Source organism: Streptosporangium sp. NPDC004379, assembly GCF_042873875.1.
Taxonomy (GTDB): Bacteria; Actinomycetota; Actinomycetes; order Streptosporangiales; family Streptosporangiaceae; genus Streptosporangium.
This window is the reverse complement of the sequence record NZ_JBIAMC010000002.1, coordinates 287,504-342,061: the sequence shown is the minus strand read 5'-3', so window position 1 is coordinate 342,061 and position 54,558 is coordinate 287,504. Positions and strand designations below refer to the sequence as shown.

The following is a 54,558-nucleotide window of genomic DNA, read 5'->3' as shown; positions in this document are numbered from 1 at the left end:
GGGCGAGTAGTCGATCCAGAGATACCAGACGGGCGCATCCGAATCGGCGTCGTCGCTGGGACCTTCGATCAGCACGTCGATCTCGCCATGCGCGAACTTCTTGGTGGCGACCTCCTGAATGTCGGACGGATCGAGCTCCTCGAAGGGGCCGGTGAAATGCCAGCCCTCTCGGTGAAATGCGGCCAGCGCCTTTCGCGCGTTGTCGACACCCGACACCGTCACGACCACCATGCCGTCGCTGTCCGGGTCGGACTGACAGTCATCCTCGAGTTCGACCGACTTGACCGAGCCTGCGGGAAGCAGCCGGATCACTTCCTCTTCGAGCCGGGGCGCCTGCTGTGCCGCCCGCTCCTTGCACTCCGCCACGTGAACGCCGCACGAAGGGATGGGGGACAACAGCACGGTGATTGTCAGGGCCGAGACCAACCCCTTGATCAGACTCACGACCCCAAGCCTGACATGGCCCTCGGCGCCGTGCCAGACTTTCGGATCTCACCGTCCCCGGAAGCGTTGCCGGCCGACCGGCCCCATGCCGGTCAGGCGATCACCGACCGGGCCGGAACCGTGCCGGTGCGGACAGGCGAACGGGCCGGAACCGATGACATCGGCCCCATTCGAAAGGCACAGGGCAACCGGTGAACGCCCGCGCCGGGTGCGGTCGCTTCCCGCGAGGATCGATCATGTCTCCCGTTCCCGGGCGAGGTCGGAACTCACGGACGTTCACGGCCGCTTTTCGCGCGCGAAACCGCGCGGGCCCTGTCGCGGTCCCGCGAGGCGTGTGATGGTGACGCCGGGTGCCGGAGCCCTCCGAGTGCCTCCGCCGGTCAGGGGTCGCGATCTCGCTACGAGAGGTAGGGGCTGAAATGGTCGGCGACGGCCTCCGCGATCGCGGCGGCGTCGAGGGAGCCGTCGACTTCGATAACGCGGATGCCGAGCCGGTGGGCGTTGCGGACGGCGTCGTCCGCGACGAGGCGGTCCCGGGCGAGGCGGTTGGCCTGTGCGCGGGCCGGATCACTGACGCGGTGCCCGAGCGAGGCGGCGCGCGGTAGTTCCCGGAGCTGGCGCCGGCGGAACTCCGGCGTGGGCACCATGACGACCATCCGGCGCGGTGAGTCGATGATGGGCGCGACGAGTTCCGGACGGAGTCCCCAGCCTTCGGCGATGATCGGGTGGCCCGAGACGAGCGCGCGCAGGTCGTCCAGGACCCACCCGAACCGGTCCGGGAAACCGGCCAGGGTCGCGGCGGCCATCTCCTCCGGGGTGGTGTGGACCCACATCCTGTCCGGGTCGGGCTCGGTGGCCGGCTCGCCGAGGCCGACGCGACGGGCGATCCGGCGGTCGTTGTGCCCGCGGGCGTCGTGGTAGTCGTAGTGGTAGACGGTGACGCGGCATCGGGCGGCCAGGAGCCGGGCCACGGTCGACTTTCCGGCCCATTGGCCACCGCCGATCCACAACGCGCGGCGCAACGTGCCGAAGGGGTCCCAGACGTCGCTTCCCGCAAGAGAGTCATGGCCGGTCATCCGGGTCCTCCTGTTGTCTCCTGCCGTCTCCTGTGTCGAGACCGTCTCCTACGTTGAGACGCGATCGGTCATGGACGCCGGGGCCGAGGGGCCGGCGGGCGGTGCCGGCCACCGTCGCCCGCCGGCGAGCCGGGCGGGGGGTGTGGACTGACGGGCGCGGTGGCGGCGTACCGCGTCCCGGTTGGCGCACGGCTGGGAACAGTAACGCTGCCGGGCGGTGCGTGAGGTGTCCGCGAAGATCCTCTCGCAGTCGGCGGCGGCACACCGTCCGAGCCGGTCCATGCCCCGGCTGACGAGGTGCATCGCCGTGCCCACGGAGATCAGCGCGAACAGCACCGCGCCGAGCGGCTGCAGGTCGTCGCGATAGTGCAGGTGCCAGCCGTGGGCGTGGTCGGTCAGCCGGGGGTAGGCGGCCGACCGGGCCAGCATCTCGTTGACCAGCCCGGCCTTCGCGCGCTCGTCCGTGGCGTCGACGACCTTCGTCCAGGCGTCGACGACGGCGAGGGTCTGGTCGAGATCCGACGGTTCGACGGGGCGTTCCAGCACCAGGCCGGCCGCGCGGCAGCGGTCGGCGAGTTCGCCGGCGCTCGCCGGCGGGCGGTTCGCCAGTTCCGCGGCGAAGTTCACCACATCCGCGCCGTAAGGGTTGAGGTGCATAAGCCCATTACATCAGCCTGTACGCCATGACGCGAACAGCAACAGAGCATGACATTCCCGAACTCGTCCGTCTCCGGACACTGCTCTTCGACGACCTCGGCGGCGACTTCTTCAACCCGGCGGACGCCGGTGACGACTGGCGCGACGCGCTCGCCCGGGTTCTCCGGCGGAAGCTGACCGAGCCCGACTGCCGGATCCTGGTCGTGGACGGCGGCACCGGCCTGGCCGCCTGCGGCATCGGCACGATCGAACAGTGGTTCCCCGGCCCCCACTCCCGCAACGGGAGGATCGGCCACGTCATCGGCATGGTCACCGACCCGTCGCACCGGCGGCGCGGGTACGGCCGGGCGGTCATGCTCGGCCTGCTCGACTGGTTCCGCGACCGCGACGCCGTACGGGTCGACCTCACCGCCTCCCGCGAGGCGGAGCCGCTCTACCGGCGGCTCGGCTTCGCGGACCACCCCGACCCCCTGCTGTGCTGGAAGCCGTGAGGACGTCGCGATACCGCTGGGTCATTCTGGGTGTCGCGACCTTCACCCAGGCCGCGGCCGCGTTCTTCGTGCAGGGCATCGGCGCGATGAGCGTCCACCTGCAACGGGACCTGGGGCTGAACGCGACCCGGCTGGGCCTGCTGCTGTCGGCGGCTCAGCTGCTTCCGCTGGCCGGGTTGCTCGTGGCGGGACGGCTGCTGGACCGCCACGACGAACGCTGGGTCGTCGGGATCGGTGCTCTCGTGGTCGCCGTCGCGCTGGCCGCCGGAAGCGCGGCCCCGGGGTACGCCTCCCTGCTCGTGGTCCTGCTGATCGTCGGTGCGGGGTACAGCACCGTCCAGCCGGGCGGCGGTAAATCGGTGGCGTCCTGGTTCGACACGTCGCAGCGTGGCCTGGCCATGGGTGTCCGCCAGGCGGGGCTCCCGCTCGGAGGCGTCCTCGCCGCCCTCGCGCTCCCCTCGCTGGCGACCGCCTTCGGCTGGCGGTCGACGCTCGTGGCGGGCTCGCTCGCCGCGCTGTCGGGCGCCGTCGTCTTCATGGCCTTCTGCCGCCGCCCACCGGGCCGGCGACCGACGCCGGCCGCGTCCCGCGTGCGGTTGGAGCTGCTCCGCGAGCCGTACATGAAGAAGATCGTCTTTTCCGGTGTGAGCATGGTGTCGGTGCACAGCGGCGTGGGCGTCCTCACCGTGCTGTACCTGCACGAGGTGACGTCCATGGACGCCGCCCCGGCGGCCCTGGTCTACGTCGCGGTCCAGTGCGCGGGCGCGCTGGGCCGTGTCTGCCTGGCGGCCTGGAGCGACCGCCACCGATCCGGCCGCTACGCCTGCGTCCTGACGTGCCTGGCCGCCGTGATCGTCGGGATGACCGCGTTGGCGACCCCCGTCGGCCGGTCTCCCGTCGCGGCCTGCGCGCTCTTCGTCTGGCTCGGCTTCTTCGGAATCGGCTGGTACGGCCCCTGGGTCGCCTACGCCGCCGAGTCGGCGCCGCCGGGCCACACCGGATTCGTCCTCGGCCTGGCCATGGCCGTCAACCAGGTGGCGGTCGTCCTGGCGCCGGCCGCGCTCGGCCTGCTCGCCGACCTGACCGGTGGTTTCGCGCCCGCCTGGGCCCTGCTCGCCGCGCTGACCGCCGTCGCCCTGACGGTGACGGCCCGGCTGTGACCGGTTCGGACGGCCGGCCGTAGCCCTCACCGCCGTCCCCGGCCGCCCCGCCATTACGAAACCGCGGTTGCGTAATGGCGGGGCGGGGAGTAGCTTTTATTTCGCTACACGAGTTTCGTAACAGGGAGGTCGGCATGGCGCCTCGGGGGCGGCCGCGTGACATGCAGGTCGACGAGCGGGTGCTGCGGATCGCCGCCGCCCTGCTGTTCGAGCGCGGCTACGCCGGTCTGTCCATCGACGAGGTGGCCGAGCAGGCGGGGGTGGCCAAGACCACGCTGTACCGCCGCTGGCCGACCAAGGACCATCTGGCCGTCGCGGTGGTGGCACGGCTGCAGGCCGATGACGAGATCACCGACACCGGCGACATCCGGGCCGACCTCGTCGACTACCTGGAGAAGATCGCCGCCGGGCTCAACCGCATGCGCGCGGCCGGGCACCGCCGGGGGCCCTCCGCCGGAACGGCCGGCGAGCTCGTGGCCGCCGCGGCCAGGCACGAGGACATCGGCCGGCTGACCCGCGAACAGTACGCCGAGCGCAACGCCATCGCGCTCGCCCTGATCGAGCGGGCGCGCGTACGCGGAGAGCTGCGCGCGGACCTCGACGCCGAGGCGCTGTTCGACCAGCTGGCCGGCGCCCTCTACTACCGAGTGATGATCACAGGCGCGCCTGTCGACCGGGCCTACGCGGAACGGCTCGTGTCATGCGCGCTCGAAGGGAACCTGACATGTCAATGATCGTGGAAACCGCCGTCGTCCACGCGGTCGACGCCGAGACCATCGGCTCGCCCACGGCGACCGGACGGCTGCTGCTCGACTCCGGCGACACCGGCGGCGCGCTGAGCACCATCCGGATGACGCTCGCCGAAGGCGCGGACGGCGCCGTGCCCCACCACCACGCCACCGCGACCGAGCTGTTCTACATCCTGGAGGGCAGGGCCCGCGTCCTGTCCGGCGAGGAGATCGTGACGCTGGAGGCGGGCGACGTGGCGGCCGTGCCCCCGCTGACACCCCACGCGTTCGCCGCCGCCCCCGGCCACACCGCCGACCTCCTCATCGTCGTCGCCCCCGGCATCCAGCGCTTCGAGTACTTCCGCCTGCTCGACCGCCTGCGCCGGGGCGAGGCCACGCTCGACGAACTGCTCGCCTCCCAGGACCTCTACGACAACCACTTCCTCGACAGCCCCGCCTGGACCCGCGACCGCCAGGCGTCCTGACCCCCGGCTGCGTCGAATCGAAGACGGCGACGGGCCGGATCCAGCCAGGCGCCGAGCGGACCTCCCCCCGGAACGCGTCGCGGACGCGCGCCGCGTCCCCGGGTCGGATGGGTTCTCAGGCCGGACGGTCTCTCAAGCGGACATCTGGTCGTAGCGGACGCGCATGCCGTCCACGAGGGTCTTGAGCGCGGCTGAGGTCGGCAACCAGGGGTCGGCCGGCGACACAGTGGCCTGAGCGACGAACTGATCGGCGAGGCCGGTCATCGGCGTCGCGGCGTTCGTCACGTCCGCGACCAGCAGGTGGGCCGCGTTCCCCGCGGGCGGGGCCGCTCCGGCCGGCAGCACGTGCACGGTGTTCTGCGCCAAGCCCCAGCCCACCAGCTGGTGCAGATCAGCCAGAACCTCCTCCATCACCGCGAAGTCGTAAGCGGTGATCAAGGGAAGCTCCGGTGCGACGTCGGCCCGGGTGGTGGAGCGGCCCTCGGCCCCGTGGTGCAGGGTCATCGAGATCTGCTCCGACTCCAGCATGAGCTGCCGGAGCAGTAGTTCGTCCGGTGCGGTGCCCAGCCACACCCACGAGGTCTGATACCGCTGTACGTATCCCATCCGCTGCCACACCCACAGCGACCGGGCCCAGGCTCGGGTGAGCCGCTGCTGCGCCTCCGTCATCGCCTCGCGCACCTTGGCCTCCTGCTGAGCCGTCAGGGCCGGGCCACCCGGAGGGCCGAGCACGGTGAGCGGAGCGGGCGCGGGCAGGGTCAGGCCCGCATGGCGTCTGGCCACCTCGGCGTAGTGGTCGGCGTTGGTGCTCTTGATCGGCCAGGCGGCCGTCGCGAAGCCCGGTGCGCCGAAGTAGAGGTGATCCGTGATGTCCGTGCTGGCTATGTGGAAGGACTCGTGCAGCAGGGTGCGGATCCGGCCGTCGGTACGGGCGTCCACGAACGTCTCGGGAACGGTCAGCGACCTCGGCGAGGACGTCGCGCCGGCGCCCTGAATGCTCAGATCACCCCGGTGGTCCAGCAGGATCAACCGGTTGTCGTGGAGACGGTTCAGCCCTTCCGCGGCTTCGGTGAACGTCTTCCTGATCCCCGGCACCCTGGTGTTGTCCGGGAGGGCGAAGACGGCGATGATGTGCGCGTCGGCGTTACCCGCGGCGATCTGGGTGAGAACGGCGGTCACCTCGTCCACCATGGTCTTCAGCACCGTCAGGCCGGGGTTCTTCGGAGGCTGGTTCTGCCGGGTTCCCGCCTGCATGACGTACGGGGTCCTGTCGTTGAAGACCTCGATCAGCTTTTCCAGGGTGTCGTCGGCCGTCGCGTTCGTGTAGTCCAGCGGGGCGGCGGTCCGGGCGTAGCCGTCCACGCCGGTGCCGCCCAGTGCGACCCGTAGCGCGCCGAGGTCGCTCTGCCGTACCCGGCCGTACGCGCGCCGTACCATCCGGTGCAGCGTCCTGCGGAGCGGGGGTTGAGAGAGCCGGGGGTGGGTGAACGGTTCGTTCCGGGTCACACCGCTTAATGGCAGCATGAGTTCCCTTTCTCGTTCGGCGTCTTCCCTCGCGACGAATGTCGCACACCAGATACGACGCCTGTTTTAAAAACGCGTTTACCGGGATACTCGAATTCGGCGAAGAGATTCGGTGCGCCTCCGGGTCCGTGGAGGCGGTTCTCCGGTGTGCTGGGATTTCCTTCCGCGGCGGAGCGTGCCGGGAGCCGGCCCCCACGCTCGAGGAGGAAATGGGAGCACGCGCGTCCCGATCCGCCACGCCGTGCCGGTGCGCCCGTCCCCGCGCCGGGTGGGTGAGGGGATTCGCCGGTCAACGGATGTGCCGACCCATCCGATACGCGACCGGCGACGAAGTTCCTGTGGCCGGTGCCGTGCCGGCAGGGGCAGGAGGGGGCGCATGGGAGCGCGTGGCCGGTCGCCGATCGGCGAAGACCGTCCGGATGATTTCTCACCGGGGCTGAAGGAACTGCTGCAGGCGGTCGGCAAGGGTGATCGTGAGGCGTTCGAGCGGTTGTACGAGGTGCTGGCTCCTCGGGTGTTCGGGCTGGTCCTGAGGGTGTTGCGGGATCGGGCGCACAGCGAGGAGGTGGCGCAGGAGGTCCTGGTGGAGGTGTGGCGCAGCGCCACCCGTTACGAACCGGACAAGGGGTCGGTGCTGGCATGGGTGCTGACCATCGCGCACCGGCGGGCGATCGACCGGGTGCGTTCGGCGCAGGCGGTCATGGATCGGGAGGAACGGGCGGCGCGGCTGGAACCGTACCGCCCCTTCGACGAGGTGACCGAGCTGGTGGTGGGCCGTCTGGAAGGCGAGCGGCTGCGCCGCTGCCTGGAGGGGCTGACCGAGTTGCAGCGTGAGTCGGTCACCTTCGCCTACTACGGGGGCCACTCCTACCGGGAGGTCGCCGAGCTGGTCAAGGCGCCGCTGGGGACGGTCAAGACACGGATGCGAGACGGGTTGATCCGGCTGCGGGACTGCCTGGGAGTGGAGCGATGACAGAGCGGCGACAGGAGTTCGATCCCCACACGCTGGCGGGAGCGTACGCGCTCAACGCCCTCGACGACGAGCTGGAGCGCCGCCGCTTCGAGCGGCACCTTGCCGGATGCCAGGAATGCGCCCGGGAGATCACCACGCTGATGGAGACGGCGGCCAGGATGGGCGCCGCGGTGGCCGCCGAGCCGCCGTCGAGTCTGCGGGCACGGGTGATGGCCGAGATCGAGCAGGCCCGGCAGCTTCCCCCCGCCGTCGCGCGACCACGCCGGCGGCCGGGAGGGTGGCGGCCCTGGCTGGCCGCGGCCGGCGTGGCCGCGATGCTGGCGGCCGTGGTGGCCATGGGCGTCACGACGTTGCAGACGCGGAGCCGGCTGGAGGAGATCCGCCGGAGCCAGCAGGAGATCACGGCGGTGATGACCGCCCCGGACGCCCGCACCTCGACGGCCGTGTCCGGCGGGATGCGGGGCGGCGTGCTGGTCTCGCGGTCGGAGAGGCGGATGGTGTTCTGGGCCTCCGGCCTGCCCGACCCGCCCGCGGGCCGGGTCTACCAACTGTGGCGGCTGGCGCCGGGGGAGATCAGCTCGGCGGGTCTGCTCACCGTCAGCTCGGGCAGCGCCACGCCGGTGCTGGTCACGGCCGGCGCGGGGACGGCCAGGCTGGGTATGACCCAAGAGCCGGCCGGCGGTTCCCGGCAGCCCACCGGCGACCCGATCCTGCTGGTGGACATCCCGGCCGCCTGACACCCATCCGATCGGGGAGCGGCTCCGAATCCCTGGTGTGACGGGTGAGAAACGAGGCTTCACGGCAGCCGCCTACGGGGTGCTGGCCGGGATCCTCTCCATGGCCATGGCGGAGCTGGCGGCGGCGCTGATCGGGCGACCGCAGGCCGGCCCGCCGGCGGCGGTCGGATCGGCCTTCATCGATCTGACCCCCGGATGGCTGAAGGACTTCGCCATCCGCACCTTCGGCAGCGCCGACAAGCTCGTGCTGCTGCTCGCCCTGGCGGCCGGGTTCCTCCTGACCGCCGCGGCCATCGGTCCGGCCGCGCTCCGGCGACCGCGCGTGGCCATCACGATCCTCTCCGGGGTCGTGGCGGTCGCCGGGGCGGCGGTCCTGACCAGGCCCGCCGTCCTGCCCGTGGACGTCCTGCCGTCGGCGGTCGCGGTCATCACCGGCGTGATCACGCTTCGGCTGGTCGGCCGCCTTCTCCTGTCGCGCGACCGTGTCGCGCTCGGCGACTTCACCCGGAACGACGACGGCCGTGAAGGGGGCCACGATGACCGCTTCACCTGGAACGAGGGTCGCGAAAAGGCCCACGACGACCTCCTCGCCCGGAAGGACGACGGCCGCGAGGGGGCCCACGGCGACCTCGACCGGCGCGTCCTCCTCACCGCGGGCGCCGGCATGCTGGGGCTGGCCGCGCTCGCCGGCGGCGGGAGCCGCGCGATCACCGCCCTGCGGCGGCCCGGCGTCACGGCGATCGCGCTCCCACGCCCGGCGCGCCCGGCCCCGCCCCTGCCCGCCGGTACGGACCTGGCGGTCCCCGGCCTGTCGTCGTTCACCACCCCCGCCACCGCCTTCTACCGTGTCGACACCGCGCTCGTCATCCCCCAGGTGGACCCCCACGACTGGACGCTGCGCATCCACGGGCTGGTCGATCAGCCCGTCGAGCTGACCCTGCGGGAGGTGCTGGCCCGGCCGCTGACCGAACGCGACATCACCCTGACGTGCGTGTCCAACGAGGTCGGCGGGCCGTACGCGGGCAATGCCCGCTGGCTCGGCCTGGATCTCGCCGCGCTGCTGCGCCAGGCGGGCGTCCGGCGTGGCGCGGCGCAACTGCTGTCCCGCTCGGCCGACGGCTGGAGCGCCACCACCCCGCTGGAGACCATCCTGGACGGCCGCGACGCGCTCCTGGCCATCGCGATGAACGGCCGGGCGCTCCCGCCCGAGCACGGCTTCCCCGCCCGCCTGATCGTGCCGGGGCTGTACGGCTACGCCTCGGCCACCAAGTGGGTCACCGAGCTCCACCTCATTCCGCCGGGCGGCGGGCGGTCCTACTGGACCCGCCGGGGATGGGCCGAACGCGCCCCGATCAAGACCGCCTCCCGCATCGAGGTTCCCAAGCCCTTCGCCACCGTGCCCGCCGGCCCGGTCATGGTCGCGGGCACCGCCTGGGCCCAGCACCGCGGCATCGCCGCCGTGGAGGTCGGCATCGACGACGGCCCCTGGCGACAGGCGCAGCTCGCCGCCACCCCCGGCCCCGACACCTGGAGGCAGTGGAAGCTGCCCTGGAACGCCACTCCCGGCCGGCACCGCCTTGAGGTCCGCGCCGTCGACGCCACCGGCGCCGTCCAGACCAGCCGGCGCGCACCCACCATTCCCGACGGCGCCACCGGCTGGCACTCGGTCCTGGTGACCGTCACCTGAATCCCCTGTTCCACCGTCTGTCCGCCTGTTCACACTCAGACAAGGAATCAATAAAAATGATCAAGAACAATCGCCTTGCCGTCGCTCTGCCCCTGCTGGCCCTGGCCGTGTCCCTGACCGCGTGCGGAGGCGATGCCGACACCGGCGCCGACATGGGCGCGGCGCCGTCCACCGGCAGCGCCCCGATGGCCACCGGCGGCGGCGCCCCGACTGCCGGCGAGTCCGCCGCGGCCGCGCCGTTCGGTACGGCCTGCTCCGCGGTCCCCGCCTCGGGCAAGGGCAGCTTCACCGGCATGGCCGAGGACTCGGTGGCCACCGCGGCCTCCAACAACCCGGTGCTCTCCACCCTGGTCGCCGCGGTGAAGAAGGCCGGCCTGGTCGACACCCTCAACTCCGCCGAGGACATCACCGTCTTCGCCCCGACCGACGACGCCTTCGCCAAGATCGACAAAGCCGCGCTCGACAAGGTGCTGGCCGACAAGAAGATGCTCACCGACATCCTCACCTACCACGTCGTCCAGGGCCGCAAGACACCGGCCGATCTGGCCGACGGCTCGTTCGCCACGCTGCAGGGCGGCAAGGTCACCACCAGCGGTTCCGGCCAGGACTACACGGTCGGCGGCGCCGGCGTGGTGTGCGGGAACGTGTCCACCCGCAACGCCACCGTCTACATCATCGACACCGTCCTCATGCCCAAGAAATGATCTCGGGGGCTGGGCTCCCTGAACCGCCCCGGGCCGACGGAGACGTCGAGGACCCGGAAGGACGCCGATCGCGGCCGCTCCCAGCGGGCGCCGCGGGCGGCTGTCCGAGCGAGCGGACCCGGCAAGGACCCGGCCGGGGGAGAGGCCGGCGGGTGAGAGCCGATTCCCGGCCGCGACGTCCGCGAACCGGACTCGCGCTGCTCAGAGCAGATCTGCCGCAGGCGGATCGCGGCGACATCGGTCCGTCGCGCCCCACATGATGAACGCATGGGCGAAGAATCGAAACTTCCACTGTTCGACGCGCGGGTGAGGCGCGAACTCTACGAGGGGCGCGTTCTCGTTCTCGACGGTCCTCTCAATGACGACAACGGGACACTGCTCGCCACGCAACTGATAGCGCTCGCCACGCAGGACGCGTCGGCCGACATCGCACTGTGGATCCACTCCCCGGGCGGCTCGGTCCCGTCGATGCTCGCCATTCGCGACGTCATCCGGCTCATCCCCTGCGACGTGTCGACCCTCGTGCTGGGAATCGCCTACAGCGCCGGGCAGTTCCTGCTGTCCTCGGGCGCCCGGGGAAAGCGCCGCGCCCTGCCGCACGCGCGTGTCCTGATGCACCAGGGTTCGGCCGGGATCGGCGGCACCGCGGTCGACATCGAACTGCAGGCCGACGACCTCCGGCACACCCGCGACACGGTGCTCGGCCTCATCGCCGAGGACACGGGGCAGCCCGTGGAGCGGATCTTCGAGGACTCCCTGCACGATCGCTGGTACACGGCGCAGGAGGCACTGGACTACGGCTTCATCGACGAGATCGTCCAGAGCTTCGACGAAATAGCGCCGCGCAATCGCCCGCGGTCCGGATTCGGCATCACCGAAGGAGCCGGCCAGTGAGCAGTTACACCATTCCCAACGTCATCGCCCGGAATCCCCGCGGCGAGCGGATCATGGACGTCTACTCGCATCTTCTCACCGAGCGGATCGTCTATCTGGGAACCGCGATCGACGCGGGCGTCGCGAACGCGCTCATCGCGCAGATGATTTTCCTGGAGTCGGACAACCCCGATGCCAGCATACAGTTCTACATCAACTGTGAGGGTGGGGATCCGAGTGCGATGCTCGCGATATACGACACCATGCGCTATATCCGCCCGCGGGTCGAGACGACCTGCGTCGGACAGGCCGTCGCGGTGGGCGCCGTCCTTCTCGCCGCGGGCGCCGAGGGAAAACGCGCCGCCCTTCCGCACGCACGGATAATCCTGCACCAACCGGCCGCCCAGGGGCGCGGAGCGATCCCCGATCTCATCCTGCAGGCCGACGAGGTCGTCCGTGTCCGAGCGGACATCGAGCGCCTCCTGTCACGGCACACGGGCCAGACCGTCGAGACCCTGCGCGCCGACACCGACCACGACCGCGTGTTCACCGCGACCGCGGCCCTGGAGTACGGGCTCCTCGACCAGATCATCGAGGAGCGTTCATAGGGCCATGGACGCCCCCGGCGGGCCGGTGCCCCGGCCTTCGGGCCGGGGAGCGCGTCAGGCGGCCAGGGAGTACGCCGCGGAGCAGGTGGCGCCTCTCGACGTGCCGCTCTGGGCGGACCGCAGGCTCTCGGCGACGGCGAGGGTCAGATCGATCAGGGTGACATCGAGCGCGCCGGCGACCGCGGCGATCATCTCGCTCGACGGCTCCTTGACGCCCCGTTCCATCTCGGAGAGATACTGCGGCGAGACGCCGGCGCGACGCGCCGTCTCGCTCAGCTTCTCGCCCCGCTCGTGACGGAGATCTCTGAGCCGCTCACCGAGCACGTGCCGCCACAGCGGCTCGCGAACCGGGGACGGCTTGGGGTCGGTCCGACCGGTCGCCGGACGTAGCGGCGGGACAGAGAAGGCCATACCTCACCATAGGTAGACGGCGCGTTCGAGTTCCGGTGACTTCGCGCAGAGCGGAACCGTCCCCGCCTCCTCCGTCCGCCTCCCGGGGGCGGCGGGGCCCGGTGCCGCCGGGACGTCTCCTGCCCCGGGATGCATCCCGGCGGAACCCTGTGATCGGGCGCTCCGGATGGTCTATGGTACGGCGATGACCGCGATCGATTGGCTGTTCGAATCCGACCCCGCCATTCGCTGGCAGGTGCTACGCGACCTCACCGGTTCCTCGCCCGACGAGGTCGCCGCCGAACGGGCACGCGTGGAGCACGAGGGCTGGGGCGCCCGTCTCCTGGCGCTCCAGGGCGCCGACGGCCTGTGGGAAGGCGGTGCCTGCTTCCCCGCGTCCTACACCGGCGGTGAGCCCGGGCAGCCCTGGACGGCGACGATGCACACCCTGCACACCCTGCAGATCCTCGGCCTCGACCCGGCGTCGAAGGCGGCCCGCCGTACGATCCCGCTCGTCGCCGAGAACGGGCGGTGGGAGCACGAGGGGCAGCGGTACTTCGACGGCGAGGTCGAGCCCTGCATCAACGGCAGGACGATCGAGACCGGCGCCTACTTCGGGGCGGACGTCTCGGTGATCGTGGAGCGGGTCCTCGGTGAGCGGCTCGCCGACGGCGGCTGGAACTGCGAAGCCGAGAACGGATCGGTGCGCTCCTCGATCGACACGACGATCAACGTGCTGGAGGGACTCCTCGAATTCGAGCGGGCGACCGGCGGGTCCGACGCGGTGCGCGAGGCGCGCCGCGGAGGGGAGGAGTACCTCCTCGAACGCGGTCTGTTCCGCCGCAGGAGCACCGGTGAGGTCGTCGACGCGACGTACCTCGACTTCGCCTTCCCGTACTACTGGCACTACGACGTGCTGCGCGCGCTCGACTACTTCAGGCGCTCGGGGGCCGAGCCGGACCCCAGGATGGCGGAGGCCGTGGAGGTCGTCCGCTCCAAGCGGCGGCCCGACGGCCGCTGGCTGCTCGACCGCGTCCATCAGGGCCGCGTCCACTTCCCCCTGGAGGAGGGCGTGGGCAGGCCGAGCCGCTGGAACACCCTCCGCGCGCTCCGGGTGCTCGACTGGTGGCGAGACCGACCCCGCGGGTAGGACCCCGTGAGGGTGGCCCGGAAGGCGGGTTCCCTGGTCGAGGTGACGCTTCGCAGGCGCCTCTTCCACCGGGGTGAGCACGTCGACGCCCGGGTCGGCTCCCTGCTCCGGGACGAGGCGTACGGTCACCGGCGGTGACCCGCCGGACGAGGCGAAGATCACTCGCCCACGGGTGGAACGTTGGACGAGGTGCCGACACGGTCCTACGATAACGGCCCTATGAGCCATTTCAATCATATCGACCTCGTCGAATTCCCAGCGGAATCCATCGAACAACTCCAGGCCGCCAAGACGTTCTTCGGAGAGGTGTTCGGCTGGAAATTCCAGGACTGGGGTGACCATTACGCCGACACCGCGGACAGCGGCGTGAGCAGCGGACTCATCGCCGACGCCGGGGCGCGGTCCCGCATGCCATTGGCGGTCGTCCATGTCGAGGACCTGGAAGCGGCGTACGAAAAGGTGGCCGGCGCCGGTGGAACCATCGTGAAAGAGATATTCTCTTTTCCCGGTGGCCGGCGCTTCCATTTCAGGGACCCCGCCGGCAACGAGCTGGCGGCCTGGTCCGAGTGACCCGGGGCGACCGCGGGTGACCGGGAGCTGACCGCAGGCCCTTCACGCGCACGCCGGCCGACGGGCCGGCGTGCGACCGTGAAGTTCACGGCCGTCAAGCGGCAGGGGAGGCACCGGCGATCCACCTCCCGGGACGGGCCGCTGCCGGAGGCGGTCCTGCGCGGTCAGGATCAGGATCACGTCGAGTACCCCGTTCTTCGACACGGGGAAGATGTGCGACGCTCTGGGGTCGCCCGGAACGGTGGCGAAGGTCCCGTGCATCGCGTTCCGCTTCAGCCTGGGGTAGGCGGCCTTCAGCTGTGCGTACGTGGAGCTCCGGCCGATGTCCTCAGGCGTTCTGACGGTACCCGGGGGCGGAGATCATGGCCACGCCCTGCTTCCGGGAGATGGACACCCCCGCCCGGTCTCCGCCGTACCGCTCCGCCTTCAGGTCCCAGGTCGAGCACGTGGTGGGGGTGTCGATGGATTTGCGGACGATCTTCCCGGCCGCCTCGGCCTGTGCCGCGGACATCCCGAGCCTCAGGCTGCCGTACCCGAACGGTCCGATCGTCGTCCGCCGGGCCGCGGGAGCGGCCGGGGCTGCGTTCGCAGTGGGTACGGCACCTGCCGGCGCGACCCCTCCGGCCGGCGCCGTCACGAGCGCTGATCGGCCGATACGCAGGCATGATGACTGTTTCATGATGATTCCTTCATGATCGAAAACTCGGCACCATGGATCAGCCCCGATGTCATCCGCAGGCGTTTCACGCGATTGATGATCTTCGTCCGAGCCGGTCGAGGTCATCGAGGGCGTCGCCGATCGGGGCGACGACGTCGCTCCGTCGGAAAGAGTCTTTCGTCGATCATGTAACGCTTCTTCGGTCTTCTTCCAAGCAAAGGCGTGTTCGGGAAGATGACGAAGGGAGCACGGTCGGTGCGCTTCAAACAGACGGGATCGGTGGAGATCTCCACCGATCCCGAGGCCTTCGAAGCCTTCTACCGGCGCCACGTCGAAGCGGTCACGCGGTTCATGGCCCGCCGGGTGGACGACCCCCACACGGTCGCCGACCTGGTCGCGGAGGTCTTCGTCGCGGTGCTCGACTCGGCGCACACCTACCGCTCCGGCCTGGGCAGTGAGATCGGCTGGCTGTACGGCGTGGCACGCAACACCCTGTCCGCCGAACGGCGACGGGTCGTGAGCGAACTGCGGCTGGCCGGCCGGATCAGCGGGAGGCGGCTCCTCGACGTGGACGACCTGTCGCGGATGGAGGAACGGCTGGACGCGGAGAGCCCGGCCCGGCGGGCCTTCGAGGCCATGGCCGGCCTGCCCGACAGCGAGCGCGCCGTCCTGGAGCTGGTCGCCGTCGACCAGCTCTCCGTTCCCGAGGCGGCCGCCGCGCTCGGCATCCGGCAGGGGACCGCCAGGGTCCGGCTGCACCGCGCCCGCAAGGCACTGCGCCACGTTTCCGGCGTCATCTCCCCCACGGTCATGGAAGGACTCCGATGAACTTCGAGGAGAGACTGCTCATGGAGCTCAAGGCTGAGATGAACGAGCGGGCGGCACGGAGGCCCGCCCGCAACCCCTTCCGGCGTCGTCTGCCGGTGGTGGCCGCGGCCGCCGGCGTGGCCGCCGCGGCGCTGGTGGCCGTGCCGATGGTCACGGGGACGGAGAACGCGGCGTACGCGCTGACCCAGGAGTCCGACGGGTCGATCCTCCTGAAGATCAACGAGTTCCGGAACCCGGAGCAGGTTGAGCGGGACCTCGCCGAGCTGGGCGTGAAGGCGGACGTCTCATACGTGAAGCCGGGCAAGAGGTGCGCCCCGGATCGTTTCACCAGCGTCGAAGAGCCGGGCGTCGAGCTCGAGGAGCTGAAGAGCAAGGATCCCGCGGTCCGGGCCAGGGTGAGGAAGGCGATCGAGAACACGCCCTCCGAGAAGGCGTACGACAGGGTGCCGGGCGGCGGCCTGAGGATCCATCCGGACAGGATCAAGCCGAACTGGACCGTTGTCATGGAGTTCACCGAGAACGAGGACCAGACCTCGGGGCCGGAGAGGCCGAGAGCGCTGTGGCAGTACCTCTTCCAGGTCACCGACGGCCCGGTGAAGCCCTGCGTGCTCGTCGAGGACCCGTCCTGGAACGCCCCGCTCGACCCGGTGGAGAACCCCGAGGCGTTCCCGCCCGCGGGCAGCTGACCACCGGCGGGGTGGCAGTGAGGTGGCAGAGGGCTGACAGAGGGCTGACAGGGGGCACGCGGCCGCCCGATGGCATCGCGGGGTCACCGCGTGCCCCTCTCGTGTGCGGGGCCGATGGTCCGGCGTGCGACCGTAAAGCTCCCGGCGGCCGTGTTACGGTCTGCGGGAGAGCGGGAACCCCAGCTGAGGGACCCTGATTCGTGGCGTCTCCCCGCCGGAGGGACGGCTCTCGCCTCCTCCGGCCGGGGGAGGCGACGGACAAGCCCCGCCCGTTCCGAAGGTGCGGACCGTCACGGGAAGCGATCTCCCCGCGGGGCGAATCCGGTGGTCCTCTCGCTGAACCCGACGGAGGCCATCATGGCGGCGAGATCCACATCGGTTCCGCGCGGCAAGCGTGGCGGCGGACCCGGCGAACTCCAGGAGCCGCACGTCACCGTTCCGGTGATCGGCAGGGTGACCCTTCCGCCCCCCGAGCACCTCGCCTTCTACGCGGTGCTCGGTGTGCTGGGAGCCCTGGAGATCATCGACTGGCCCGTCGTGCTCGTCATCGGGGCCGGGCATCTCCTGGCCGGGCAGCGGCGCTCCCGTGTCCTGCGCGAGGCCGGGGAGGCCGCCGAGGCGGCGTAGCCGGGATCGGCCCCGGCGGCGCGACCCGGTCCAGGGCGTCGATCCGCGGGATCGGGCACGCCCCGGCGTACCGGCCCCTGGGCCGGTACGGATGATCTAGGTAGAGTGATCCGCCATGGGCGTTCTCGTCGACTACTTCACGGCGGACTCCGAGCGGTCGGCCCGCCTGGCGCTGTCCGGCGGGCCAGGGGCCATGGGCCTGCCGTACGCCGACTGCAAGGGATGGATCGACGAGCTCGACGCGCTGGCGGCCGAGCTCAGCGGGCGCGACCTCAGCGAGTTCGGCGACCATGAGCTCCTCGCCGACGACGGCGAGGCGGCGAGTGTGGACCGGATGGCGTCCGAGACCGTCGCCGCGCTCGCCGCCGTGGACGACGCCCGGCTGCGCGAGTACGCCGAGGAGGAACTGTTCGACGAGTTCGAACTCGGACGGGTCACGGCCCTGCGGGACCTGGCGCGTGAGGCCGTACGGCTCAGCCAGGGGATGTACCGCTGGGTGTGCGTCTGAGCGCCTCGAACAGCTCCTCGCGGAGGGCGGGCGGAAGCTTGGGGCCCATGCGCGACGGGCTCACCAGCGCCTCGTCGTCGTTGTACTCCGCGGCCTCGTCCGCCAGGAACTCCAGGCAGGACCGGGCCGTCTCCCGGTGACGGGGGTCCGGCCAGCGCTCCACCAGGGGCAGCACCGCATCCACCCGCTCGCCGATCCGGTCGAGAATCGCGTGGCCGGGCGGGCCGGGGAAGCGCTGCGCCCGCAGGTCGATGTGGCGGAAGGCGACGTCGTCGAGCTCCGCGCCGGTGAAGTCGTTGCCGGTGAAGTCGTTGCGGTCCCGGCCCAGCCTGCCCCGCTCATGGTCGCTCGGGCGGCCCCAGAAATTGACGTTCCGCACCCGGCCGAGGAAGACGCAGCCGACGAACTCGGCTTCGAACGTGAGCGTCTGGCCGGTCAGGCGTGATCGGTCGAACGTGCAGTTCTCGAACCGGACGTTGCCGAAGAAGGTGAGCGGTGCGAAGCGGGTGCGCCGGAAGACGCAGTCGCGGAAGACCGACCGCGGCCAGTCCGCGCCGCTCCTTGGGACCCGCGTGCCACGGTCCGGCGTCAGCCGTCCGAGGACGGCTCCGAGAGGACGGAAGCCCGAACGCGGCCGGTCCATGCCGCCCTCCGGCCGCGGCATGCCGGTCAGACCCAGTGACAGCCGTTCGAAGGCCGCGCCGGAGAAGTCGCAGCCCTCGAACGTGCTGTCGTGGACGCTGAAATCGGTGAACCGCATACCGGAGAAGTCCACGTTCACGAGTCGCGCCCGGTCGAAGGTCACCGTGGACACCCCGGCGGGCGGCTCGAACCGCCGGTCGCGGAACTCGCCGCGGGCGATCCACGCGGACCTCCACTCCTCCGGGCCTGGCCGGAGGTCGAACGGTCCGGACGCGCTCATGCCGACCACCCGACACGGCCGGGAGCGGGACGGGCGCCCGAGGGGCGTTCCGCCGGGAAACGCCCGGTGCAAGAACCGGTGAAGGACCCGGGAAGGGCGACGGCCTCCGGGAGATCGAGTTCACGCATGCGCGGAGTCTCGCAGCCCGGTCCGACAGGAAGCGGAGGGTGCGGCACCGAGCCGCGCGGTCCGGATCCCGCTACGGCGTCAGGACGACCCGGTCCAGGTCGTCGACCTGCCAGGTGCGGGATCGGAGCACGCCCCGGTGGCGGTACTCGCGCATGATCTGCACGTGCTCGCGCAGCCGTACGAACGCCTGGAGATCGTCCTCCCCGCGCCACACCGACAGCGAGCCGACCCGGCGGCCGGGAAGGTCCGCCCACAGCCACATGCCCACCGCGCCCGGCAGGGCCGGCCACAGGCGGCTCAGTGCGAGACCGCGCCGGGCGATCCCGGGCAGGTCGAGGAGGCGGTCCGCCCGGTAGTCCGTCAGCGCGGCCACCAGCGGGCCCGGATGCCCGGCCGCCGGACCGGCGATCCAGCGGGTCCTCAGCATGCCGCCGCCGTACGGCGGAGCAGGGGCTCGGCGGCGGCGCGCAGCTCGTCGCTGAACGGCGTCGGCCGCAGCGTGGCCGGGTCCAGGTTGACGTTGACGCGGTAGCCGTCGGCGTGCAGCACCGTGCGGTCGGGCGACAGCACACGGAAGCCGTACACGTTGCTGGTGCGGCCGATGCGCTCGATCCAGAAGTGCACCGTCGGCTCACCGGCCCCGGCGATGGGGGCGTGGTAGGTCACCTTGAACTCGCGCACGGCCAGGAACACGTCCTTGAACGCCGACCGGGCCGGGTCCGCCGCCCAGCCCAGGCGTTGCCAGTACGCGCCGACCGCCCGCTCGACCAGCAGGGCGTACCGGGAGTTGTGCAGCAGCCCCATGGCGTCGAGATCGTCGAAATGCACCTGGACCCGCTCGAACACGCCGTCGTCGATCATGATCAGTCCTCCGGGAGAAGCTCAGGGTTCGGGCAGAGCGCACGCAGGCGTTGCAGTACGGCGCGGCGAGCGTGGACGAACGAGACCTGTCCCTCGTACAGGCGGGAGTGCGTGACGACCATCTCGCCGAGCGCGTCGATCTCGTACGCGAGCTGGGCCGGATCCACGCTGTCGGCCAGCTCGCCCAGCGTCACGGCCTCGGCCGCCAGCCGACGGACGAACTCCAGCCACTCGCGCATGGCCCGCGCGACGCGGTCGCGCACCGCCCCGGGGCGGTCGTCGAACTCGGTCTGCACGGTGAAGAAGAAGCATCCGCCGGGCAGCACGCCGTCGCTGTAGAACTTCAGCCGGGCCTCGTGCAGCGCGAACAGCCGCCGCACGCCGGCGGGGGCCCGCAGGGCCGGCGTCACCACCGACTCGGCCCACTGGCGGGCGGCCCATTCCACGGCGTCGAGCTGGAGCTGCTCCTTGTCGCGCCAGTGGGCGAAGAACCCGGACTTGCTGGTGCCGGTCGCCGCGGCCAGCCGCCCCAGGGAGAGGCCGTCCAGTCCCTCGACGGAGGCCAGGCTCACCGCGCGTTCCAGGATCGCCTCCCGGCTGCGTGACCCGCGCAGCAGTCGGCCGTCGTGTGTCATGAACGCCAAACTACATTAACGACCGATCGTTTGTATATCTCGCTCAGGCGTCTCGCTTGCGAGAGGGCTAGTGGATAGGAGTATTATCCATAATTGGATACTGCAACTATCTAAAAGGAGCAGGGTTTCATGACGTCGATCGTCCTCATCGTGGCCACGCTGGTCTTCCGCCTGCTGGGCGCGGTCTTCCGCCTGTCCCGTTTCGCCACCTGGCGGGCGAGCGCCGCGCACGGTCTGGCCGTCATGCTGGTGATGACGGCCAGTGCCCACTTCGTCCCGGCGGGCGTGACCTTCATGCCGAACCACGCCGACATGACGGCCATGGTCCCGCCGTTCGTCCCGTTCCCGGCCTTCGTGGTCTACCTGACCGGCGTCCTGGAACTGGCCGGGGCGGTGGGGCTCGTGCTGCCGGCCACCCGGCGGGCGGCGGGGATCTGCCTGGCGCTGCTTTTCGTGCTCATGCTCCCGGCCAACGTCCACGCCGCGCTGGCCGGGACGACACTGGGCGGAGAGCCGGCGACGCCGCTGTGGCAGCGCGTCCCCGAGCAGATCCTCTACATCGGCGTGGCGCTCTGGGGCGCGGGCGTCCTGGAGAGGCGTGCCGGCCGTACGGCCTCCGTGCGCGGCGCGTCCCCGGCGCTCTGATCCCACCGGATCCCCGGCGGACTCGCGGGGGTCCGGCATCGGACGGCCTCGGCGGGTCTTCCGTCCGCCGTGCGTTCGCCGGATGCTCGCCCGGCATCCGGCGGGCCGCTCACCGAACGGCCGTCGGGTCAGCCCCGCTGGTCGCATCCATCCGGCCGCTCCGGACGGGCCGACTGGAGGTACTCGATGCAGCGGCCCAGGAGGGCGACCGGCGTCTCCCGCTCCTCCTGGCTGAACTCGGCGGAGAGCCCCCGCTCGACCCGCACCGCGCGGGCGTCCCCCTCGGCCAGCACCCGCTCGCCCTTCTCGGTGAGCCGGGTCTCCAGGATGTTCCTGCGCCACTCGTGGGGGGTGCGCTCGATCAGGCCGTTCTCCTGGAGGTTCTTGAGCACGGTGTTCATGGTCGGCGGGGTGACCGCGCAGGCCCGGACAGCTGGCCGGCGCGGGCGACAAGCCCGTGGCGCTCACCCCCCGGTTCGACCTGGGCGGTCTCCTCGACGCCCACACGCCCGGCGCGTACACCCTGAACGGAATCGTCGCCGACCCGTCCGGGCGGTATCTGCTGGTCGTGGACATGGCCGGCGGCGACCTCTTCCGCCTCGACATCGCCTCCGGCGCGATCCACCGGGTCGCGCTGCACGGCGGGGACATGCGCAACGCCGACGGGCTGGAGCTGCGGGACGGCACGCTCTGGGTCGTCCACAACTCCGACGACGCCATCAGCAGGTGGCGGGTCTCCCGGGACGGCTCCTCGGCCCGGCAGGAGCGGCGGGTGGCCGACGAGGCGTTGCAGCTCCCGACGACGCTGGTGCGGGTCGGCGGGACGCTCTACGTGGTCCGCTCCCAGTTCGACAAGGGCGGCCCGATGGGGGAGGGCGCCCCGGAGACGCCCTTCACCGTCGCCGCCGTGCGCGGCATCTGAGTCACGGGGAGCCGTCCGGACGGTCCCGCCTCACCCGCCCGGGCCTCCCGCCGCGGGACCGGAGGTGTGAACCCCGGGTCCGGCAGCCGGGCCGGAGACGTGAACGTGCGCGGGCCGCCCGGCGGCGTCGTCGTACGCCTCATGGGCGTCGAGCAACTCGTCCCAGTGCTCCTCCGCCCAGGCGCACGCGGCCGCCAGCGGCGCGAGCATGCTGCGGCCCAGCGGGGTCAGGCCGTACTCCACGTGCGGGGTGGCCCCGGCGCGGACCGTACGGCAGACCAGACCGCCGCGTTCGAGGGAGCGCAGCGACTGGGTGAGGACCTTGGGGGTGACGCGGCGCAGCGGCACACGCAGCTCGGAGAACCGGCGCGGCCCGTCTTCGAGGCACCGGATGATGAGCGCCGCCCACTTGTCGCCGAACCGGATCGGGTTGAGCGGGGACGGGCACAGCTCGTCGAACATGTCGGCGGACAGAGGCTCCCTCATGGCCTCACGATAGCCGGTATCCCGGCGGTAACCGCGGCTCCGGATAGCGTCCCCGGCAGGCCGGGCGCAGAGGTCCCGGCCCCGGCGAAAGGCGGTTCCCCATGAACATCGTGATCTTCGGTGCGGGCGGCAGGGCCGGGCGGCGGGCCGTCGCCGAGGCGCTCCGGCGCGGCCACCGGGTCACCGCCGTGGTGCGCGACCCCGCGCGCCACGGCGACCTGGCCGGCGCTCCGGCGGTGGAAGGCGTCACGGGCGGGGCGGGTTCCGTGAGGGCGGTGGAAGGCGTCGCGGACGGGGCGGGTTCCGTGAGGGTGGTGGCGGGCGACGTCACGGACGAGGCGGGCATCGCGCGGGTGGCCGCCGGGCACGACGCCGCGATCAGCGCCGCCGCGGACCTGGCCGCGGCGCCGCACGACTTCTTCACCTCCTCGGCCCGCGCCCTGTCGGCCGGCCTGGCGCAGGCGGGGGTGGACCGCCTGGTGGTGGTCGGTCTCGCGTCCGTCATGCCGGGAGCATCCGGTGTGCCGCTGATGGACGAGCCCGGCTACCCCGACGAGTACCGCTCCTTCATCCTCGGGCACGCGGCGGGTCTCGACGTGCTGAGGGACTGCGACCTCGACTGGGCGTACGTCACGCCCGCCGGCGACTTCGACCACGGCGGCGTCCCGGCCGGGCGGTACCGGGTCGCGGAGCACGGCGACCCGGACAGCCGCATCACCTACGAGGACTTCGCGATCGCACTGCTCGACGAGGTCGAGACCCCGAGGACCCGCCGCGCCGCCGCCGGCGTCCGGGAGGCATGACACCCGAGGCGACGATCGGCGGGCGCGGTGGTTCCCGTCAGCGGGTGCGGGCGCGGAAGGCGGCGGCCTTGGCCCGGTTGCCGCAGCCGCGCATGTCGCACCAGCGGCGGGAGCGGCGATGGGAGAGGTCGACGTAGAGCCGGGTGCAGGGGGACGCCTCGCACTCGCGGACCAGCGCCGCGTGCGGGCCGCCGAGCAGTTCGGCGGCGGCCCGCGCCACGGCGGACAGGGCGGCGGGCAGGTCGCCGGTCCGCTCCAGGACGCCGGGGGCGCGCAGCCGCACGCCGGGCGGGGGGTGCGCGGCGGCGCGGTCGAGCAGATCGAGGTCCGCGGCGTCGAAGGGGGCGGCGCCGTCCGGGTGGCTCGCGGCGCCGAGGGGGGCGGCGGACGGGGATCCGGCGGCGGGAGAGGCGACGGCGGGAGAGGTGACGGCGGACGGGGATCCGGTGCGGGCGGCGGACGCCAGCCGGTAGATCGCCTCGCGCAGGGCCTTCGCCCGCGCCAGGTCGTCGTCATCGGTGTCCGGCGGGGTGTCGAGGAGGCCCGCCGCGACCGTCCAGCGGGCCAGGTCGGCGGGGGTCGCCAGCAGGTCGACGCGTTCGCCCCTGCGGCGTCCGACCGTCCCGGCCAGATCGAGGCCGAGGTCGCCGCTGACGAAGGTGAACTCCATGCCCTCAATAGTAACCCCTTTGACAGGTTATTCGGCGACTGTCAGGCTGAGTAACCGTTCGATCCGGTTACTTTTGAGAGGGTCATCGTGACGACATCCCTCCCCGTCCGCGTGCGGACCGCCCCTGACGCGCGCCGGTACGGCCCCCGGCACCGATGGGTCGTCCTGGCCGTGAGCGTCGCCGCGCAGGCGAGCTTCTCGGTGATGTTCTCCGGCATCCCGGTCACCGGCGTCGCGATGCGTTCCGGCTACCACCTGTCCACCGGTCGGCTCGGCCTGGTCCTGGGCTGCCTGGGGCTGGGCGTGGCGGTGTCGGACATCGCGTGGGGGCTGCTGACCGACCGGTTCGGCGACCGGCGCGTCCTGCTCACCGGACTGGTCTCCACCGGCGCGCTGCTGGCGCTGATGGCCGTCGCCGTCACCCCCGCCGAGCTGCCCGGGACGGCCGCGCTCGCCCTGTGCCTGCTGGTCGCCGGGGCACTCGGCGGCAGCGTCAACGCCTCCTCCGGCCGCGCGGTCATGACCTGGTTCGCCGACGGGGAACGCGGGCTGGCCATGAGCATCCGCCAGACCGCGATCCCGGCGGGCGGAGCCATCGGCGTGGCCCTCCTCCCGGCCCTGACCGCCTCGTACGGCTTCCGCGCCGTCTACGCGGCACCGGCCGCGTTCTGCCTGCTCACCGCGGTGGCGGTCTGGCACTGGCTGCGCGACCCCGGCAACGGACCCGCCCCCTCGGAGACCGCGTCCAGGCGGGAGTCCGGTCCCGCGCCGCGCCGGCCCGCGCCGGGCGTCTCACCCCTTCTGCGCCGGGACGTGTGGCGGCTGGCGCTGGCCGGCAGCCTGCTCACCGTTCCGCAGTTCGCCGTGCTCACCTTCACCGCGGTCTTCCTGCACGACGCCAGAGGCACCGGGACGGCCCTGGCCGCGGGAACCGTGCTGGTCGCCCAGCTCGGCGGCGGTGCGGCCCGCATCTGGACCGGCCGGCGCAGCGACCGGAACGGCGACCGCCGGACCCCCATCCGGCTCATCGGGACGCTCACCGCCCTCGCCATGGCGGGCGCCGCCGTCCTCGCTCACGCGCCGGTCCCGCTGACCGTCGCCGCCCTGGCGCTCGGCGGGCTGCTGGCCAACTCCTGGCACGGCCTCGCCTACACCGAGATCGCCGTCATGGCGGGCGCGGACCGGGCCGGCGCGGCCCTCGGCCTGGTGGGCACCACGATCTTCGCCGCGGCCTTCGTCACCCCGCTGCTCGTGCCCGTCGCCCTCGCCGCCTCCTCCTGGCAGGGTGTGTGGGCGCTCGCGGCGGTGGCGCCGCTGCTGGCCGTACCGCTCACTCCGCGCGGGCGGCGCTCGCCGTAGGTTCCGAGGGGCCGCGGAGGGCGTGCCGGCGCAGGGCGCGGATCACGGCGCGGATCGAGGGCCGCCGGTCGGCGTCGGCGCGCCACACCGCGTAGACGTGCCGGACCGGGCTCGGCCGTACCTCGGCGAAGCGGACGCCGCCGGGCACCGGATCGCGGCCGAGCCGGGGAACGATCGCCACGCCGAGACCCGCGGCGACGAGGGCGAGCTGGGTGTGATGCTCGGCGGCGATGTGGGCGATGTCCGGTTCGGCGCCGCAGGAACGCAGTGTGCTCAGCAACCAGGCGGTGCAGATCCAGCCGCGGCTCCAGGTGATCCATGGTTCACCGGCGAGCTCCGCGAGGCCGACGGCGTCGCCCGCGGCGAGCGGGTGCCCCTCGGGAAGCGCGACGTCCGCGACATCGTCGAGGAGCGCGACCCTGTTCAGATCACCGGGCAGGGGGAGAGGGTGGCCGGACCAGTCCTGGACGATCGCCATGTCCAGGTCGCCACGAGCCACCCTCGGCACCGTCTCGTGCGGCTCGGCCTCCTCCAGCTCGACGCGCAACCGCGGGTGGTCGCGACGCAGCTCCCCCAGCGCGGGCGGGACCAGTCCGCGCGCGGCCGTCGCGAACGCGGCGAGCGTCAGGCGCCCGACGACGGCGCCGCGATGGGCCTCCAGATCCGCCTCGGCGCGTTCGGCCAGGGACAGCATCCGGCCGGCGTGGGCGACGAGCAGTTCGGCGGCGCCGGTGAGCCGTACGCCGCGGCCGTTGCGCTCCAGCAGCCGCTGCCCGACCTCCCGCTCCAGTTTGGCCATCTGCTGGGAGATCGCCGAAGTGGTGACGTGCAGGGCCTCGGCCGCCCCGGTGACCGACCCGTGGGCGCTGATCGCGTGCAGGACGCGGAGCCGTTCCAGACTCAACATCTAAGTGATGCTACGCAAACCCTCTAAGAAAGACTCGCTTGTGCTTCGCGATCGCGAAGCGCCAGGGTGACGGCCATGAACACTTTCCGGATCGGTGGAGACCTGCCCGTGCACCCGCTCGGCTTCGGCGCGATGCAGCTGACCGACTGGGGGCCGCCCAAGGATCCGTCCGCCGCGATCGCGGTCGTACGGCGGGCCGTCGAACTCGGGGTGACCCTCATCGACACCGCCGACGCCTATGGCCTGGGCGCCAACGAGGAACTGCTGGCCCAGGCGCTTCACCCCTACCCGCGCGGTCTGGTCATCGCCACCAAGGCGGGACAGAGCCGTCCGGGCCGCGGGCGATGGGTGCCGCTGGGCCGCCCGGAATACCTCATCCAGCAGGCCGAACTGAGCCTGCTCCGCCTCCGGCTGGAGCGGATCGAGCTGTTCCAGCTCCACCGCGTCGATCCCCAGGTGCCCTTCGCCGACCAGATCGGCGCCCTCAAGCGGTTACGGGACGAGGGCAAGATCCGCCACATCGGGCTGTCGGAGGTCGGCGTCGCCCAGATCGAGGAGGCCCGCCGGATCGTTCCGATCGCCGGCGTGCAGAACCGCTACAACCTCACCGACCGGCGGCACGAGGACGTCCTCGGCCACTGTGAGGCCGCCGGGATCGCCTTCATCCCCTGGGAGCCGGTGGCAAACGGCGCGCACGCCGCCACGGACGGGCCGCTCGCGGAGGTCGCGCGGGAGGTCGGCGGCACCCCGGTGCAGGTGGCGCTCTCCTGGCTGCTGGCCCGCTCACCCGTGATGCTGCCGATCCCGGGCACCGGCAGCGTCACGCACCTGGAGGAGAACATGGCGGCGACGCGCGTCGAGCTGAACGGGGAGCAGACCGCCCGGCTCGACGCCGTGTGGCAGGGGACCCGGCGCGACGTCAGACCTGTTCCTGGCGGGGCATGACCACCTCGCGGACGATGAGCAGGATGGCCGCGACCAGCGGGATGCCCAGCAGCGCGCCCACCACGCCGAGCAGGGCGCCGCCGAGCAGCGCTCCGACGACCGTGGCGAGGGGTGGGACGTCCACCGAGCTCTTCATCACGCTCGGTGCGATCCAGTAGTTCTCGATCTGCTGGTACACGGTGAAGAAGATGACGCAGACGATGCCGACCGTGGGCGAGACGAAGAACCCGACCAGGGAGGCCGCCCCCGCGCCGATGAATGCGCCCACCATCGGGATCAGGTCGGTCACGGCCACGATCAGGGAGAGCGCCAGGGCGTAGGGGACCTTCATGAGGACGAGGAAGAAGAAGGTCGCCACCCCGGCGATCAGGGAGATGATGAGGTTCCCGGCGACGTAGCCGCCGATGCTGCCGATGATCTCGTCGCCGAGCAGGCTCGCCCGGGTACGGCGCGAGCGCGGCACCAGGCGGTAGGCCATCTTCTTCAGGGAGTTGAGGGAGCCCAGGAAGTACAGCGTCAGGACCAGCACGGTCAGGGAGTTGAAGACCGCGCCGATGAGCACCTGGCCGAAGCCGAGCACGCCGCCGAACATCTGGCTGCCGAAGTCGCCGCTCGTCACGTACTGCTGGACCCGTTCCAGGATCTGGAATCGCGCATCCAGGTCACGGATCAGCGGGTTGTTCTGCAGCTCCTGCACGTATTGCGGGAGGTTCTGCACGAAGTCGGTGGACTGCGTGGTCAGCGGCGGCACGATGGCCAGGCCGAACGCGACGAAGACGGCGATGACGCAGAGGAAGACCGCGGTGATCGCCGCCACGCGGGGCAGGCCGTAGCGCTGCAGGGCTTCGACAGCCGGGTTCAGGCCGATGGCGAGGAAGAGCGAGACGATGATCAGGATGATCACCGAGCTGGCGCTCACCACGGCCTGGACCAGCCACCAGGCGGTGAGCACGCCGAGCGCGGCGGTGAAGCCGAACACGAACGGGTGGTTGCGCATGGACCGGCCCGGCCGCCCGAAGGGCAGTTCGGAGGTGTCGTCCGCGGACTCGCCGAGCGGACGCAGGGGACCGGCCGAGGTGAGGATCGGCTCGGCGGGCTCGGCCGCGTCGACGGGGTCGATCGCGACCGGATCGGGTGCCTCGGGGTCGGCCGTCGCGGCCCGGGGGGACGCGGAGGAGGCGTGATCGGGGGAGTGGTGCTCGGACACGGAGGGCACCTGCCCGTCATTTGGGTGAATAGTCGGATTCAGTGAGTGATGGCCGCCACCGGTGGCGGGAGCGGTCATGACGCCCCGGCGTACGAGCGGGGACGCAGGGCGTGGCTGCGCAGCGCCGCCAGGACCGCGGACCGGCCCGCCGGGGTCAGCCGCCCACCGGTCCGCAGCCCGAAGGCGGCCAGGCGCCGCGCGAGGTCGGCCAGGACGGCGTCCACCTCCCGGGCCCGGCCCTCCCCGCGGCCGACCACTTCGGCGACGCGTTCGCGGTCGGCGGGGGCGCCCTCGGCGAGCAGCATCAGCGCCGCCTCACGGGCCGAGGCCCGGAAGGCGTCCTCCCCGGGCGCGGGGGCCAGGAGCGCGGCGGACGCCGCCTCCCACAGCAGGTCGCGGTCACCGAGCAGGCGCCGCCCCTCCCGGGTGGTCACCAGCCTCCGGCCCACGCGGCGCAGCGCGCCCATGCGACCCTCGGCCAGCTCGCGGGCCGCCTCCAGCTCCCCCTCGCTCCAGCGGCTCCCGCCGGGCGCCGGGCGGGACGGGCCGGGGCCCTGAGCCGGAGGGACCATCCCGCCCGGGCGGCGGCCCAGTTCCAGCAGCCACCGCAGCGCGGGGAGGAACGTTCCGGCCGGGGCCGGGACCGGGGCGTGCAGGTGCGCCTCGAAGGGCTGGGCGAGCTCGCGCCAGGCGTCGCCCCGGCCCAGCACCCAGCGGTTGAGCCGCTCGCCCCGGACCCGGTGCAGCCAGCTGTCGCCGCCGAGGTCGGCGCGGGGCTCGGTCAGCCAGCGGCGGGTCAGCGCCTCGCGTCCGGCGGCCGAGTCCCCGGCCGGCTCCCCGCAGACGAGGGCGAGCTCCAGCGCGGCGGAGCAGGCGCCGTGCGCGCCCCGCTCCTCGGGACCCATGATCGAGCTCCACCGCAGCTCGGGGAGGTCGGGCGGGAGCAGGCCTGTGGCGTCCAGGGCGCGCCGGCAGGCGGCCGTCCCGGCCTCCTCCGACCGCTCGTAGGCCCGCAGGACCCGCGCGGTGACCGGTGAGGAGCAGAGCGCGGCGTAGCGGTCGAGGCCGCCCAGTGCGAGCAGCCTGCCCAGCGCCGAGGCGACCGCCTCCCGGTCGCCCGCGACCTGCGTCGGCAGCGTGTACCAGAGGAACTCGCACACGGTCAGCTCGGTGAGGGCCTCCAGCGGCTCGCCGCCGGTGAGCCGGTCGATCGCGTCGCGGGCACGGCCGGCGTGCCGGGGCTCCGACCGTTCCAGCTCGGTCAGCAGCGCGGCCACGTCCGGCGCGGGCACGCTTCGCAGCCTGCCGTGGCCGGGCCTGCCCTGACGATGGAGGTGACGCAGTGGGTCATGCACCGTCATGCCTACCCTGGGAAATCCGCATCCGGGCACCACATGGGAACGATCAGATCCAGCCCTTCTTGAAGAGCATCCGCGCGCTCCAGTCCGTGTAGGGAATGATCTCGGCGGTGAGGACGGGGTACAGCCACCAGAAGTTCAGGAGCGCCAGCAGCGTGAAGGAGCCGACGACCACCCCTCCGACCATACGCCTGCGCTGCGGGGCGTCCGCGCGGCCCAGTATGAGCCCGGCGGCCAGGGTCAGCGCCAGGATCATGAACGGCACCATCGGGGCCGCGTAGAACAGGAACATCGTGCGGTTGTCGGCGATCGCCCAGTAGAACCAGGGCAGCCAGCCCGCGAGGTAGGCGAGCAGCACGGCCCCCGCCCGCCAGTCGCGGGCCGAGACGTACCAGGTGAACATGGCGACGAGCGCGGCGAGCCCGCCGTACCAGATGATCGGGGTGCCGACCCCGAGGACGGCCTGCGAGCAGCCCTGCCCGCCGCAGCCGGACTGGGGCGTCTCGTAGAAGAACGCCACCGGGCGCAGCAGCAGCGGCCAGCTCCACGGCTCGGACTGGTAGTTGTGCGGCGTGGTCAGGCCGCTGTGGAAGCCGAGGACCTGGAAGTGGTAGGCGAGCCACGACCGGACCGAGTCGAAGACGAAATAGGCGGGACCGTGGCCGGTGGCGCGGTCCCAGTTGCGGCCCCAGCCGCCGGCGGTGGCGAACCAGCCGCTCCAGGAGACGATGTAGGCGACGGCGGGGGCGAGGGCCATGGCGGTCAGCGCGGTCGGCAGGTCCTTGCTCGCCGCGCCGCCGTACGGCCTGCGCAGGCCGACGGCCTTGCGGGCGCCGGCGTCCCAGATGAGGGACATGACGGCGAAGGCGATCAGGAAGAAGATGCCGGACCACTTGACGGCGCAGGCCGCGCCCAGGCAGACGCCGGCCGCGACACGCCAGGGACGCCAGCCGAGCCAGGGGCCGTGCTCGTCGAGCGTCGAGGTCTCGTACCAGGCGGCCAGGCGGGCGCGGGCCTCGTCGCGGTCGGTGACCAGGCAGGCGAAGCCGGCCAGGACCCAGAACATCAGGAAGATGTCGAGCAGCGCGGTGCGGGACAGCACGAAGTGCAGGCCCTCGACCGACAGCAGCAGCCCGGCCAGGCAGCCGAGCAGGGTGGAGCGGGTCATCCGGCGGGCGACGCGGGCCAGGATGAGGATCGACAGGGCGCCGGTGAGGGCGGCGGCGAAGCGCCAGCCGAACGGGGTCATGCCGAAGATCTGCTCGCCCAGCGCGATCATCCACTTGCCCAGCGGGGGGTGGACGACGTAGGAGGCGCACTTGTCGAGCTGGTCGGCCGCGCATCGCTGCCAGATGTCGGTGTTGCCCTGGATCAGCAGCGTGTTGGCGTTGTCCACCGGGGTGTGCTCGGTGCCGAAGTTCAGCAGCGCGAAGCCGTCCTTGGCGTAGTACGTCTCGTCGAACATGACCGCCTTCGGGCGGCCCAGGTCGACGAAGCGCAGTATCGCCCCGAACGCCGCCACCAGCGCCGGGCCCAGCCATCCCCACAGGACGCTCCCGGGCATCGGCGGGACCAGACGGTCGCGCACGGAGCGTGCCGATTCGCGGGTCGGCGAGGGGTCGGACTGCTCGAACCCCTTGTTGGTGAAATCGGTCACGGCCACCCGGCCATCGTAAGGGGCACCCCGCCCGGTAACCCAGGGAAACCCCGGCCGCATGCCCAATTGAGGGTGATATTCCCGAGTGATCCAGGGTTGCCCCGCGGGTGGGACGGTCCCGGCGGAGGGCCGAGCCCCGAGACGTGCCGGTGAACGGGTACGGCCTCCAGGCGGCCTTCAGACGGCATCCAGACGGCCACGACGGTCTCCAGACGGTCTGCGGGCGGCCCACGGACGATCTGCGAGCGGTCCGGGGGGCGGTCCCCGGCGGAGGCCCGCCCCCGGATGCGCGAGGATGGGGACGTGACGGACAACGGCAGGCTGGTGCTGGCGGGGGCCCCGATCGGGCAGGCGGGCGACGCCTCCCCGAGGCTGCGTGACGCCCTGGAGAACGCCGACGTGGTCGCGGCCGAGGACACCCGGCGCCTGCGCCGGCTGGCCGCGGAGCTGGGCGCCGAGATCGGCGGGCGCGTCGTCTCCTACTACGACGCCAACGAGTCCGGCCGGGCCGCCGAACTCCTCGCCGCGCTCCAGGAGGGCCGTACCGTCCTGGTGATCACCGACGCCGGGATGCCCGGCGTCTCCGACCCCGGCTACCGCCTGACCCACCTGGCCGTGGAGGCCGGGATCACGGTCACCTCGCTGCCCGGCCCGTCGGCGGTCACCACCGCCCTGGCCGTGTCCGGCCTGCCCAGCGACCGCTTCTGCTTCGAGGGCTTCCCGCCGCGCAAGCCCGGCGAGCGCGCCCGCAGGCTCGCCGCCCTGGCCGCCGAGGAGCGCACGATGGTGTTCTTCGAGGCGCCGCACCGGCTCGCCGCCGCGCTGGAGGCGATGGCCGGGGCGTTCGGCCCCGACCGGCCCGCCGCCGTCTGCCGCGAGCTCACCAAGACCTACGAGGAGGTACGGCGGGGCGGCCTCGGCGAGCTGGCCGAGTGGGCGGCCGGCGGGGTCAGGGGCGAGATCACCGTGGTCGTCGCCGGGCGCGTCCACGACGACGAGCCCCCGTCGATCGGGGAACTGGTCGAGGAGGTGGCCCGCCGCGAGGAGGCGGGGACGCCCAGGAAACAGGCGATCGTCGACGTCGCCAAGGGCGCGGGCGTGCCTAAGCGGATCCTGTACGACGCCGTCCACCGGGGATGACGGGGATGACGCGGGCCCGCCGAAGCCACGGCACCCCGTGCCGCAGTGAGATCGCGGCGGCCAGGCAGGCCAGCGGCACCGCGGGCAGCAGGTAGCGGTAGTCGAACTCGGCGGTGGCCGCCGGGGCCAGGAGGAGGCCGAAGGAGGCCAGCCACGGCAGCAGCACCGGGCCGCCCAGCCTGCGCCAGCGCACCGCCACCCCGGCCAGGCCGACCAGCAGCAGCACCCCGAGCACCAGTCCGGGCATCCGCACGGTCCGCTGGTAGCCCTGCATGAAGGCGGCCCACGGGTCGCGCACCTGGGTGCCGACCACCTTCACCCGGCCGTCGATCTTCGCGGTCCCCAGGCCGGAGTCGTAGAGCTGGGCGTCGCCGTCGGTGGTGCCCCTGTACGACGACCACGAGGGCAGCACCCTGTCCTCGAAGGGGAACTCGTACTGCAGATAGGTCTTGGCGTCGGGGAAGCGCGGCCGGCCCCAGTGGAAGGCGCGGACGAAGTCGAGGCCGACCCGGGCGAGGTAGTCGCCGGGCTGGGAGAGGATGGCCCGCTTGGCGAAGTCTCCGGCGACCCCGTTCATCTCCGGGGTGAAGGTCGTGCCGGAGCCGAAGGCGTGGAATCGCTGGCCCTCGCCGTTGGCCCACCACAGGTAGCCCTGGCCGGAGAAGGAACGCTGGTCCGGAGGCGTGGTGATGCACAGCAGCGCCAGTTCCAGCTCCTTGCGCGGGTCGACGCCCATCTTCTTGCAGTCGGAGAACAGCGCCGTGCGCATGTAGAGGATCGCGCCGTCGCTGTTGGTCATCGCGAAGTTGCCGTGCGCGGAGGCGAACCACGCCATGTACGCCGTCACCGGGATCGCGCAGGCCGTCACCATGGCGGCGGCCGGCCGCCAGCCGGTCCGCTTGACCAGGAGGTAGGCCACCACCAGCGCGAGGATCGGCAGGCCGATCGACCGGGTGAGCGCGGTCAGGGCGAGCAGCAGGCCGACGACGGCGCCCAGCCGCCACGACATCCTCCGATGCCACAGCACCAGCGTCACGACGCCGACGACCAGCAGCATGAACATGGTGTCGGACATGATCAGGTGTTCGAGCTGGATCTGGTAGGCGTCGAACAGCACCGGCACCGTCGCCAGCGTCGCCCCCCAGGCGGGCAGCCCGAACCTCCGGCGCAGCAGCGCGTACATCAGGACGGCGACGGCGAGGCCCATGAGGTGCTGGGTGAAGGCCACCAGCCCGAAACTGTGAAAGGGTCTGAGCAGAAGCAGCCAGAAGGAATAACCGTTCGGCCGCAGGGCACTGGGTCGTTCGGGGTGCACCGCCCCGGAGACGTAGTCGTAGGAGTCGTTGAACCACAGCGCCGGGCCGTACCCGATCATGGTCACCAGCCGCAGCGCGAACGCCGCCGCCAGGGCGGCGAGGAAGACGCGGTGACGGCGGGCGAACGCCGCCAGACGCGCTCTCCAGCCCGCTGGAGGCTCGTCCAGGCATGGTCGTTCGGCCACGGTAACCATGCCTTACAGGATGCCAGTCCTTTCACGGAGTTGCCCCGCGCACGGGTCGGCACAGGGCATCATGATGAGATTGGCTTGTGCCGGATCGAAGGGTTGAGACGTGGAACTGACCGTGGTCATGCCATGCCTGAACGAGGCGGAAACCGTGGAGACCTGCGTACGCAAGGCGCTGGCCTGCATGCGGGACCACGGGATCGACGGTGAGGTGCTGATCGCCGACAACGGCAGCACCGACGGCTCGCAGCAGCTGGCGCGCGACGCCGGCGCCCGGGTCGTCCACGTGGACGCCAAGGGGTACGGCAACGCGCTCCTGGGCGGCATCCGCGCGGCGCGCGGCAAGTACGTCATCATGGGCGACGCCGACGACTCCTACGACTTCACCTCGCTGCTGCCGTTCGTCGAGCAGCTGCGAGACGGCGCCGACCTGGTGATGGGCAACCGGTTCAAGGGAGGCATCGCGCCGGGGGCCATGCCCCCGCTGCACCGTTACCTCGGCAACCCGGTGCTGTCGTTCATCGGCCGGCTGTTCTTCCCCAGCGCCATCGGCGACTTCCACTGCGGCCTGCGGGGCTTCCGCCGCGACTCCATCCTGCGGCTCGGCCTGCAGACCGGCGGCATGGAGTTCGCCAGCGAGATGGTGGTGCGCTCGACGCTCTCCGGCCTCGACGTGCGCGAGGTGCCCACCACGCTCTCGCCGGACGGCCGCTCCCGCCCGCCGCACCTGCGCTCCTGGCGCGACGGCTGGCGTCACCTGCGCTTCCTGCTCCTCTACAGCCCCCGCTGGCTGTTCCTGATCCCGGGCCTGGTCCTGATGATCCTGGGCCTGGTGGCGGGCACCGCGCTGACCTTCGGCCCGGTCTACATCGGCAAGCTCGCCTTCGACGTCGACACCCTGGTCGGGGCGTCGGCCGCAGTGGTGATCGGCTTCCAGGCGATGCTGTTCGCGGTCTTCACCAAGGTGTACGCGGCCGAGGAGGGCTTCCTGCCGGAGGACCGGAGGGTGCGCAAGCTCGTCGACGTGGTCACCCTGGAGAAGGGCCTGGTCGTGGGCGGCCTGCTGGCCCTGGCCGGTCTCGGCGGCCTGGTGGCCTCGCTGGTCCACTGGCAGACCCGCAGCTTCGGCACGCTGATCCCGTCGGAGTCGCTGCGCCTGGTCGTGCCCTCGGCCACCGCGCTGGTCATGAGCTTCCAGACCATCTTCGCGGCCCTGTTCGTCAGCATCCTCGGCATCCGCCGTACCAAGGAGACGCCCATCGACGTGGCGGCCTCCGCGGCGGAGGAGGCGGCCGAGGCCGTCAGCCGGGAGGACGGCCGCGCAGGGAACCACGACGAGCCAGCCGGCAGCCGGGGCGGCGCCTGAGGTTTCACCGGGCGGCGCCTCCGGATTCCGGGCGGCGAAGCCCGGGTGACGTCCCTTAGGCTTGGGCACATGTCCCACCACATCCTGACCGCGGTCGCCTGGCCCTACGCCAACGGCCCCCGCCACATCGGGCACGTGTCCGGCTTCGGCGTGCCGTCCGACATCTTCAGCCGCTACCAGCGGATGGCGGGCAACAAGGTCCTGATGGTGAGCGGGACCGACGAGCACGGCACCCCGATCCAGGTCCAGGCCGACAAGGAAGGTGTGACCGCCCGCGAGCTCGCCGACCGCTACAACCGGGTGATCGCCGAGGACCTCCGGGGCCTGGGGCTGTCCTACGACCTGTTCACCCGCACCACCACCGCCAACCACTACGCGGTGGTGCAGGAGGTCTTCAAGGGCCTGTACGACAACGGCTACATCTTCCCCCGCACCACCATGGGGGCGATCTCGCCGTCCACCGGCCGCACCCTGCCGGACCGCTACATCGAGGGCACCTGCCCGATCTGCCACTTCGACGGCGCCCGCGGCGACCAGTGCGACAACTGCGGCAACCAGCTCGACCCGATCCAGCTGATCAACCCGGTCAGCCGGATCAACGGTGAGACCCCGGTCTTCGTCGAGACCGAGCACTTCATGCTCGACCTGCCCGCGTTCGCCGAGGTCCTGGGCTCCTGGCTGCAGTCGAAGCAGGGCGAGTGGCGGCCCAACGTCCTGAAGTTCGCCCTGAACCTCCTGGGCGACCTGCAGCCCCGCGCGATGAGCCGCGACCTCGACTGGGGCGTGCCGATCCCGCTGGACGGCTGGCGCGACCAGCCCAACAAGCGGCTGTACGTGTGGTTCGACGCCGTCATCGGCTACCTCAGCGCCTCCGTCGAGTGGGCCCGCCGCTCCGGCGACCCCGACGCCTGGCGGCAGTGGTGGCAGAACCCCGACGCCCGGGGCTACTACTTCATGGGCAAGGACAACATCGTCTTCCACGCGGAGATCTGGCCGGCGCTGCTGTTCGGCTACAACGGCCAGGGCGCCCGCGACGGCCGGCCCGGCTCCCTCGGCGAGCTGAGCCTGCCGTCGGAGGTCGTCTCCAGCGAGTTCCTCACCATGGAGGGCCGCAAGTTCTCCTCCTCCCGCCAGGTCGTCATCTACGTGCGCGACTTCCTGGCGCGCTACGACGCCGACGCGCTGCGCTACTACATCGCCGTGGCCGGACCGGAGACCCAGGACACCGACTTCACCTGGTCGGAGTTCCTCAACCGCAACAACGGCGAGCTGGTGGCGGCCTGGGGCAACCTGGTCAACCGCTCGATCTCGATGGCCGCCAAGAACTTCGGGACCATCCCCGAGGCGGGCGACCTCACCGACGCCGACCGCGCCATGCTGGAGCGCAGCAGGGCCGCCTTCCCCCGGGTCGCCGCGGAGTTCGAGCGCTCCCGGTTCAAGAACGCCACGAACGAGGCGTTCGACGTCATCCGCGAGGCGAACAAGTACCTCGCCGAGCAGGAGCCGTGGAAGCGTAAGGACGACCCGGAGCGGGTGAAGTCGATCCTGCACGTCGCCCTGCAGGTCGTCGACGACGCCAAGACCCTGCTGACCCCGGTGCTGCCCGCCTCCTCCGACAAGGTCCACGCCATGCTCGGCGGCGAGGGCGCCTGGTCCGGCATGCCGGAGATCCGGGAGGTCGAGGACCTCGACGATCCCGCCCGGAGCTACCCGATCATCACCGGGTCCTACGACGGCGCCGCGCGCTGGGAGTCCACGCCCATCCGGGCCGGCGTCCCGCTGGCGCCGCCGACCCCGCTGTTCTCCAAGCTGGACCCCAAGATCGTCGACGAGGAGCTCGCCCGGCTGGGCGACTGACCGCGACGATGAGCGAAACCAGGCTTCCCGCAGCCCCCGAGCCCCTCGCCGCCGAGGTGTTCGACAGCCACTGCCACCTGGACATCATGGTGGGTCACCGTCAGGCGTCCTCGGGCGACCCGGTCGCCCTGGCCGCGCAGGCGGCCAGGGCGAGCGTCGAGGAGATCGTCCGGCAGTCCCGCGCGGTGGGCGTGACCCGGCTGGTCACCGTCGGCTACGACCTGCCGTCCTCGCGGTGGAACGCCGAGGCGGCCGCGGCGCACCCCGACGTGTACGCCGCGGTGGCGATCCACCCCAACGAGGCGCACGCCGCGACCCCGGAGGTCCTCGCCGAGATCGAGGAGCTGGCCCGCCTGCCGCACGTCCGCGCGGTGGGCGAGACCGGCCTCGACTACTACCGCGACTGGGCCTCCAGGGACGACCAGCACGCGAGCTTCCGCGCGCACATCGAGATCGCCAAGCGGACGGGCCGGGCCCTGGTGATCCACGACCGCGAGGCCCACGACGACGTGCTGGCCGTGCTCGCCGAACAGGGCGCCCCCGACGTGGTGGTCTTCCACAGCTTCTCCGGCGACGCCGCGATGGCGAAGCGGTGCGCCGAGGCCGGCTACTTCATGTCCTTCTCCGGGCCGGTCACCTACAAGAACGCCGGCTACCTCCGCGAGGCCGCGGCGGTCGCGCCCGACGAGCTGCTGCTGGTCGAGACCGACGCGCCCTACCTCCCGCCGACGCCGCACCGGGGCAAGCCCAACGCCCCCTACCTGATCCCCCTCACCCTGCGCTGCCTGGCCGAGGTCCGGGGGACCGACCCGGACGCCCTGGCCCGCGTGATCAGCGCGAACGGCGAGGCGGTCTTCGGCGCATGGTGACACCTGTGGTGACGCGCGCGGTGGCACCCGCGGCGACGCGCGGGGCGCGACCCGCGGTGACGTGCGCGGTGACGCGCGGGGCGCGGCCGGCGGCGGCACGCGAGGGGCGCCCGGCGGCGGCACGCGGGGGGCGGGCATGAGCGGCCTCCTGGGACCGGTGGAGATCCGCGACCTGGCGGCGCGGCTCGGCATCCGCCCCACCAAGAAGCTCGGCCAGAACTTCGTCATCGACGGCGGCACGGTCCGCAAGATCGTCCGCGCAGCCGGGTTGCGCCCCGACGACGTGGTCATCGAGGTCGGCCCCGGCCTGGGCTCGCTGACCCTGGCGCTGCTGCCCGAGGCCCGCGCCGTGACGGCGGTGGAGATCGATCCGGTGCTGGCCGGACAGCTCCCGCTGACCGTCGCCGAGCACGCCCCCGAGCTGGCCGGCCGGCTCGCCGTCGTGCACGCCGACGCCCTCCGGATCGCCCCCGGCGACCTGCCGGGGGACCCGCCGACCGCGCTGGTGGCCAACCTCCCCTACAACGTCGCGGTCCCGGTGGTGCTGCACCTGCTGCAGGTCCTGCCGTCGCTGCGCACCGTGCTGGTCATGGTCCAGTCCGAGGTGGCCGACCGGCTGGCCGCGACGCCCGGCTCCCGCGTGTACGGCATCCCGTCGGTCAAGGCCGCCTGGTATGCCGACGTGCGCCGGGCCGGCCCCGTCGGCCGTACGGTCTTCTGGCCGGCGCCCAACGTCGACTCCGGCCTCGTCGCGATGACCCGCCGTGAGCCGCCCACCACCGGGGCGTCCCGCGAGGACGTCTTCGCGGCCGTGGACGCCGCCTTCGCCCAGCGCCGCAAGACCCTGCGCGCAGCCCTGGCCTCCTGGGCCGGCTCGCCCGCCGCCGCCGAGCGGGCGCTGCGGGCGGCGGGGGTCGATCCGTCGCTCCGGGGCGAGCAGCTCACGGTCGAGGACTTCGCGCGGATCGCGGAGAACCGCCCTTAAAGTGCGTTCCACGGACCTTTGGCGCGCGTCGGTCCCAAAACCGGCTCTAGCGTGGCGAAACGTCGGGGGTTGGCGGGGAGGCGGAGCCTCACCCGGCTACGATCGGACCTCGTCATCCCCTGAGCGAAAGCCTTGAGGACCCATGAACTCCGTGACCGTCCGCGTGCCGGCCAAGGTGAACCTGCAACTGGCGGTCGGGCCGCTGCGTGACGACGGCTACCACGACCTGGTGAACGTCTTCCACGCCGTCTCGATCTTCGATGAGGTGACGGCCACCGCCGAGACCGGGATGCGGGTCCGCGTCGAAGGTGACAGCGCCGGCCAGGTGCCCGAGGACGACGACAACCTCGCCATCCGCGCGGCCTCCGCGCTGGCCCGCCACGCCGGCCGGTCGTACGGCGTGAGCCTGCTGATCCGCAAGTCGATCCCGGTCGCCGGGGGGATGGCGGGCGGCAGCGCCGACGCCGCCGCGGCGCTGGTGGCCTGCAACGAGCTGTGGGGACTGGGCCTGCCGCTCGCGGACCTGATGGAGATCGGCGCGGACATCGGCAGCGACGTCCCGTTCGCCCTGCTCGGCGGGACGGCCGTCGGCACCGGCCGGGGGGAGCGGCTGACCCCCCTTGAGGTCGGCGGCACCTTCCACTGGGTGTTCGCCCTGGCCGAGGGTGGCCTGTCCACGCCCGCCGTCTACGCCGAGTGTGACCGGATCCGTGAGGCGACGGGCGTCGAGGCCGCCTGGCCGCAGGCGTCGGAGCCGCTGCTGGACGCGCTGCGCCGGGGGGACGCCAAGGCGCTGGGCGCGGAGCTGGCCAACGACCTGCAGCCCGCCGCCGTCATGCTCCGCCGCTCCCTGGCCCGGACGCTGGACGCCGGGCGCGAGCACGGCGCGCTGGGCGCGCTCGTCTCCGGCTCCGGCCCGACCTGCGCCTTCCTGGCCGAGTCCGAGGCCCACGCGGCCGAGCTGGCCGCCGCGCTGCGGGCCGAGGGCGTGGCCCGCGACGCGGTGACCGCCCACGGCCCCGTTCCGGGCCCGGCGGTCGGGCAGCGCCACTGACGCGGCCGGCCCACGGCACGCGCCGCGCCGTCCGGGCCCCGGCGATCGGCCGGCGGGCCCGGTCCTCTCCGGGGCGACGGCCGCGCGGTCCGGGAGCGGATACCCTTGTAGGGCGATGAATCTGGTCAACCTCGAGTCGGTATCCCACTCATACGGCCCCAAGCCCCTCCTCAGCGACGTCTCCCTCGGCATCGAGGCGGGCGACCGCATCGGGGTGGTCGGCCGCAACGGCGGCGGCAAGACCACGCTCATCTCGGTGATCGCCGGCGCCCTCAAGCCCAATGAGGGGCGCGTCACCCACAACCGCGGCCTGCAGATCGGCGTGCTGTCCCAGGGCGACGACCTCGACCCGGACCGGCCGGTCGGCGAGACCGTCCTCGGCGGCCGTGCCGAGCACGAGTGGGCGGGCGACGCCGGCATCCGCGAGATCCTCGCCAACCTCCTCGGCGACATCGATCTCACCGCCCCGGTCGGGAGCCTGTCGGGCGGCGAGCGGCGCCGTACGGCGCTGGCCCGGCTGCTGATCGGCGAGCACGAGCTGATCATCCTGGACGAGCCCACCAACCACCTCGACATCGAGGCCATCGACTGGCTGGCCAGGCACCTCGCGGGCCGCCGGTCGGCGCTGCTGGTGGTGACCCACGACCGGTGGTTCCTGGACGCCGTCTCCACGCGCACCTGGGAGGTCGTGGACGGCTCGGTCGAGCGCTACGAGGGCGGGTACGCCGCCTACGTGCTGGCCAAGGCCGAGCGCGCCCGGATCGCCGCCGCGGCCGAGGCGCGCCGCCAGAACCTCATGCGCAAGGAGATCGCCTGGCTGCGGCGTGGCCCGCCCGCCCGCACCTCCAAGCCGAAGTTCCGCATCGACGCCGCCCAGGCGCTGATCGCCGACGAGCCGCCGGCGCGGGAGACCGTCGAGTTGGTCAAGTTCGCCGCGGCGCGGCTGGGCCGTACGGTCTACGACCTGGAGGACGTCACCCTGCACGCCGGCGGCCCCGGCCGGGGCCCGCTGGTGCTGGATCACTCGACCTGGCAGTTCGGTCCGGGCGACCGGATCGGCCTGATCGGGGTGAACGGCTCGGGCAAGTCCTCGGTGCTGCGGCTGCTGTCCGGCACGGTCGAGCCCGACTCGGGGCGGGTCGTGCGGGGCCGCACAGTCCGCCTGGCGCACCTGTCGCAGGAGCTGGCCGAGCTCGACCCCGCCCGGCGGGTGCTGGAGACGGTCGAGGAGGTCCGCAAGTTCGTCCAGGTCGGCAAGAAGGAGTGGACGGCCTCGGCGCTGCTGGAGAGGCTCGGCTTCAAGGGCGAGGCGCAGTGGAAGGTCGTCGGCGACCTGTCCGGCGGCGAGCGGCGGCGGCTGCAGATGCTGCGGCTGCTGATGGATGACCCGAACGTGCTGCTGCTCGACGAGCCGACCAACGACCTCGACATCGAGACGCTGAACGAGTTGGAGGACCTGCTCGACGGCTGGCCCGGCACGCTGATCCTGGTGAGCCACGACCGCTACTTCCTGGAGCGGGTGTGCGACCGGGTCGTGGCGCTGCTCGGCGACGGGAGGCTGTCGATGCTGCCCGGCGGGGTGGACGAGTACCTCGCCCGGCGGGCCTCGGGCGCGGCGCTGTCGGCCCGCGCCGCCGGCGGCGGGTCGGCGTCCGCCGCGTTCGCCGCTCCTGCCGCGTCGGCGGACGGGGCGAAGGCCCCGGCGGCCCAGGCGGGCCTGTCGGCCAAGGAGGAGCGGGAGCTGCGCAAGGAGCTGTCCCGCCTGGAGCGCCAGCTCGACAAGCTGAGTGGCCGGGAGGAGAGGCTGCACGCCGCCATGGCCGAGGCCGCCTCCGACTACGGCCGGTTGGCCTCGCTGGACGCCGAGCTCAAGGAGATCCTGGCCGAGAAGGACGGGATCGAGGCCGAGTGGCTGGAGACGGCCGACCGCCTCGGCGAGTGACCGGGGCGTCCGGCTTTCCGGGCGGATGACCGGGTGGCCGCCGTTCCCCCGGCCGGCGCGGACCCCGCCGGCCGCGGCTGATCGATCGTCTCCGGCCGGTTTACCCGCCGGCAGGCGGGCAGTAGATCATCCGTGCGCTCCGGAAGCTCCGGTGTCATCGGCGTCAAAAGGGACGAGTAGCGTGCGCAGCAGGTCCGCGAGGACCTGCTGTTCATGCTCTCCCAGCGCCGCCAGCAGGTCGCGCTCACGCCGGAGCAGGTCGTCGAAGGCGCCGTCCACCCGTTCCCGCCCGGTGTCGGTGAGCGACACCAGCACCCCCCGCCGGTCCTCGGGGTCGGGCCGCCGCCGGACCAGCCCGGCCGCGGCGAGGCGGTCGATCCGGTTGGTCATCGTCCCGGAGGTCACCAGGGTCGCGCGGAGCAGTGCCCCGGGGCTCAGCTCGTACGGCTCGCCGGCCCGGCGCAGCGCCGTCAGCACGTCGAACTCCCAGATCTCCAGGCTGTGTTCGGCGAAGGACGTCCGGCGGGCGCGGTCCAGGTGGCGGGCGAGGCGGGAGACCCGGCTGAGCACCTGGAGGGGTGCCACGTCGAGCTCCGGGCGCTCGACGCGCCAGGCGGCCACCAGCCGGTCGACCTCGTCCTCGTGCCGGTCCGCCCGGCCGTCGCCGTCGTCCGCGTGCTGCAGCGTCATGCCGCGATTCTATCTCTCTTGACATCGAGATATCTCGGTGGATATCAATTATCTTGATGTCAAGAGATATGTGGGACCCCGTGACCTATGGCCGCTACGCCGGTGAGCGTGCGCGCCCCTTCTTCGAGCTCACGGCCAGAGTAGCGGCCGAGCGGCCCTCGTACGTGGTGGACGCCGGCTGCGGCGGCGGCGAGCTCACCGCGCACCTCGCCGCGCGGTGGCCCGAGGCCGACGTCCACGGCTTCGACTCCTCGCCCGCGATGATCGCCAAGGCGGTGCCGGGCGGGCGGCTGACCTTCTCCGTCGAGGACGCCACCCGGTGGCGGCCCGGACGGCCGGTGGACGTGCTGGTCTCCAACGCCCTCCTGCAGTGGGTGCCCGGACACCGCGAGCTGCTGCCCGCCTGGGTGGACGCGCTCGCCCCCGGCGGGCACCTCGCCTTCCAGGTGCCCGGCAACTTCGACTTCCCCAGCCACCGGATCATCCGCGAGCTGTACGCCGCGGACAGGTGGCGCGACCGGCTCGGGGACCTCACGCGGGACGCCCCGGTCGGCGAACCGGCCGAGTACCTGGACCTGCTGTCCGGGCTCGGCTGCCGGGTGGACGCCTGGGAGACCACCTACCTGCACGTCCTTTCAGGCGAGGACGCCGTGCTGCGCTGGGTCAGCGGCACCGCCCTGCGGCCCGCGCTCGACCGGCTGGACCCCCGGGAGACGGAGGAGTTCCTCGCCGAGTGCGGCGCGCGGCTGGGCGAGGCGTACCCGCGCAGGCCGTACGGGACGGTCTTCCCGTTCCGCAGGATCTTCGTGGTCGCCCGCAGGTAGAGGGCTCCGGGCCGGTCCGGACGATCGGCTGCCCGGAGACTCCGGCCTCCGGCCCTCGGCCCGGCCTGACGTCGGGGACCGACCGGCGGGACCTTCCGACGTTTCCGGGCGCAGAACTGGGCATCAATACCCACTGCGTGTGACGTGAGAGATGTGTCCGGTAGACCGGGGGTGGCCTGTGGCGATGGAGATCGAGGACAAGTTCGACGTGCCCGCCGGGTTCGAGGTCCCGGACCTGACCGGGCTGCCCGGGGTCACCGGGGCCGCCGGGCCGGTGACCCACCGGCTCGCCGCCGTCTACTTCGACACCCCCGACCTGCGGCTGGCCGCGCGCGGCGTCACGCTGCGCCGCCGCAGGGGCGGCACCGACGCCGGCTGGCACCTGAAGCTGCCCAAGGCCGGGGGCGCCCGGCAGGAGATCACCCGCCCGCTCGGCCGGAGCGCGACGACCGTCCCCGCCGACCTCGCCGACCTCGTGCTCGCCCTCACCCGGGGCGCGCCCCTGGCCCCCGTCGCGGAGCTGGAGACGCGGCGTACGGTGACCACCCTGGTCAACGGTGCGGGCGTGCGGCTGGTGGAGATCGCCGACGACCAGGTGACCGGCTCCGTCCCCGAAGCCGTCGCGGGCGGCGAACCCGGATCCGGGCCGCACGTGGAACGGTGGCGCGAGGTGGAGGCCGAGCTGGTCGGGGGCGACGAACGGCTGCTCCGCAAGGTCGGCAAGCGGCTGGCCGCCGCCGGGGCCGTCCCCGCCGCGTCGCCGAGCAAGCTCGTCCGCGTGCTCGGCTCCGCCCGTCCCATCCCCGAGCGGCCCGGCCCGCGCACCCGGCCCGGCTCCGCGGGCGAGGTCGTCACCGGCTACCTCACCGCCCAGGCGGACGCCCTGCTCGCCCAGGACCCCCGCGTACGGCGGGCCGACGACGACGCCGTGCACCGGATGCGCGTCGCCGCCCGCCGGCTCCGCAGCGCGCTGAAATCGTTCGGCGGCGTCGTGGAGGACACCGCCGGGCTCCGGGAGGAGCTGAAGTGGCTGGGCCGGGTGCTCGGCGAGGCACGGGACGCCGAGGTGGTCAGGGAGCGCCTCATCGCCGGGTTCGACGCCCTCGGGGAGGGGGCGGTGGCGGGCCCCGTCCGGCTCCGCCTCGACGCCGAACTCGGGGCCGCCGAACGCGAGGCCCTGGACCGGGCGCGGGAGGCGCTGCGCGGCGAGCGCTACTTCGCCCTGCTGGACGCCCTCGACGCGCTGACCGGCGCCCCGGCGCTGACCGGCGCGGCGGACCGGCCGGCCAAGACCCTCCGCGCCCTGGCCGCCAAGAGCTGGCGGCGCGTGGTCAAGGCGCACCGGGCCGCCCTGGCCGTCACCGACCCCGCCGGACGCGAGCACGCCATGCACGACGTGCGCAAGGCCGCCAAGCGGGCCCGCTACACCGCCGAGGCGATCGGCATGGACGAGCTCGCCGGGCGGGCCGAGGCCGTACAGGAGGCACTGGGCGCCCGCATGGACGGCGTCGTCGCCCAGGGACGGCTGGCCGCGGTCGCCGACGCCGCGCGGCGGGCCGGGGAGGACACCTTCACCTACGGCGTGCTGACCGGCCTGGAGCGGGCCCGCACCGAGCGGGCCCGCGAGGAGTTCCCCCGCCTGTGGAAGAAGACGTCGAAGGCGGTCGCGAAGCTCCTGTGATCCCCGGCCCGGACCGGGACCGGCCGTGGGCGGGACCCGGGTCCGGGCGCGGCTCCGGCGTGGTCGCGCCGGAGCCGCGGGGATCGGCGGCGGTCAGGGAGAGGTCCAGCGATGGGCGGTGGCCGTCTGGTCGCAGGTGGCGTTCATCACCGCCGTGCCGACGTTCAGGCTGCCGACCATCAGGCACTTTCCGGAGCCGACGAGCCGCACCATCCCCGGCTGGGGCTGGTCGGGGAGCCAGCGCTGCATGGAGTCGTCCAGGTAGCACAGGGTCTGCACGGCCCCGGCCTTGTTGACGCTGCTGGGGTTCTGGAGGCAGCTGCCGTTGTCCTTGACGAGGAAGTACTCACCCCAGAAGGCGTGCTGGAACCGCCAGCGCTGGTCACCGGAGAGGGGGTTGCAGGTGGCCTGCAGGGCCTTGGCGCCGTTCGCCGTGCCGGTGACGCTCAGGCATTTGCCGCTGTAGTTGTTGCGCACCAGCCCGGGGATCGTCGCCCACTGGTGGAGGGTGACCTCGCTGCGGAACATCTTGTGGTCCGAGCAGATGTGGTCGCCGCAGTTGCCGGCGTCGACCATCTGGACGTTCTGGTGCGCGAAGCTGAAGTGCTTACGTCCGACGAACGTGTAGTCGATCTTCCCCTCGGCGTGGCTGGGGTCACCGCCCTGCACCGGCCCGTCACAGAAGGTGTCGGAGCAGTAGTAGTGCATGTCGGTCTCCCAGAACTCCCCGGTGGTGCCCGCGGCGGGGGCGTACAGCGAGTTGAGCGCGGGGTTGCCGGGCTTGAGGTTCAGGTCGCCCATGAGGATGAACGCCCTGTTCTTGGCCTCCGGCCCGAAGACCCTGGCCAGCTCCTTGGCCTCGGCCTCCGGCGCGGCGTAGGGGTTGCTCGCGGAGCCGTCCTTGGGGGAGAGGTGGGTCGAGCACGCCTTCACGCTGTCGAGGGGCAGGGCGAAGGTGGCGTCCACGCAGGCGACGCTGCGGTCCTGCGGGGGGATCGGGATAGAGCCCTCGTAGAGCTTGTGGTCCGTGCTGAACAGGTAGCTGTAACGGGCGTTCACCGTGCCGCGGACCAGGACGGCGTTACCCGCCTTGTTGCGGATGTCGAGACCGACCTGGCACTGGGGGACGAGGGCCTTGGACTCCTGGAAGAGGCCGTCCATGGCGTGCCCGATCTCCTCCAGTCGCACCCGGAGGTGGTCGTACTGCCGGTTGCAGACCTCGTTGAGGGAGATCACATCGGGTTTGCGCGCCTGGACCTCCTGGATGATCCTGTCGACGACCCCGTACTCCCCTCCGTTCTTCGCCGCCCCGGCCATGTTGAACTGCAACAGCTTGAGCGTCTGCTTCTTCGGGGTGACCAGGGTGGTCGCCGCGACCGCGGACTCCCCGGACGCCGGCGTCTCACCGGCCGCGGGAGGAGCCTGGGCGATCAGCAGGCAGAGCAGGGCGAGGACGCACGAGATGATCGTCCTGGCGCCGTTCGGGATCTTGCTGAAGGGTTTTCCGTCCACCAGCGACACACGGTCTCCTTGGGGCCCGCCCGCCGCCCGGCGCCGCTCCCGGCGCGGGCGCCTGCATCGGGGCACCGGGGACGACGGGGTGTGCCGCCGGCCGTACGGGAAGACGGGCGGCGGCCGCGGACGGCGCGGACGGCGGGCGATGATGAGCAGCGACTACACGACGGTCGCAGACGGGGGAGCGCCTGTCATTGCGCATCCGCGCACGAACCTTGCCCGCACGCGCACGTCCGCCCACCCACCCGTGAGCCCGCCGTCCGTCCCGTACACCGGCCGTGCGTCCCGTACGTCCCCCGGCCGGGTCCTACGGCGCCCGCCGGTCCTACGGCGCCCGCCGGTCCTACCGCGCCCGTCCGGCCGGGGGACGTACGGGGCGGGAATCAGACGGGGTGGCTCTCGGTGGCGACGAGGCGGCCCGCGGCGTGGTGGAGCACCATGAAGCCGCCCTTGGGCAGGCGGGCCTCCTCCCGTCCCACGCCGACGCCGGTCATCAGGCCGGGCAGGACCTTGCCGTGGCTGCAGAGCGCGGCGGGCCGGCTGGCGGACAGGAGACCGGTGACCAGGCGCAGGGCCGTGTCGGGGTCGTGGCGGCTCTCCGACAGCGCCGGCTCCGGGCGGATCGCGAGACCGGCCCGGCCCGCGTACGGTTCCAGCGTCTGCACGCACCGCCTGCTGGGGGAGCTGACCAGCTCGGCGGGCAGGTAGCCGGGCAGGACGCCGGCCAGCGCGGCGGCCTGCGCCGCGCCGTCCCGGTCGATCGGCCGCTCGTCGTCGTCGCCCTCCCACTTCTCGCGCGACCCGGCCAGGGCGTGCCGTACGAGGACGAGCGGGGTGGTGGCCAGCGGCGCGGCGGCGAGCGCGTCCAGCAGGGCGGTGTCCCACTCGTAGGTCAGCAGCCGCGCGGCCTCGGCCGCCGGCACCCAGGCGACCTCGTCCACCTCGTCGTCCTCCCGTTCGGCGACGGGACGGACGCCGGGCGCCACCCTGGCCGTCCAGTAGTCGACCCGCTTGGACCGGCCGCCGATCAGGTAATGGACCGGCGGCAGCGGCCGGCCGAGCAGCAGCGCCAGGCCCGTCTCCTCGGCCACCTCACGCAGGGCTCCGGCGACGACGTGCTCGCCCGGGTGCAGCTTGCCCTTGGGGAACGTCCAGTCGCCGTACTTCGGCCGGTGCACGAGCGCGACCTCCGGCGCGGACTCCCGGCCCCGCCACACCACCGCCCCGGCCGCGCGGATCGGGTCCGCCGGGCGGGTGTCCGGGTCAGTCATCGATCGTCCTCCATCGCCGGGTGCCGATCAGGTGGTCCTGCAGGTCCGCGCCGTCGTGCCGGGTCCATGTGCCGTCGCCGTTGAGCCACCAGGTGGCGGTGTCCTCCGACATCGCGAGGTCCAGCAGGTCCGACAGGTATGCCCGCTGCCGCTGGCTCGTCACCTTCACCAGCGCCTCGACCCGGCGGTCCAGGTTGCGGCGCATCAGGTCGGCGCTGCCGATCCAGATCTCCGGCCGTCGGCCCCGGCCGAACTCGTAGATCCGTGAGTGCTCCAGGAACCGGCCCAGTACGCTCCTGACCCGGATGTTCTCCGACAGCCCCGGGACGCCCGGCCGCAGCGTGCAGACTCCCCGCACCCACAGGTCCACCGGGACGCCCGCCCGCGAGGCGCGGTAGAGCGCGTCGATGACCGGCTCGTCCACCAGGGAGTTCGTCTTGATCCTGATGCCCGCCGGGCGGCCCGCCTCCTGGTGGGCGGTCTCCCGCTCGATCCTGGCCACCAGCCCGCCGCGCAGCGAGTGCGGCGCCACCAGCAGCCGCCGGTAGGCCGAGTGGGCGGAGTAGCCGGTCAGGTGGATGAACAGGTCGGTGACGTCCTCGCCGACCAGCGGGTCGGCGGTGAGCAGGCCCAGATCCTCGTAGACACGGGCGGTCTTGGGGTTGTAGTTGCCGGTGCCGATGTGGCAGTAGGCGCGCAGCTCGCCCGAGGGCTCCTGCCGTACCACCAGCGCCAGCTTGCAGTGGGTCTTCAGGCCGACCACGCCGTAGACCACGTGGCAGCCGGCCCGCTCCAGCTTGCGGGCCCAGGTGATGTTGGCGTGCTCGTCGAACCGCGCCTTGATCTCCACCACCACGACGACCTGCTTGCCGGCCTCGGCCGCGTCGATCAGCGCGTCCACGATCGGCGACTCGCCGCTGGTCCGGTAGAGCGTCTGCTTGATGGCCAGCACGTTCGGGTCCGCCGCCGCCTGCTCGATGAAGCGCTGCACGCTCGTGGCGAAGGAGTCGTACGGGTGGTGCAGCAGCACGTCCCGCTCGCGCAGCACCGCGAAGATGTCGTCGGAGACGTGCACGACCTCGGCGGGCACGAACGGGCGGAAGCCCAGCTCGCCCCGGTCCAGGTCGGCGATGGCGTGCATGCCGGTCAGGTCCAGCGGGCCGGGCAGCCGGTAGATCTCGTGCGGGGCCACGCCCAGCTCGTCCACCAGCAGGTCGAGCACCTCGGGGGTGATGCTCTCCTCGACCTCCAGCCGGACCGGCGGGCCGAAGCGGCGCCGGAGCAGCTCGCGCTCCAGCGCCTGCATGAGGTTCTCGGTGACGTCCTCGTCCACGTCCAGATCCTCGTTGCGGGTGACCCGGAAGGCGTGGTGCTCGACGATCTCCATGCCCTTGAAGAGCTGGCCGAGGTGGGCGGCGATCACATCCTCCAGCGGCACGAACCGGTCCCCGGACGCCGCGACGAAGCGGGGGAGCCGGCTCGGCACCTTCACCCGGGCGAAGACGGTGTGACCGGTCACCGGGTTGCGTACGGTGACCGCGAGGTTCAGCGACAGCCCGGAGATGTAGGGGAACGGGTGGGCCGGGTCCACGGCGAGCGGGGTGAGCACCGGCCGGATCCGCTCCCGGAACAGCCTGCGCATCTCGGTGCGCTCGTCGCGGCCCAGGTCGTCCCAGCGCACGATCTCGATGCCCTCGGCGGCGAGCAGCGGGCACAGCAGCTCGCGGAAGCAGGCCGCGTGCCGTAGTGCGAGCTCGTGGGCGATCGCGGAGATCCTGGCGAGCTCCTCGCTGGGCTTCAGCCCGCTCTTGGTCCGCAGCAGCAGGCCGGTGGCCATCCGCCGTTTGAGGCCGGCCACCCGCACCCGGAAGAACTCGTCGAGGTTGCTGGCGAAGATCGCGAGGAACCTGACCCGTTCCAGGAGAGGGAGGGAAGGGTCCTCGGCCAGCTCCAGCACCCGCTGGTTGAACTGGAGCCAGCTCTCCTCGCGGTTGAGGAAGCGGTCCTGGGGAAGGGGCTGATCTCCGGGGTCAGTGTGAGCGACTTCTACCGACATATGACGACAATGCCCGGTTTTTGGAAACTCAACGTGAACGCCGGATCAACGAGCGCTGTCACCCGCAGGAGCGGTTCGGGACCCCCGCCGGTCCGGGAGCCCGCGGATTCGAGGCCCCGCGGGCTCAGGCCCTGTGGGGCCGTGGGATCGGGGTCCATGGGTTCGGAACCGCAGGTCCGGGGATCCCTTGGGTTCGGGTCCGTGGGTTCGGGACCGCAGGCCCGGGATCCCGCGGGTCCGGGACCCCGTGGGTTCAGGATTCCGGCGGCTCGCCGGGGTGCTCGGAGAGCCTGGCCTGTCTGGCGGCCTCCCGCTGCTCGCGCTGGCGCGTCTTCTCCAGCTCCTTCAGCTCGCGCTCGCGGGCCTTCTCCCGCTCCCTGAGCAGCCGTTCCTGATCCTTCAGTTCCCGCTCCCGCGCCTTCTCGGCCTCCCGCTGCTCGCGCTGGCGGGCCTTCTCCTGCTCGCGGGCGAGCTTCTCGGCCTCGCGCCGCTCGCGCTCGCGGACCTTCTCCAGCTCCTTCAGGTCGCGTTCGCGGGCCTTCTCCCGCTCCCGGAGTTCCTTCTCCGACGGCCGGGGGCGCAGCTGGTCCGGGCCGCGGGCGGCGGTCAGGCGGGGATGCGGGTCCAGGCCCTTCAGACCGTTCCAGGCGAGGTTGACCAGGTGGGCGGCCACCTCCTCGCGCGGCGGCCGGCGCACGTCCAGCCACCACTGGCCGGTCAGCGCCACCATGCCGACCAGCATCTGCGCGTACATCGGGGCGTGCTTGGGCTCGTAGCCCCGGCGGACGAACTCGTCCACCATGACGTCCTCGACCTGACTGGCGATGTCGTTGATCAGGCTGGCGAACGTGCCCGTCCCGGAGGCGGCATGGGAGTCGCGGATCAGGATCCGGAAACCCTCGCTGTTCTCCTCCACGTAGGCGAGCAGCGCCAGGGCGGCCCGCTCCAGCTTGATCAGCGCGTGCGAGGCCGACAGGGCCTCGGTCACCATGCCGAGCAGCTTGTCCATCTCACGGTCGACGACGACCGCGTAGACGCCTTCCTTGCCGCCGAAGTGCTCGTAGACCACCGGCTTGGAGACGTTGGCGGTGGCGGCTATCTCCTCCACCGAGGTGCCGTCGAACCCCTTCTCGGCGAACAGGGACCGGCTGATCTGGATCAGCTGTTCCCGGCGCTCCTTGCCTGACATGCGTCTTCGGGGCTCGTTCACGGTTCCAATAATGGCGTCCCCGGAGCGCGAAGCGGGAACCACGCCCTGGACGGCGTCGATTCCGGCACTCCGGTCGATCGTCTCATCCGCGATCACGGCACCCGTCTGCCGCGCGGTGACCGCCTTCCGGACGGTGCCCGTCCGCCTCGCGGTCCCGGGCGGGCCGGCGGGCGGCGCCGTACCGCCGGAGGCCGTCGCCGGGGGTGCGGGCGGCGCCGCGGTGAGGCGGGCCGCCCCGAGGGGACGTGCGGTCCCGGGACTCCGGGACGGGATGCCGGGCGGCGCTGCGGTGACGCGGGCCGCCCCGGGACTCCGTGGTGGGCCGTCGGGCGGCGCTGCGGTGACGCGGGCCGCCCCGGGACTGCGTGATGGGCCGTCAGGCGGCAATGCGCTTCGCCGCCAGTCGCTCCGGAGTCGGCCAGCGGACGGAGTGGGCCCAGCCGAGCTTCTCGAAAATCCGGATCACGCCGGCGCTGAGGTCGATCTGGCCCTTGAGCACGCCGTGCCGGGCGCAGGTCGGGTCGGAGTGGTGCAGGTTGTGCCAGGACTCGCCGAAGGAGGGGATCGCCAGCCACCACACGTTGCGGGACTTGTCACGCGACTCGAAGACCTCCTCGCCGAAGACGTGGCAGATGGAGTTGATCGACCAGGTGACGTGGTGCAGCAGGCCGATGCGGACCAGCGTGCCCCAGAAGAAGCCGGTCGCCATGCCCCACCAGGACCAGCTCAGCAGGCCGCCGAGGAGGGCGGGCATCACCATCGAGGTGATCGCCAGCACCGGGAAGTACCTGTGCAGCTTGATGATGTCGGGGTCCTTGACCAGGTCGGGGGCGTACTTCTCGCGGTTGGCCCGGTCGGCCTCGAACAGCCAGCCCATGTGGGCCCAGAGCAGCCCCTTGCTCACCGCCCAGAAGCCGGTGCCGAACCGCCACGGCGAGTGCGGGTCGCCCTCCTTGTCGGAGAACTTGTGGTGCTTGCGGTGGGTGGCCACCCAGTCGAGCACCGACATCTCCAGCGAGAGGCTGCCGGCGATGCCCAGCGCGATCTTCAGCGGGCGCTTGGCCTTGAACGACCCGTGGGTGAAGTAACGGTGCAGGCCGACGGTGACGCCGAGGCCGGAGACCACGTAGAAGACGAGGGCGATGACGGCGTCCGTCCAGCGGAGACCCCACCCCCAGGCGAAGGGCACGGCGGCGACGAGCGCGATCAGCGGCAGGGCGACGACCACCATGAAGGTGATGATCTCGGGACGGGTCTTGGGCTCCGGATCGACGTCCGGTTTCGGAGAAGGGGCGGAACGCTCTTCAAGGACAGTCATGGGCTACCTCGATACGACTCATAGGAGAAGGGCGGTTTCGTCCGGCTACGCAACCGTAACCTACGCCATCGTAAGTTAGGAACACCTACGGATGGATGTGGAGAAGGTGACGCTCCCCGGTGGATCCCGTGGTCGGTTCACGACTTGCTACCACCGGGTGGATCTGCTAAACGGCGTCTTCCGGTCCATGCCCGCCACGGGGGCCTCTCACTCCTCCCGGCGCCCGTGGCGCAGGCGGAGCCGAAACGAGGCGCGTTCGATATCGACGGCTCGGTATCGTGGGGGGTGCCGGGTGCCCGACCGGTTCGGGCGGCCCTGTCGATCCGGTATTGGGTAATTGGCAGCCCGCAAGGTTTTGGTCCTTGTTGTCCAGGTTCGAGTCCTGGTGCCGGAGCTGTAACTTTTGACCGTTTTATTGGTCCGGCTAGTCGGCTGGGTGGGTTCCCGGGCGGGCAGGTATCCTCACGTTGTCGAGTGGGTGACCGTCCGATGCCCTGAAGAGGGCGGGGACGGTCCGCCACCCTGTCAATGTCTCAGCCGCGACGCCGAGGGAGCCTCGTCCGTGAGTGTGCCGCGCCCGGCCGCCGTCATCGTCCTCGCCGCAGGTGAGGGCACCCGGATGAAGTCGAAAACACCCAAGATCCTGCACGAGCTGTGCGGTCGCGCACTCGTGGACCACATGCTCGCCGCCGCTCGAGGTCTCGAACCCGAGCGGCTCATTGTTGTCATAGGCCACGAGCGCGAACGGGTGCGCGAGCACCTCGCGCGGACCGGCCCCGACACCCAGGCCGTCGTGCAACCCGAGCAACGCGGCACCGGCAACGCGGTCCGGGTGGTGCTGGAGACCACCGGGACCGTCGACGGCACGGTCCTCGTGACCTACGGCGACACGCCGCTGCTGCGCACCGAGACCCTCGCCGCGCTGCTGGAGCGGCACGACCGCGACGGCAACGCCGTCACCGTGCTCACCGCCGAGGTCCCCGACCCCCGCGGCTACGGCCGGATCGTCCGCGACGGGACGGGAGCGGTCCTCTCCATCGTCGAGGAGAAGGACGCCACCCCCGAGCAGCGGCTCATCCGGGAGATGAACTCCGGCGTCTACGCCTTCGACGGCCGCCTGCTGGCCGACGCGGTCAAGCGGGTCTCCACCGCCAACGCCCAGGGTGAGGAGTACCTCACCGACGTGCTGTCCATCCTCCGGGAGGACGGCCACCGGGTCGGCGCGCACGTCGCGGCCGACCACGTCGAGGTCGAGGGCGTCAACGACCGGGTGCAGCTCGCCTCCGCCCGCAAAGTCCTCAACACGCGCCTGCTGGAGGGACACATGCGGGCCGGGGTCACGGTGATCGACCCCGCCACCACCTGGGTGGACGTGGACGTGACCCTGGAGCCCGACGCGGTGATCCACCCGGGCACCCAGCTGCACGGCCGTACGGCCGTCGCCGAGGGCGCCGAGATCGGCCCCGGCGTCACCCTGACCGACACGGTCGTCGGCGAGGGCGCGGTGATCCGCAACGCCGTCTGCGTCGAGGCCGAGATCGGCCCCGCCGCCCAGGTGGGACCGTACGCCTACCTGCGGCCCGGCACCGTGCTCGGGCGCGGGGCCAAGGCCGGGACCTACGTGGAGATGAAGAACGCCCAGGTGGGCGAGGGTGCCAAGGTGCCCCACCTGACCTACGCGGGTGACGCCGTGATCGGCGCCGGGGCGAACATCGGCGCCTCGACGATCTTCGTCAACTACGACGGGGTCAACAAGCACCGGTCGGTGGTGGGCGACCACGCCTTCGTCGGGTGCGACACCATGCTCGTCGCGCCGGTGAACATCGGCGACGGCGCCTACACTGCCGCGGGCTCGGTCATCGACGGCGACGTTCCCCCGGGGGCGATCGGGGTGGCCCGCGCGCGGCAGCGCAACATTGAAGGGTGGGTCGCGCGCAGGCGCGCGGGCACCAGATCGGCCGAGGCGGCCCAGAAGGCCATCGACGCCGGAAACCAGCAGGGGAGCACGACGTGATCAAGCGCAGCGAGCCGGCCGGCGGGCACGGCAGCGTCGCGACGACGACCGAGGGCCGTCAGGCGAGGAGGACGGCATGAGCGGCATGAAGCAGACCGGTGAGAAGCAGCTGATGTTCTTCTCCGGACGCGGCTACCCGGAGCTGGCCGAGGAGGTGGCGAGCCACCTCGGGATCGACCCCACCCCCACCAC

The 54,558-nt window shown here is 72.2% G+C and carries 57 protein-coding genes and 1 tRNA gene (2 of these 58 only partly in view); 34 read left to right on the top strand and 24 right to left on the bottom strand.

Features of this window, described 5'->3' with window-relative positions; genetic code table 11:
• The 3 genes from ACFYSC_RS05625 to ACFYSC_RS05615 all read right to left on the bottom strand — a co-directional run.
• Positions 1-444, bottom strand: the 5' portion of a protein-coding gene (locus tag ACFYSC_RS05625) for a hypothetical protein (protein WP_389957125.1). The gene continues 3 nt to the left of window position 1, outside the view; 444 of the gene's 447 nt are visible here — the first part of the coding sequence; it begins with the start codon at positions 442-444; its stop codon lies beyond the left edge, outside the window.
• 398 nt (positions 445-842) lie between these two features.
• On the bottom strand, positions 843-1,520 hold the full coding sequence (locus ACFYSC_RS05620; RefSeq protein ID WP_389957122.1) for a hypothetical protein: 678 nt from the start codon (positions 1,518-1,520) through the stop codon (positions 843-845).
• A 48-nt stretch (positions 1,521-1,568) separates the two neighbouring features.
• On the bottom strand, positions 1,569-2,177 hold the full coding sequence (locus tag ACFYSC_RS05615; RefSeq protein WP_389957119.1) for a CGNR zinc finger domain-containing protein: 609 nt from the start codon (positions 2,175-2,177) through the stop codon (positions 1,569-1,571).
• A 26-nt stretch (positions 2,178-2,203) separates the two neighbouring features.
• On the opposite strand from ACFYSC_RS05615, the gene ACFYSC_RS05610 reads away from it, so the two are divergent.
• From ACFYSC_RS05610 to ACFYSC_RS05595, 4 genes are all read left to right on the top strand, one after another.
• A complete protein-coding gene (locus tag ACFYSC_RS05610; RefSeq protein WP_389957115.1) occupies positions 2,204-2,668 on the top strand; it encodes a GNAT family N-acetyltransferase in 465 nt (154 codons plus the stop codon).
• Positions 2,665-3,828 carry an MFS transporter gene (locus ACFYSC_RS05605; protein ID WP_389957112.1) on the top strand — a complete coding sequence of 388 codons (1,164 nt, stop codon included), beginning with the start codon at positions 2,665-2,667 and terminating at the stop codon, positions 3,826-3,828. The genes ACFYSC_RS05610 and ACFYSC_RS05605 overlap by 4 nt, the downstream gene beginning before the upstream one ends.
• A gap of 134 nt (positions 3,829-3,962) precedes the next feature.
• Entirely contained in the window at positions 3,963-4,562 is a 600-nt protein-coding gene (locus ACFYSC_RS05600; RefSeq protein ID WP_389957109.1) for a TetR/AcrR family transcriptional regulator, read from the top strand.
• Complete coding sequence (locus ACFYSC_RS05595; RefSeq protein WP_362930938.1) at positions 4,553-5,041, top strand: cupin domain-containing protein; 489 nt, start codon at positions 4,553-4,555, stop codon at positions 5,039-5,041. Before ACFYSC_RS05600 ends, ACFYSC_RS05595 begins: the two co-directional genes overlap by 10 nt.
• Before the next feature lie 132 nt (positions 5,042-5,173).
• Here ACFYSC_RS05595 and ACFYSC_RS05590 read toward each other — a convergent pair whose 3' ends face one another.
• On the bottom strand, positions 5,174-6,547 hold the full coding sequence (locus ACFYSC_RS05590) for a hypothetical protein (protein ID WP_389957105.1): 1,374 nt from the start codon (positions 6,545-6,547) through the stop codon (positions 5,174-5,176).
• 394 nt (positions 6,548-6,941) lie between these two features.
• Between ACFYSC_RS05590 and sigK the strand changes: the two genes are divergently transcribed.
• The 6 genes from sigK (at position 6,942) to ACFYSC_RS05560 (ending at position 12,147) form a co-directional block, all read left to right on the top strand.
• Entirely contained in the window at positions 6,942-7,538 is a 597-nt protein-coding gene (gene sigK / locus ACFYSC_RS05585; RefSeq protein ID WP_389957102.1) for an ECF RNA polymerase sigma factor SigK, read from the top strand.
• Complete coding sequence (locus ACFYSC_RS05580) at positions 7,535-8,275, top strand: anti-sigma factor domain-containing protein (RefSeq protein ID WP_389957099.1); 741 nt, start codon at positions 7,535-7,537, stop codon at positions 8,273-8,275. Before sigK ends, ACFYSC_RS05580 begins: the two co-directional genes overlap by 4 nt.
• Before the next feature lie 37 nt (positions 8,276-8,312).
• Positions 8,313-9,962 (top strand): molybdopterin-dependent oxidoreductase, encoded by a 1,650-nt coding sequence (locus ACFYSC_RS05575; protein ID WP_389957096.1) that lies wholly within the window; start codon positions 8,313-8,315, stop codon positions 9,960-9,962.
• A gap of 56 nt (positions 9,963-10,018) precedes the next feature.
• Positions 10,019-10,666: a fasciclin domain-containing protein gene (locus tag ACFYSC_RS05570; RefSeq protein WP_389957093.1), complete on the top strand. Its 648-nt coding sequence runs from the start codon at positions 10,019-10,021 to the stop codon at positions 10,664-10,666.
• Between the two features lie 267 nt (positions 10,667-10,933).
• Complete coding sequence (locus tag ACFYSC_RS05565; protein WP_362930950.1) at positions 10,934-11,560, top strand: ATP-dependent Clp protease proteolytic subunit; 627 nt, start codon at positions 10,934-10,936, stop codon at positions 11,558-11,560.
• The gene (locus ACFYSC_RS05560) at positions 11,557-12,147 is read left to right on the top strand and encodes a ClpP family protease (protein WP_389957090.1); all 591 of its coding nucleotides are present in this window, start codon (positions 11,557-11,559) and stop codon (positions 12,145-12,147) included. The genes ACFYSC_RS05565 and ACFYSC_RS05560 overlap by 4 nt, the downstream gene beginning before the upstream one ends.
• Before the next feature lie 54 nt (positions 12,148-12,201).
• Here ACFYSC_RS05560 and ACFYSC_RS05555 read toward each other — a convergent pair whose 3' ends face one another.
• Positions 12,202-12,558, bottom strand: coding sequence for a helix-turn-helix transcriptional regulator (locus tag ACFYSC_RS05555; protein WP_362930954.1), 357 nt, complete (start codon positions 12,556-12,558; stop codon positions 12,202-12,204).
• Between the two features lie 184 nt (positions 12,559-12,742).
• Here ACFYSC_RS05555 and ACFYSC_RS05550 point away from each other — a divergent pair, with 184 nt between their 5' ends.
• The 3 genes from ACFYSC_RS05550 (at position 12,743) to ACFYSC_RS05540 (ending at position 14,257) form a co-directional block, all read left to right on the top strand.
• A complete protein-coding gene (locus tag ACFYSC_RS05550) occupies positions 12,743-13,687 on the top strand; it encodes a squalene cyclase (RefSeq protein WP_389957087.1) in 945 nt (314 codons plus the stop codon).
• A gap of 6 nt (positions 13,688-13,693) precedes the next feature.
• Positions 13,694-13,825, top strand: a complete 132-nt coding sequence (locus ACFYSC_RS05545) for a hypothetical protein (protein WP_389957084.1) — start codon at positions 13,694-13,696, stop codon at positions 13,823-13,825.
• An 81-nt stretch (positions 13,826-13,906) separates the two neighbouring features.
• Complete coding sequence (locus ACFYSC_RS05540) at positions 13,907-14,257, top strand: VOC family protein (RefSeq protein ID WP_389957081.1); 351 nt, start codon at positions 13,907-13,909, stop codon at positions 14,255-14,257.
• Between the two features lie 328 nt (positions 14,258-14,585).
• On the opposite strand, the gene ACFYSC_RS05535 is transcribed toward ACFYSC_RS05540, so the two are convergent.
• The gene (locus tag ACFYSC_RS05535; RefSeq protein WP_389957079.1) at positions 14,586-14,768 is read right to left on the bottom strand and encodes a hypothetical protein; all 183 of its coding nucleotides are present in this window, start codon (positions 14,766-14,768) and stop codon (positions 14,586-14,588) included.
• A gap of 402 nt (positions 14,769-15,170) precedes the next feature.
• Between ACFYSC_RS05535 and ACFYSC_RS05530 the strand changes: the two genes are divergently transcribed.
• The 4 genes from ACFYSC_RS05530 (at position 15,171) to ACFYSC_RS05515 (ending at position 17,564) form a co-directional block, all read left to right on the top strand.
• Positions 15,171-15,743: an RNA polymerase sigma factor gene (locus tag ACFYSC_RS05530; RefSeq protein ID WP_389957076.1), complete on the top strand. Its 573-nt coding sequence runs from the start codon at positions 15,171-15,173 to the stop codon at positions 15,741-15,743.
• Entirely contained in the window at positions 15,740-16,429 is a 690-nt protein-coding gene (locus ACFYSC_RS05525; protein WP_389957073.1) for a hypothetical protein, read from the top strand. Before ACFYSC_RS05530 ends, ACFYSC_RS05525 begins: the two co-directional genes overlap by 4 nt.
• A 357-nt stretch (positions 16,430-16,786) precedes the next feature.
• The gene (locus ACFYSC_RS05520) at positions 16,787-17,056 is read left to right on the top strand and encodes a hypothetical protein (protein ID WP_389957071.1); all 270 of its coding nucleotides are present in this window, start codon (positions 16,787-16,789) and stop codon (positions 17,054-17,056) included.
• Between the two features lie 115 nt (positions 17,057-17,171).
• The gene (locus ACFYSC_RS05515) at positions 17,172-17,564 is read left to right on the top strand and encodes a hypothetical protein (RefSeq protein WP_389957068.1); all 393 of its coding nucleotides are present in this window, start codon (positions 17,172-17,174) and stop codon (positions 17,562-17,564) included.
• Here the strand turns inward: ACFYSC_RS05515 and ACFYSC_RS05510 are convergent.
• The 4 genes from ACFYSC_RS05510 to ACFYSC_RS05495 form a co-directional block, all read right to left on the bottom strand.
• A complete protein-coding gene (locus tag ACFYSC_RS05510) occupies positions 17,530-18,486 on the bottom strand; it encodes a pentapeptide repeat-containing protein (protein WP_389957065.1) in 957 nt (318 codons plus the stop codon). The genes ACFYSC_RS05515 and ACFYSC_RS05510 overlap by 35 nt on opposite strands.
• 199 nt (positions 18,487-18,685) lie before the next feature.
• Positions 18,686-19,042, bottom strand: coding sequence for a hypothetical protein (locus ACFYSC_RS05505; protein ID WP_389957062.1), 357 nt, complete (start codon positions 19,040-19,042; stop codon positions 18,686-18,688).
• Positions 19,036-19,476 (bottom strand): thioesterase family protein, encoded by a 441-nt coding sequence (locus ACFYSC_RS05500; RefSeq protein ID WP_362930970.1) that lies wholly within the window; start codon positions 19,474-19,476, stop codon positions 19,036-19,038. Before ACFYSC_RS05500 ends, ACFYSC_RS05505 begins: the two co-directional genes overlap by 7 nt.
• A 2-nt stretch (positions 19,477-19,478) precedes the next feature.
• Positions 19,479-20,111 carry a TetR/AcrR family transcriptional regulator gene (locus ACFYSC_RS05495; protein WP_389957058.1) on the bottom strand — a complete coding sequence of 211 codons (633 nt, stop codon included), beginning with the start codon at positions 20,109-20,111 and terminating at the stop codon, positions 19,479-19,481.
• Between the two features lie 129 nt (positions 20,112-20,240).
• Between ACFYSC_RS05495 and ACFYSC_RS05490 the strand changes: the two genes are divergently transcribed.
• Entirely contained in the window at positions 20,241-20,756 is a 516-nt protein-coding gene (locus tag ACFYSC_RS05490; RefSeq protein ID WP_389957056.1) for a hypothetical protein, read from the top strand.
• A 128-nt stretch (positions 20,757-20,884) separates the two neighbouring features.
• On the opposite strand, the gene ACFYSC_RS05485 is transcribed toward ACFYSC_RS05490, so the two are convergent.
• Positions 20,885-21,157, bottom strand: coding sequence for a hypothetical protein (locus ACFYSC_RS05485; RefSeq protein WP_389957053.1), 273 nt, complete (start codon positions 21,155-21,157; stop codon positions 20,885-20,887).
• 56 nt (positions 21,158-21,213) lie between these two features.
• Here ACFYSC_RS05485 and ACFYSC_RS05480 point away from each other — a divergent pair, with 56 nt between their 5' ends.
• Entirely contained in the window at positions 21,214-21,678 is a 465-nt protein-coding gene (locus ACFYSC_RS05480; RefSeq protein WP_389957050.1) for a hypothetical protein, read from the top strand.
• A gap of 30 nt (positions 21,679-21,708) precedes the next feature.
• Here ACFYSC_RS05480 and ACFYSC_RS05475 read toward each other — a convergent pair whose 3' ends face one another.
• Positions 21,709-22,164, bottom strand: a complete 456-nt coding sequence (locus ACFYSC_RS05475) for a winged helix-turn-helix transcriptional regulator (protein ID WP_389957048.1) — start codon at positions 22,162-22,164, stop codon at positions 21,709-21,711.
• A gap of 101 nt (positions 22,165-22,265) precedes the next feature.
• On the opposite strand from ACFYSC_RS05475, the gene ACFYSC_RS05470 reads away from it, so the two are divergent.
• Complete coding sequence (locus tag ACFYSC_RS05470; protein ID WP_389957045.1) at positions 22,266-22,967, top strand: NAD(P)-dependent oxidoreductase; 702 nt, start codon at positions 22,266-22,268, stop codon at positions 22,965-22,967.
• 37 nt (positions 22,968-23,004) lie between these two features.
• Here the strand turns inward: ACFYSC_RS05470 and ACFYSC_RS05465 are convergent, their stop codons facing one another.
• Positions 23,005-23,637: a CGNR zinc finger domain-containing protein gene (locus tag ACFYSC_RS05465; RefSeq protein WP_389957042.1), complete on the bottom strand. Its 633-nt coding sequence runs from the start codon at positions 23,635-23,637 to the stop codon at positions 23,005-23,007.
• Positions 23,638-23,724: 87 nt separating this feature from the next.
• Here ACFYSC_RS05465 and ACFYSC_RS05460 point away from each other — a divergent pair, with 87 nt between their 5' ends.
• Positions 23,725-24,996, top strand: coding sequence for an MFS transporter (locus ACFYSC_RS05460; protein ID WP_389957039.1), 1,272 nt, complete (start codon positions 23,725-23,727; stop codon positions 24,994-24,996).
• Here the strand turns inward: ACFYSC_RS05460 and ACFYSC_RS05455 are convergent.
• The gene (locus ACFYSC_RS05455; RefSeq protein WP_389957036.1) at positions 24,968-25,903 is read right to left on the bottom strand and encodes a LysR family transcriptional regulator; all 936 of its coding nucleotides are present in this window, start codon (positions 25,901-25,903) and stop codon (positions 24,968-24,970) included. The genes ACFYSC_RS05460 and ACFYSC_RS05455 overlap by 29 nt on opposite strands.
• A 75-nt stretch (positions 25,904-25,978) precedes the next feature.
• Here ACFYSC_RS05455 and ACFYSC_RS05450 point away from each other — a divergent pair, with 75 nt between their 5' ends.
• A complete protein-coding gene (locus ACFYSC_RS05450; RefSeq protein ID WP_389957033.1) occupies positions 25,979-26,848 on the top strand; it encodes an aldo/keto reductase in 870 nt (289 codons plus the stop codon).
• Here the strand turns inward: ACFYSC_RS05450 and ACFYSC_RS05445 are convergent.
• From ACFYSC_RS05445 to ACFYSC_RS05435, 3 genes are all read right to left on the bottom strand, one after another.
• Positions 26,823-28,055, bottom strand: a complete 1,233-nt coding sequence (locus ACFYSC_RS05445; RefSeq protein ID WP_389957030.1) for an AI-2E family transporter — start codon at positions 28,053-28,055, stop codon at positions 26,823-26,825. The two genes, ACFYSC_RS05450 and ACFYSC_RS05445, sit on opposite strands and share 26 nt — an antisense overlap.
• A 74-nt stretch (positions 28,056-28,129) precedes the next feature.
• On the bottom strand, positions 28,130-29,416 hold the full coding sequence (locus ACFYSC_RS05440; protein WP_389957027.1) for a hypothetical protein: 1,287 nt from the start codon (positions 29,414-29,416) through the stop codon (positions 28,130-28,132).
• Positions 29,417-29,459: 43 nt separating this feature from the next.
• Entirely contained in the window at positions 29,460-31,130 is a 1,671-nt protein-coding gene (locus ACFYSC_RS05435) for a dolichyl-phosphate-mannose--protein mannosyltransferase (RefSeq protein WP_389957936.1), read from the bottom strand.
• 225 nt (positions 31,131-31,355) lie between these two features.
• Between ACFYSC_RS05435 and rsmI the strand changes: the two genes are divergently transcribed.
• Positions 31,356-32,210: a 16S rRNA (cytidine(1402)-2'-O)-methyltransferase gene (gene rsmI, locus ACFYSC_RS05430; protein WP_389957023.1), complete on the top strand. Its 855-nt coding sequence runs from the start codon at positions 31,356-31,358 to the stop codon at positions 32,208-32,210.
• On the opposite strand, the gene ACFYSC_RS05425 is transcribed toward rsmI, so the two are convergent.
• Positions 32,173-33,720, bottom strand: coding sequence for a hypothetical protein (locus ACFYSC_RS05425; RefSeq protein WP_389957020.1), 1,548 nt, complete (start codon positions 33,718-33,720; stop codon positions 32,173-32,175). The two genes, rsmI and ACFYSC_RS05425, sit on opposite strands and share 38 nt — an antisense overlap.
• A 100-nt stretch (positions 33,721-33,820) precedes the next feature.
• Here ACFYSC_RS05425 and ACFYSC_RS05420 point away from each other — a divergent pair, with 100 nt between their 5' ends.
• From ACFYSC_RS05420 to ACFYSC_RS05395, 6 genes are all read left to right on the top strand, one after another.
• Positions 33,821-35,080, top strand: a complete 1,260-nt coding sequence (locus ACFYSC_RS05420; RefSeq protein ID WP_362930996.1) for a glycosyltransferase family 2 protein — start codon at positions 33,821-33,823, stop codon at positions 35,078-35,080.
• Positions 35,081-35,149: 69 nt separating this feature from the next.
• Entirely contained in the window at positions 35,150-36,937 is a 1,788-nt protein-coding gene (gene metG, locus ACFYSC_RS05415) for a methionine--tRNA ligase (RefSeq protein ID WP_362930998.1), read from the top strand.
• An 8-nt stretch (positions 36,938-36,945) separates the two neighbouring features.
• Complete coding sequence (locus ACFYSC_RS05410) at positions 36,946-37,806, top strand: TatD family hydrolase (RefSeq protein ID WP_389957015.1); 861 nt, start codon at positions 36,946-36,948, stop codon at positions 37,804-37,806.
• 136 nt (positions 37,807-37,942) lie between these two features.
• Positions 37,943-38,791: a 16S rRNA (adenine(1518)-N(6)/adenine(1519)-N(6))-dimethyltransferase RsmA gene (rsmA, locus tag ACFYSC_RS05405; protein WP_389957012.1), complete on the top strand. Its 849-nt coding sequence runs from the start codon at positions 37,943-37,945 to the stop codon at positions 38,789-38,791.
• A 142-nt stretch (positions 38,792-38,933) separates the two neighbouring features.
• Positions 38,934-39,845 (top strand): 4-(cytidine 5'-diphospho)-2-C-methyl-D-erythritol kinase, encoded by a 912-nt coding sequence (locus tag ACFYSC_RS05400; protein ID WP_389957008.1) that lies wholly within the window; start codon positions 38,934-38,936, stop codon positions 39,843-39,845.
• Between the two features lie 115 nt (positions 39,846-39,960).
• Complete coding sequence (locus tag ACFYSC_RS05395) at positions 39,961-41,787, top strand: ABC-F family ATP-binding cassette domain-containing protein (protein WP_389957005.1); 1,827 nt, start codon at positions 39,961-39,963, stop codon at positions 41,785-41,787.
• 126 nt (positions 41,788-41,913) lie between these two features.
• Here ACFYSC_RS05395 and ACFYSC_RS05390 read toward each other — a convergent pair whose 3' ends face one another.
• A complete protein-coding gene (locus ACFYSC_RS05390) occupies positions 41,914-42,477 on the bottom strand; it encodes a MarR family winged helix-turn-helix transcriptional regulator (RefSeq protein WP_389957002.1) in 564 nt (187 codons plus the stop codon).
• A gap of 56 nt (positions 42,478-42,533) precedes the next feature.
• On the opposite strand from ACFYSC_RS05390, the gene ACFYSC_RS05385 reads away from it, so the two are divergent.
• Together ACFYSC_RS05385 and ACFYSC_RS05380 are read left to right on the top strand one after the other, a co-directional pair.
• Positions 42,534-43,301: a trans-aconitate 2-methyltransferase gene (locus tag ACFYSC_RS05385; RefSeq protein WP_389956999.1), complete on the top strand. Its 768-nt coding sequence runs from the start codon at positions 42,534-42,536 to the stop codon at positions 43,299-43,301.
• Between the two features lie 184 nt (positions 43,302-43,485).
• Entirely contained in the window at positions 43,486-44,982 is a 1,497-nt protein-coding gene (locus tag ACFYSC_RS05380; RefSeq protein ID WP_389956996.1) for a CHAD domain-containing protein, read from the top strand.
• Positions 44,983-45,075: 93 nt separating this feature from the next.
• Here the strand turns inward: ACFYSC_RS05380 and ACFYSC_RS05375 are convergent, their stop codons facing one another.
• The 5 genes from ACFYSC_RS05375 to ACFYSC_RS05355 all read right to left on the bottom strand — a co-directional run bounded on the left by ACFYSC_RS05375 (position 45,076) and on the right by ACFYSC_RS05355 (position 52,352).
• The gene (locus tag ACFYSC_RS05375; protein ID WP_389956993.1) at positions 45,076-46,503 is read right to left on the bottom strand and encodes an endonuclease/exonuclease/phosphatase family protein; all 1,428 of its coding nucleotides are present in this window, start codon (positions 46,501-46,503) and stop codon (positions 45,076-45,078) included.
• A gap of 377 nt (positions 46,504-46,880) precedes the next feature.
• Positions 46,881-47,768 (bottom strand): NUDIX domain-containing protein, encoded by an 888-nt coding sequence (locus ACFYSC_RS05370; RefSeq protein WP_389956991.1) that lies wholly within the window; start codon positions 47,766-47,768, stop codon positions 46,881-46,883.
• Positions 47,761-49,824, bottom strand: a complete 2,064-nt coding sequence (locus tag ACFYSC_RS05365; protein ID WP_389956988.1) for an RNA degradosome polyphosphate kinase — start codon at positions 49,822-49,824, stop codon at positions 47,761-47,763. Before ACFYSC_RS05365 ends, ACFYSC_RS05370 begins: the two co-directional genes overlap by 8 nt.
• A gap of 253 nt (positions 49,825-50,077) precedes the next feature.
• Entirely contained in the window at positions 50,078-51,034 is a 957-nt protein-coding gene (locus ACFYSC_RS05360; protein ID WP_389956985.1) for a TetR family transcriptional regulator, read from the bottom strand.
• A 376-nt stretch (positions 51,035-51,410) separates the two neighbouring features.
• Complete coding sequence (locus ACFYSC_RS05355) at positions 51,411-52,352, bottom strand: acyl-CoA desaturase (RefSeq protein WP_389956982.1); 942 nt, start codon at positions 52,350-52,352, stop codon at positions 51,411-51,413.
• 322 nt (positions 52,353-52,674) lie between these two features.
• Here ACFYSC_RS05355 and ACFYSC_RS05350 point away from each other — a divergent pair.
• The 3 genes from ACFYSC_RS05350 to ACFYSC_RS05340 form a co-directional block, all read left to right on the top strand.
• Positions 52,675-52,746 (top strand) — tRNA-Gln (locus ACFYSC_RS05350).
• Between the two features lie 168 nt (positions 52,747-52,914).
• Positions 52,915-54,366, top strand: coding sequence for a bifunctional UDP-N-acetylglucosamine diphosphorylase/glucosamine-1-phosphate N-acetyltransferase GlmU (gene glmU / locus ACFYSC_RS05345; RefSeq protein WP_389956979.1), 1,452 nt, complete (start codon positions 52,915-52,917; stop codon positions 54,364-54,366).
• 76 nt (positions 54,367-54,442) lie between these two features.
• Positions 54,443-54,558: the 5' portion of a ribose-phosphate diphosphokinase gene (locus ACFYSC_RS05340; protein ID WP_362931030.1), read on the top strand. The gene runs 862 nt beyond the window's last position; the window shows 116 of its 978 coding nt (coding positions 1-116); its start codon is at positions 54,443-54,445; its stop codon lies beyond the right edge, outside the window.

Coding starts and splice junctions, on each gene's coding strand:
- ACFYSC_RS05620 (WP_389957122.1), bottom strand. CDS start 1,520: ATGACCGGCCATGACTCTCTTGCGGGAAGCGACGTCTGGGACCCCTTC.
- ACFYSC_RS05615 (WP_389957119.1), bottom strand. CDS start 2,177: ATGCACCTCAACCCTTACGGCGCGGATGTGGTGAACTTCGCCGCGGAA.
- ACFYSC_RS05610 (WP_389957115.1), top strand. CDS start 2,204: ATGACGCGAACAGCAACAGAGCATGACATTCCCGAACTCGTCCGTCTC.
- ACFYSC_RS05600 (WP_389957109.1), top strand. CDS start 3,963: ATGGCGCCTCGGGGGCGGCCGCGTGACATGCAGGTCGACGAGCGGGTG.
- ACFYSC_RS05595 (WP_362930938.1), top strand. CDS start 4,553: ATGTCAATGATCGTGGAAACCGCCGTCGTCCACGCGGTCGACGCCGAG.
- sigK (WP_389957102.1), top strand. CDS start 6,942: ATGGGAGCGCGTGGCCGGTCGCCGATCGGCGAAGACCGTCCGGATGAT.
- ACFYSC_RS05580 (WP_389957099.1), top strand. CDS start 7,535: ATGACAGAGCGGCGACAGGAGTTCGATCCCCACACGCTGGCGGGAGCG.
- ACFYSC_RS05570 (WP_389957093.1), top strand. CDS start 10,019: ATGATCAAGAACAATCGCCTTGCCGTCGCTCTGCCCCTGCTGGCCCTG.
- ACFYSC_RS05565 (WP_362930950.1), top strand. CDS start 10,934: ATGGGCGAAGAATCGAAACTTCCACTGTTCGACGCGCGGGTGAGGCGC.
- ACFYSC_RS05555 (WP_362930954.1), bottom strand. CDS start 12,558: ATGGCCTTCTCTGTCCCGCCGCTACGTCCGGCGACCGGTCGGACCGAC.
- ACFYSC_RS05550 (WP_389957087.1), top strand. CDS start 12,743: ATGACCGCGATCGATTGGCTGTTCGAATCCGACCCCGCCATTCGCTGG.
- ACFYSC_RS05540 (WP_389957081.1), top strand. CDS start 13,907: ATGAGCCATTTCAATCATATCGACCTCGTCGAATTCCCAGCGGAATCC.
- ACFYSC_RS05535 (WP_389957079.1), bottom strand. CDS start 14,768: ATGTCCGCGGCACAGGCCGAGGCGGCCGGGAAGATCGTCCGCAAATCC.
- ACFYSC_RS05525 (WP_389957073.1), top strand. CDS start 15,740: ATGAACTTCGAGGAGAGACTGCTCATGGAGCTCAAGGCTGAGATGAAC.
- ACFYSC_RS05520 (WP_389957071.1), top strand. CDS start 16,787: ATGGCGGCGAGATCCACATCGGTTCCGCGCGGCAAGCGTGGCGGCGGA.
- ACFYSC_RS05515 (WP_389957068.1), top strand. CDS start 17,172: ATGGGCGTTCTCGTCGACTACTTCACGGCGGACTCCGAGCGGTCGGCC.
- ACFYSC_RS05510 (WP_389957065.1), bottom strand. CDS start 18,486: ATGAGCGCGTCCGGACCGTTCGACCTCCGGCCAGGCCCGGAGGAGTGG.
- ACFYSC_RS05505 (WP_389957062.1), bottom strand. CDS start 19,042: ATGCTGAGGACCCGCTGGATCGCCGGTCCGGCGGCCGGGCATCCGGGC.
- ACFYSC_RS05500 (WP_362930970.1), bottom strand. CDS start 19,476: ATGATCGACGACGGCGTGTTCGAGCGGGTCCAGGTGCATTTCGACGAT.
- ACFYSC_RS05495 (WP_389957058.1), bottom strand. CDS start 20,111: ATGACACACGACGGCCGACTGCTGCGCGGGTCACGCAGCCGGGAGGCG.
- ACFYSC_RS05490 (WP_389957056.1), top strand. CDS start 20,241: ATGACGTCGATCGTCCTCATCGTGGCCACGCTGGTCTTCCGCCTGCTG.
- ACFYSC_RS05485 (WP_389957053.1), bottom strand. CDS start 21,157: ATGAACACCGTGCTCAAGAACCTCCAGGAGAACGGCCTGATCGAGCGC.
- ACFYSC_RS05475 (WP_389957048.1), bottom strand. CDS start 22,164: ATGAGGGAGCCTCTGTCCGCCGACATGTTCGACGAGCTGTGCCCGTCC.
- ACFYSC_RS05470 (WP_389957045.1), top strand. CDS start 22,266: ATGAACATCGTGATCTTCGGTGCGGGCGGCAGGGCCGGGCGGCGGGCC.
- ACFYSC_RS05465 (WP_389957042.1), bottom strand. CDS start 23,637: ATGGAGTTCACCTTCGTCAGCGGCGACCTCGGCCTCGATCTGGCCGGG.
- ACFYSC_RS05455 (WP_389957036.1), bottom strand. CDS start 25,903: ATGTTGAGTCTGGAACGGCTCCGCGTCCTGCACGCGATCAGCGCCCAC.
- ACFYSC_RS05450 (WP_389957033.1), top strand. CDS start 25,979: ATGAACACTTTCCGGATCGGTGGAGACCTGCCCGTGCACCCGCTCGGC.
- ACFYSC_RS05440 (WP_389957027.1), bottom strand. CDS start 29,416: ATGACGGTGCATGACCCACTGCGTCACCTCCATCGTCAGGGCAGGCCC.
- ACFYSC_RS05435 (WP_389957936.1), bottom strand. CDS start 31,130: ATGCGGCCGGGGTTTCCCTGGGTTACCGGGCGGGGTGCCCCTTACGAT.
- rsmI (WP_389957023.1), top strand. CDS start 31,356: ATGCGCGAGGATGGGGACGTGACGGACAACGGCAGGCTGGTGCTGGCG.
- ACFYSC_RS05425 (WP_389957020.1), bottom strand. CDS start 33,720: ATGGTTACCGTGGCCGAACGACCATGCCTGGACGAGCCTCCAGCGGGC.
- metG (WP_362930998.1), top strand. CDS start 35,150: ATGTCCCACCACATCCTGACCGCGGTCGCCTGGCCCTACGCCAACGGC.
- ACFYSC_RS05410 (WP_389957015.1), top strand. CDS start 36,946: ATGAGCGAAACCAGGCTTCCCGCAGCCCCCGAGCCCCTCGCCGCCGAG.
- rsmA (WP_389957012.1), top strand. CDS start 37,943: ATGAGCGGCCTCCTGGGACCGGTGGAGATCCGCGACCTGGCGGCGCGG.
- ACFYSC_RS05400 (WP_389957008.1), top strand. CDS start 38,934: ATGAACTCCGTGACCGTCCGCGTGCCGGCCAAGGTGAACCTGCAACTG.
- ACFYSC_RS05395 (WP_389957005.1), top strand. CDS start 39,961: ATGAATCTGGTCAACCTCGAGTCGGTATCCCACTCATACGGCCCCAAG.
- ACFYSC_RS05390 (WP_389957002.1), bottom strand. CDS start 42,477: ATGACGCTGCAGCACGCGGACGACGGCGACGGCCGGGCGGACCGGCAC.
- ACFYSC_RS05385 (WP_389956999.1), top strand. CDS start 42,534: ATGTCAAGAGATATGTGGGACCCCGTGACCTATGGCCGCTACGCCGGT.
- ACFYSC_RS05380 (WP_389956996.1), top strand. CDS start 43,486: ATGGAGATCGAGGACAAGTTCGACGTGCCCGCCGGGTTCGAGGTCCCG.
- ACFYSC_RS05370 (WP_389956991.1), bottom strand. CDS start 47,768: ATGACTGACCCGGACACCCGCCCGGCGGACCCGATCCGCGCGGCCGGG.
- ACFYSC_RS05365 (WP_389956988.1), bottom strand. CDS start 49,824: ATGTCGGTAGAAGTCGCTCACACTGACCCCGGAGATCAGCCCCTTCCC.
- ACFYSC_RS05355 (WP_389956982.1), bottom strand. CDS start 52,352: ATGACTGTCCTTGAAGAGCGTTCCGCCCCTTCTCCGAAACCGGACGTC.